Consider the following 55885-nt stretch of genomic DNA (forward strand, 5'->3'; position numbering starts at 1 on the left):
AAATCCGTCTATTTAGCAGGAAGTTTTAAAAATTTAGATCGTATGCATGCAGTGTTTGAAACACTGGTTAGCATGGATATTGAAGTCACTATTTCTGACCCCTTACAAAGTGGCGGCATTGATGGTTGCCTCTGCAGGATTAAAGAAGCAGACGTGACCTATATTCTCAACTTCGATGGTTATGTCGGTAAAAGTGTCGCGTTGGATATTGGTTTTGCGCTAGGTTTAGGTAAACCTGTTTTTGCTCTTGAACCGATCTCGGATCCTGATATTACTCATTTGCTTGCTGGTGTTACTGCACCTGAAGAGATAGCCAAACTCTTACAATAAATTAAAAGTGTTATTGATTGGCAACACTTGGCGCTTTTGAGTTCTAGCATCACCATTAATCCTGTTCAATTTAGTTCTAAGAATCAGTGGTACAGACAATGCAGTTTAAGATTGCCGATAAATTAACTCGTAATAGTTACATGGGCGCTATTTTTATTTTGTTGTTTTGGCCCACTGTGGTGTTTTGTGGCTCTTGGCTAATGTACGGTAAGGTCGGTTGGGAAACGCTAACCTACACTATCGCGGCTTCTACTGTTTTCGCCTTTTTGAATTATCGCGGTCGAAAGGCATTTCTCCACTACGCGAATCACCATTATATCGAAGTGACGGAAAAAGGTTTGATCACTTATGAGCCAGATAGCTACGAAGTATTGAATTGGGCAAATGTAAAATCGATAAAAGTAAAGCGTTCAAAGGGCGCCATTAAATCCATAAAACTCACTGGTACAAATGGTCTTCAGGCGGATCTATCAAGGTACCAAAATTTGGATTCTCTTTACGCTGAGATGCAAAAATTTATCGGAGAGAGACCATCAAATTAGTGTTTTTTTGCTTAAATCGGTTGTTTGTCTAGCAACTGATAAGCTAAAGAGAAAACAGAGAAAGCGAGACGTATTAATGCTAAACCCATCTGAAATTACCGTAGTAGAAGAGATAAAGCGAATCGATAGTTCATGGGAAACTGCACTCAACGAGGGCGACCGAAATGCCGTTGAGCAGTTGCTACACCCTGATTTTGTGTGGGTGCATAACAAGGCGGAAATGATCCAAAATTCCAAAGCCGACTTTTTGGAGTTTTTTAGGGTAGCATTCGAAAAGTCGGCATCTTTGCCCCGTGATATCAGGCGAGGTGTAAGGCGTTCTAGGGATGTGACCGCGCTTATACACGAGTCAACCGCAGTTGTGTTTGGTTATGTTGATGTAAAGAGGCCCGGTGGTGATAAGCAGCAAGCGGATGAGAGACCAGTACTTACATTCCACTTTATGCGTACTTACGTAAAGGGCGGACAGGATTATCAGTTAATTTCGAATCACACCATGTTATTGTCTGAAGAAGTGGAATAAGTGAGCACCATATAGGGTGATTTTGAGTTGCGTGCCCTGTATATCTGAGATTAGTTTGGAGTAAAGCGTTGGAAGTGAGAGAAATCGTTGAGTCTGATTGGCAGTCAATCTTGCGCATTCAGCATGGAAAAATCGATATAGCGGTTTGACATAGAGGCGCATTGTTGGAAAGCTATTTCTACTACCAGTGAAGGCATTCTTTCAGTGAATACTAATTGTATGAGGTTTGTTTGATGGCATATATTGCAAGTTGCTTATGCGGTGCTGTTTCACTAACAATCGAGGGTGAAGTGCGGCATGTGATGCACTGTCATTGCAGTATGTGTCGCAAGGCACACGGGTCAGCGTTTGCATCATATGGTTTGGTCGAAAAGGATAAAGTCAGAGTAGAGGGCGAGGAATACATTCAATCTTTCCAATCGTCAAAAAATACCGTTCGTACATTCTGCCGTCTATGTGGCTCTAATATCGAGTGGAAAGATAAGAGCGAATTTAATGAGAAGTACCGCTCTTTTTCTCTTGGGTTACTCGATAGTGAATTTACCCCTTCAAGCGAAGAGCATATCTTTGAATCTAGTACCCCTAACTGGTGTCCCACGTCTAAGAATAAGTGAGCGGTTCTGGCCTTTTAACATTTTTACTATCTGTCTTTAATGACAGGAGTTGTGTTTTTTTTTGATTGATATAGTCTTATTAATCATATAGATACAAAGCTCTATTGGCGGGTGGTTGGATATTAAGGCACAAGTTTACGATGTTTTTGTTGGAGATAAGGCCAAAGGGAACCCATGTGGTGTGCTCGAGTTAGAAGACTGGCTCAGCGATGCTAACTTGCTTTCGGCTGCCCGCGAACTCAATCAGCCAGTGACTTCTTTTGTTGTTAAGTCAGAGGGTCGCTTCAATATTCGTTGGTTTTCACTCGATGGTGAAATCAATTTATGTGGCCATGGTAGCTTGGGCGCAGGGGCTGCATTGATATCTAAGTATCAACTACCCGCGGTTACGTTATGCAGCGCTTATGGGGAAGTGGTCGTTACAAATACGTTAGCGCGTTTTAGTTTGACGCTCCCATCTTGGAAGGCAATTCCCAGAATATAGCCCCTCAATCACTTGGCGTTACCGAAACTATTGTAGAAACTTTTGTCACACGCGATCTAGTTTTGGTTTTACCTTCTCCATTAGCCGTGGCTCGTTTTGTACCTGATTTCGACAAAATAGAAGCCACCGATGGTTTTCACGCATTGATCGTGACTGCGAAAAGTTCAGAAAACAGTTATGTCCTGCGTTATTTTGCACCCCAAATTGGTATCCCAGAAGATCTTGCAACAGGCTCGGCGCAGTGCTCACTCGCTCCGTATTGGTTTAATCAACTGAATAAGAATCGATTGTCTGCACAGCAAATGTCTGCAACTGGTGGGTATTTTGAAGTGGAAAAAACATCAAGTTCGACGATTACTGTTTCAGCCGCAGTGAAACTTCGACAATCTATGGATATCGGTTAGGTATGGAACGCTTTAATATTGAGAATAACCGCGGATTCAAAAGCGACAGGCGCAAACGCTTGCTGGTACTTTCGTCCGTACTTGTTTTCCCATTCATGGTGCTGGTTTTTCACCTAACTACGTCTGTTTTTGGTCCTACGCGAGGCTATTTGATTGGTTTTGCTGTCTATTGGGCGTACTGCCTATTAGCTGTTCTACTTTTAGCTGATAAAACCGCATTATTGAAACTGTTTCGCTTCGATATCGTTTCCAAAAAATCATGGTTCTATGCTTTGGCTTGTTTTGTCCCGTTGGGCGGGGCGATTTATGTAAACTTTTTGCCCTACATTGATTCCATTAGGCTCATGGTTCTAGTTTTGTCCGCTGCTACCGCTTTATTAAATGGCTTTGTAGAAGAGTTGTATTGGCGTGGTTTGTATCTTTCCGAGTTTAAAAATAACGAAAAAATAGGGTTATGGCTTGCAACTGCTCTGTTTGGGATTTGGCATATCGCTTTGTTCACCATTAGTGATATTGCGTATGGTGGATTCGCCCCGTTGGTGTTTGGATCCGCGTTTATGGGCTTGTTATGGGCCTATTGCAGCAGAAAGTTAAACAGTATTTCTTTCCCAATAGCAGCTCATATCCTTGTAAATTTCTTTGCTTTTACAGGGCTGTATATTGCTAATGGTTTTGTTTCTTGAACTCGATAATTTGCAGTGACTTTATGCTGATTAGTTTAATCGAGTAATGATTGATAATGAGTTCTTCTCAAAGGAGTTTTGTGATGAAGGTGTTCCAAAGGTTGTTTGATAAAAAAATCGACTTCACTCCGCTGTATGGAACTTGGTATGACATGGTTAAGCTATCTTATGGTGGCGAAAGGATGACCCGCTCGGTTTTTCACAAAAATGGCGAAATAGAAGTATTTATTAAGCAGCGATACCCAGACGGAGACGAACATTATTTTGGTCAAGTGGGTACTTGGAGCGTTAAGAATAGTCAACTAATCGTGAATGTTGTTGATCAGAGTGATTCTCAGCACGTTCACGTATATCAAGTGTCTAGCCTTTCGGAAACCACCTGCACTTACACCCTGATAAACGAGGATGTGAAACAGACCAAACAACTGGCCGACAGTACGCTTAATGCAATTTGGAACACGTTTTTGTTAGATAAAACGATGCCTGAAATGCCAAGAGACTATCGCAAAGCTAAAGTCGGCGAAATGACTAGTGCAAACGGATAAAGAGTGTCTCTCTCCTTTGATATTGTCCTAGCGTGGGATAAGCAGTTCATAGGGATGTGCCAAGCGGAAGTGGTTGAAAAAAATCGGTTTTGTAAAAATCGCACAACAAGGGTACGATGATTATTAACAACTAATTATCATTTTGTTGTGGCTTTTAGTCACTAGACGATGGTCGATGTGATAAAGCCAAAGTTCATTAAACTGAGGTGATTGGTAGTGGTTCCTCCTCTACCTGCTCTACACCTTTCTAAGATCTATTTATAAAATCAATAAGTAAAGAATGGAGAGAGCATGTCTCAGCAGCTAAAAACGTCATCATCGAAGGTTCAAGATTTTTTATCTCAACACGGGCATGAGTTTGTTGTTCAGCAAATGCCCGCCTCTACTCGCACTGCTGCAGAAGCGGCTGATGCTATTGGGTGTACCGTCTCTCAAATAGCCAAATCTCTGATTTTCAAACATGGAGAGACCGGTGAGCCAGTATTAGTCGTGGCCTCAGGTACCAACATGGTGTGTACGGACAAAGTTAAACTCGCCACTGGCATTACGCTAGAAAAAGCCAATGCCACTTTTGTTAGAGAGAAGGTGGGTTATGCTATTGGCGGCGTGCCCCCAGTCGCGCACAACGATAAAGTTCATACTCTTCTGGATTCAGATTTGAAACAGTACGCTGAAATCTGGGCCGCTGCGGGTACACCAAATTCAGTATTTGCATTAAATCCTAAAAATCTAGGCGAGTTAACAAGCGGAACGTGGATCGATTTGTCTAAGCAATAGTTAGATTGACTCATTGGTACGTGTAGAGCTTCGCAATAATAAAAGGAGTCATTGGTGAAACTGCAATATCGCACTGCTCATAGAGGGGATTTAACTGCGCTGGTTTCTATGCTGGCCAATGATCCTTTAGGCAAAACCAGAGAGGATAACGCCACGCCAATAAATCCCGCCTATATTGAGGCTTTCAAGGCGATTAACGCTGACCCAAATAATGATCTACTGATTGCAGAGCTAGAAGGGAAAATAGTGGGCATGCTACAGCTAACTTATATCCCTTATCTCACACATATCGGTAGTTGCGTTGCCTAGTGGAAGGGGTAAGAGTTCGCGAGAGTGTTCGCGGGCAAGGTATTGGAGAAAAACTGTTTGAACACGCTATAGCTTGTGCGAAAGCAAAAGGCTGCCACTTGATACAGCTCACTAGCGACAAAGCTCGCCCGGAGGCAATTAGGTTTTATGAAAAGCTCGGCTTTAAAGCGACACATGAAGGGCTTAAACTAGCGTTAAAGTAATTTTTAACAAGAGAATAGAGTGTGGAAATCTTTGCTTTCTCAAATGATGTTTAGTCGATTGAAGCTTTATACCTAAACAAAGCAATTTGACGTTACCCATTGAATACAAGAAATTTGCCCACATATCAATGGGTAAACCTATCTACACCACTAACGCTATTTGTCATTTATAGCGATTCTAAAACAATACTGAATCTATGCTGTTATGGCGCTCACGCCTTTGCTGTGGACTCAACTAAAAATACAAGCGACCTATTTTGGCTTAAGTATCAAATTAGTTTGTCGCAAAACACAACGTTTTATAGGTAAGGATTGAATGCTAGCTACAAAAATTGAAACCGAACGTTTAGTACTCCGCCCGCTAGACAATAACGATGCTCATAACTTGTTTACTATTTTTTCTGATCATACCGTGATGCGCTACTGGAACACCGAGCCTTGGTCTACTTTGCAAGACGCAGAGAGGTTTATTAGCAGCAGCGCTGATTCCATGCAAAAAAATGAAGAACTGACGTTAGGAGTCTTTCTTAAAGAAAGCCAAGGATTACTTGGGAAAATTATGCTCTTTCAATACCACAAAGAGTCTAAAAGAGCAGAAATTGGTTTTGGTATCAGCCTCAGGCATGGGGAAAAGGGATCGTGTTTGAAGCCGCGAGCGCCATTATTGATTATGCCTTCGGAACATTGAACTTACGTAGAATCGAAGCGGAAATAGATTCAGATAATGTTCTTTCTGGAAAGGCATTAGAGAGATTAGGTTTTGTTAAAGAAGGTTTGTTAAGGCAGCGTTGGGAAATTAATGGACACGTTTCAGACTCAGTGCTTTACGGTTTACTTGCCGAAGATTGTGATTACTAATATAAGGTAAAAATGACTTAATCCTGCCGAGTGTTACAAGTCTATCTGAACATTTGCTTCTGTATTACCAGCCTTAAGTCATGGGCTGGTAATGTCAATCATGCTTTAGCCTGTATTTACAGAGTTAGAGCGCCACAAATCCCACCGGCTATTTAAGCTACAATAATAACTCAGCTCTGAAATGTGAAGAGGTTCATGGGTTTAGATAAATTTATTCACTAGAACGATAACCCCCTAACAATCTAAGATTAAGTTGGATTAACATATGAAACTCAATGCTTTATCTTGAGTTTTCCTCATTGGTTTGTCCAAATGTTGTTCTACAAGGTTGGCGAACAAAATAAACGCGAATAGGTAAAACAAGTAAGAGAAATAAACGCTCGTAGTTGTCATTGTTAAGGAATCAGAGTATGAGCAAAGCTTTCAAACTAAAAGCAGCAGATATTAAACCCTTTGTCATTGGGATAGGTGCCTGCTTAGCCACTGATATGATTACCGTAGAAGGTAAACCTGTGCTGTATATGTACCGTGAAACGCCAGAAGACGAAGTAGATAGCGGCTGGCGATTTATGAGCGGCTACGAAACACCAGAATACCTTGATATTCAAGAACACAGCGGTATTTACGATGTTAACACCATAGCCAATTATGATCCTAGCATAATCAGGCATTTAAATGCCGAAATCGGTGCCTCGTTCGAAAGAGAGTCGGACTTAGAACCGTTTGTGAGAGTGGAAGAGTAGGGGCTATGTACCGCCCTAGTTATGCACCATGCTCTACAAGCGACGTCCGGCCAACTTTCCTAGACACGCGCGTTGCTAATTTTTCCTAAGAATACAGTAACGTGACCATATAAAGACTTAACAGATAAACTCACCGACTTTGCTGAAGAGCCTCTGTTCATAGACACCCAATAGAGTGAAAAGGGTGCCTATGAATCAGGTGGTTAGAGAATAATCCTACGGATTTTTCTTCTTTTGGTTTGACTGTTTTTGGCTTGGTTTTAGTCGTTGCTTTTTTCGGTGACGCTGCGTAAGTAGACTTGCGTGCAATACTGTGGTTTTTGATTTCTGACGTATTGCCTTTTACTACGCTTATGTATGCCAACTTGGGCAGTACTTTCGTTACTTTGACTGTCGCTACTTTAATTTCGTCTCGACCTAAGCTCTCTTTCGTTACAGGATCGATGAACTTTTCACCTAGATTGAATACGTCAAAGTACTGGCCTTGCTTGACCGTATTGCCACCTGAATTTAGTACTAAAGAACCGTTATCTCCGACCAACACAACCAAAGGGTAAATGTTGTCTTTGAGTTGGCTGAATACTTTTTTAGAGGCAATATCAATCAGTAGGCTCAAGTTATTGCGGCTGGAGGTGGTAGGAATAGTAGATGACCACTTGACTTGATTATGTACGACGTCAAGAATCTTAAACTCTACTAAAACTTTGGAGTCGTAGTACGTTTTAACGTCTTTAATACTCTCCCCTGTCAATTCGACTTTGCGAGACTTATCAACCACACGTTTTTGCGTATTGGCTTCAATAACTTTTCCGTATACAAAATACTGTAACGACGGATCTTGCTTGTTGTTAAGTACTTTGAATTTCCTATCTTGAACTAAGAGTTCTTCGACTTTCTTACCAATAGTCGTTCCTTTAGGGCCGGAGAAGTCGCCCACCGCTATCGTTCTCCTGTTGGCATTCAGGTCTTTAATCTTGTCTCTAGGATCAACTTTAACTCTGACTTCTAACCGAACTTTACAAGCATCATTTGAACACTTTTCACTTAAAATTCTGTATTTTACGTCACCTCGCGTGTAGGTGGTTGTTCCGTCTGCCATCACGTCAACTAGCTGCTTAGTTTTGCCGTCGCTCGCTGACAACAGTAATGAGGAACGAGAACTTTCAATTGAAACACCAGATACTTGCTCTACTGCTCGTCTTAACCCGACGTCTATCGCTTGGTCTAACGTGTCACCCTGTCCTGTGGTTAGAACCTTTTCATAACTTGCTGCAAATGAGCCAAATGAAAATACGGTCGCAACAAACAATAATATAAAACGCTTACTCATGATTAGAAATCCGCTGCATCAAACATATCTTCTGATTCGGCAGAATTAATGCTATCAGATGGAGATTCAGCATTTAGTGCTTCTTGATCCAACTTTTCAGCACTCATACCACTTGCCATATTTTTCGCACTAACGATCTTTTTGGGATGCCAAACCAGTACCGTTCCGACCATCTCATGCCCAAGCACTGGATGCTTGCGGCGCCATTCAAATTCAGTACTCACACCAGTCATATTTTGAACGTTTGAAGTCATCGACGCACTTTGTTGTACCGATTTTATCAACTCATTAACTAGACCTGACGATTTTTTTCGAACTGCGCCTGCGATCAAGTCAAATTGTTCGGATTTACTGACTCGGTTCTCTTCTGAAGTTGATTCTTGGAAATCGCCGTTTAAGTTGTATGTTTGCGCTAAGCTTGCCCAAGCATTATTGGTAGCAAAGCTTTTCGCCGCTTTGCGTTCTATTTTTCTTTCAGCGGCAGAAGTAGTGTAAGTGACCCCTGCTTGGCCATAAGAAATTAACATTGGGTAACCTTCCGAGTCATAAGAGACTTGAGTGCCCACTTTCAGATATAGACTGTCTTTTTGGTTATAGAACATGTCATAGATAGAGCTCATGTTCGGGTTTGCCTTGTCCTTCTGAGGAGCGATTTGTCCTTCAGAATCGATCATAGCGCGCACTTGATCGCGCTTGTTGGCAGACAGTGCAAGTGCAACCCCGACAGTGCCTTGGCCTGAATCCCTTATTTCTTCGAATGTTTTGATAACCATCATGCCAGCTAAGTCACCATAAGAAGACCTAACTGTTTGTTTAACAACAGATTCCTTGAATAGATCTCGCTTAATCGATGGTGGGGCAGCTTCAAATTCTTTTGGATCTATACCCATCTCTTGGAGCTCTTTGTCGAGTTTTCCTTCAAGCACTGCAACAACTTTGTCCAAGAAGCTAACCATCTTAGAGTCACTTTTGAAGTCTTCTTCTGTCGGTGTTGGTAAACCGCTGTTTTTGGTCATTGAATAAAGCATATTGTTTTCAACACTGGTGTTCAGCGTTTGCAAGTACGCTTTTTGAGCTTCCAATACTGCTTTGTCCAACGCAGCGGCTCGATACTCTGTCCATCTAGGATCGTTGCGTTCCGCCATAATCTCTGCAGAACCCGAATAGACAAAAACACGATGCTGCTTACCTTGGTTATGCAAAGTTCGTTTTACTTTTGCGACATATGCTTCTAATTTTTCATCAATGACGTCAGCAGTATCGACGTCGTTGTTAACTTGAACAACATCTTTATCTGTTTGCTCTCCCGCGACTTCTTCGGTTATTTCAGCGGTCACAGCAGTATTGACTAACTTCTCTTCCTCGGATGCAACCGTCGGCAGTGATATGCCTGCCACCAACAATGCTGCAAGTAACTTGTTCAATTTCATTATTATTTACCCAACTTATTCCCTAAAAAGTAATAGGCAGTAAATACTGCCTATTCTTCATTGTTGATTACCAGCTAACACTTGAACCATCGGCTACTTTGCCGACGACTCTTTCCCCTTCCCAATAAGCAAGACCGTTTTCAATGTTAGTTAACGACATCTGGAAATAGTACTCTATACGGGTGTCGCCATTGTCTAAAGTTGAGTCGCGCTGAAGGATCTTACCCGATAGGCTAAAGTCGGGTGCTAAAACTTGGTTATCACCTTTAACACTTGATTGCTTGACCATTTTTGAATCTTTCAACTCACGCATTTCCTTTGTAGCGTCATCTTCACCAAACGCGGTGGTGACGAGGAATTTTCCGGATTGAAGTAACTTGACTCGTAGCGATTTCGTTAGCTGGTCGGTGTCTAAGCGCTGCATTGTGTCGTTCTCAATATCACTCACATAAACAATATAACGCCCCCCTACATCCGCTTGTGGGTGAGTCATCAACTTACTTGCGATGATTTCATCCGCCATTTCGTTTGCCGCTTTAGAGAAGTCAGCATAAGAAAGTGCCGCAACCACGTTTTTTGTTGTATCTGCAGCATCGATATAAGATGTTGTTGTTTTACAGCCAGCTAAACTCATCGCGGCAATTACAGCTGCAATAGCTAATTTTTTCATTGTGTTTTCCTCAAATATTTACGACTTTTACAGATGGTGGGACTATCGGAGATACGGCTTTTACGTAGATAATATGTTTCTTGGACTCGCTATCGAGCTCAACCGGAATAGTGAAAGAGCCCGCTTTAATTTCTACTTTGTTGTCTTTCGCTTTAACCCGAGTTGCCTGAAACTCGCTTGGCAGCGCAGAGAAAGTTCGAATATCGCACCAGTGGTTGCCATTTGGAAAATTGCAAATACATCGCCAAGTAGAGCGTTTTCATCTTTAACTTGTTTTTGAGCGATTGTCTTCAAAGTAACTCTTGTTACTTCACGCGCTAAGATGTACGGGAAATCCTGATCAAATTCAGCGCTAATGATCTTATCCATGTCTGCAATAGTCTCTGTTTTAGAACCATTAGCAGTGATGTTATCAAAAGCGACGCCGCGTTCTTTTAGTGTCGGTATTGCAATACCTGCATATGTGACATTATTAGAGAGCAAGAAAATTGGTAAATCTAGACGTCGTTCTTCTTTAATTGCTGATTTCCCGTTTTCAAAAATGACCCAAACTTGATCTTCAAGTTTTGATTGGCTTCGACTTTTCGCCATACTCTGAGCCAACTGATAGTCAGCTTTTGCTACTGGAGAACCAGTTAGAGAGTAAACGCGTTTAAACGAGTTGGAGGCTTTTTCAAAGTCTGACTTAGATTTACCTGTAACGAGCAAATTAAGGGCGTAAGAATACGTAGTAAAAGGATTTACATAGCCTTCATAAGGTTTCCATTGACCTTGTTCAATGCCAGCATTTTTGAGTGCCTTTTTGGTGTAACCAGACTCCATGGTTTGTTTAACCAGCATACTCGATTCGCCAGCTTCTTCTTTTATTTCTTCAGTTCGTTCTTTTATGATATCTGCAAAATGTTGGGCAGCTCGACGCTGACGCTCTTCTGCTCTATTAAGTTCGACACGAGCATTTTGAAAATCATGGGTTGCTATAAAGTTCCACGCTTTAATAGTGTTAGTCATGATGCCATCGTAATGCGATTGCTCATAAGCCAACATTGCGTCGTTTCCGATCATGGAACCAACAAACTCAGCTCCTTCTGAAACTGTGCTTTCGGTGTCTTCTTCTTTCATCATTGTCTCGGTTGCATCAAGCAACTTCGTCGACAACTCGTAATCACCGGCGTAGTTTAACGTCGCTCCAGCTTGTAATGTCCAAAGTAGATCATCTGTCTCTCCAGATTCTTCGTCATAACCCGCATGCTCCAAAGCCACCTTGGACGCCCCCGAAAAATCACCAGAATCAAGCTTAGTATTAAAGCTATCGAAGTCATTTTTCTGGATAATACTTGTACAACCTGACAGTATAGCAATACTAATTACACTGCTAATGAATTTAATTTTCATAGACTTATTAACTCATTTATTATTTAACTAACTGAATTTTATATATGAGTCATGTCTTATAGCTACTGAGGCAATAGCAATCAAGTGGGTATTGGTGTGGAAATTAACACTTTTTGTAACACCAGAACTTTATGTGGAATTTACTTGATGTAAATCATTAATCTAATAATTAATTTCCGCACTAAGTTCTTGATAAAGTTATCAAATAAGGCACTTTTAGTGCCTTTGAAATTATTGGCCAATCCTCAATGGTAGCCTGTTTTTTAAGCGTGCATTCATGAGGTGAGTCAAATGCGATTTTCTAGTGAATTGCTCCAAAGGGAAACTATTAACAAGCGTTTTACTGATGAGTGTAATATTAAAATCATTAAACAAGTCTCTTAAATTAGTGTGAATTGTCTTTTTACCAGTACTGCGCATATAAGTACGGAGCTTATTACTAATAAGTTGCTATTGCTCGATTTTTCTTTTTTCTGTCTTTATATTTTGCTTAGGTAAACTTGATATACTAGATGCCAGCAAGTTTCATTGTGCCATTGTTTTTGGACGTCAATTACGGGAGATAACTGGCAAACACGATGACACCAAAGCAAATCAGAATCACCCCTGCGCTTCTTTCAATTATGTGTATCCCTTTCGCGAGGTATGTTTGCACGCGGGGTTGTCCAATCGTGGCTGCAATGAGTAAATTCCAAAGCAAAACAATGAGGAACATCCAGACGCCAGACGTAATTTGCTGAGCAAGCGTGACTTCATTTCCTAGAATGACTGCCATAAGACTCATATAAAACAGAGCATTCTTGGGGTTGAGTATTGCGGAGTTGAGCCCAAGTAGCAGTTGCTTGATCGCAGAGGGGACTTTCTCTTGCTCTGTATCCCAAATGGCGTCACTTTTTTTACTTTGAATAAGTTTGGAACCTATCCAAAGAAGGTAGAGGGCCCCTGATATCTCAACGAAAGAAAAGGCCATTTGATTGTCACGAATACTAGTCCAGCCCAGTATTGTTACTGCAATGTAGATTGCATTTCCAATTGCGATTCCAAGGCATATATACCGACTACCACGCAACCGATGACGAAGTGAATGGGCGACAATTAGAAAAAAATCTTGCCCTGGGCTTAACAATGCAACGAAATGAGCCAAGGCAAGCATTGGGAAAGCGGCGGGAAGAAGTGATGAGAACAACATAAGTCTTTACCTATAATCAAAAATTTTTCGGACTATAGGATTTTTCGCTTACAAATTATTGTCGAAAATTGACGTCATCTGTTGATATTGTCTTGGTGTTGAAGCGGTATAGTTAACAAAAGCTCGGTGGAGCTGGCTCTGATCTGAAAAGCCAACTTCAGTAGCCACATCAACGATGTTCATACCGCTTTTCAAAAGTAACTTCGCTTTTTCTACACGATTATTGTTTAAAAAGGATTTAGGGGTGATACCAAAGTGATTCTTAAAGTTACGAATTAATGATTCTTTAGAGCGTCCGAGCTCTTTTGACATAATGTCTAAAGGAGAGGGCTGAGCGATATCCCTCAATAAGCGGTGTTTCAATTTGCTTGCTAACTCGTCACTATTCTCGGCTTCCCGTTGCGGGGAACAGAAGTTACTCAGCAAGTTAAGCAGATGTGCATCCAGTTCTGAAGCAACGTTTTGAGCTCCTTGGGCACTTAGTGTGCTGACCAAAGCCGAGAGCTGGGTACCAATGTCTTGCTGATCCAGTTTGTATTGATCACAGCGAAATTGAGTGACCTCATACCCATATAGCGCAGAAAGCATTTCGCAGCACCAGTCATTGTCGACATAAAGCATGTGGTAACTGCGGGGGATATCATTAACAGGGTTACACGCGTGAACCATATTAGGCTCAATGATAACAATGTCGCCTTTGTCGAGGATTATTTGCTCTTCTGGCATTGATAGACAGGTCGAGCCCGACTCAATTAGCCCAATTGACAACTCAGAATGGTAGTGAGCTTTATAACTTTGCGTACTGTTATAAGTAGTGCGAATGGTCAAATGTGGAATAGATTTGCTGTTCCAAAAACGCTGATTGATATCACGAACAGTAGCCCTCACTGGATTCCCCTAAAGCTTAAGTTTACGTTATCGTATTCCACGCTAAAGTTTTGCGCAATGGCTGAAGATAAATATGCAAACTTAATAAATACTGAGCTGCGAAGAATAGATAAGGCGAGTTGATAAGCGAATATTGCAGTTCAATACAATTGTTTTTTCTTGCAGGAGATTATTGAGTTTAAGATGCTGATTACTTAAGCAATGACGTTTTAGGTTGATCGCAAAATCAATAAGTTGCTGTAATAGTGGCACGAATAACTTGCTTTAAACACTGCGATTAGACACTGTTGTTTGTCTATTTGGTATCAGCCTCTAACATCTCAGTATTGGTAAGCATCTATGAAAAAATCTATTGTTCCCCAAGAATTTAGACATTACTTTGACGATTGGCACTTTTCGCCAGTTATAGAAGCAGATGGTACTTGCTACCTTTCTGGTGTCACTGCCGCGCGCAAAGATAAACTCATTAGTCTCGACCCAGAAGAGCAGTTTCACGACGCTTTTTACAAGCTTGGTATCTATTTGAAAGCGGCGGGTTTGAGTTATGACGATATCCTAGAAATGACAACGTTTCACATCGAGCTAAAAAAGCACATTGATGTCTTCTCAAGAGTCAAAGACCAATACATCAAAGCGCCTTATCCAGCGTGGTCGGCCATTGGTGTATCGGAGTTTATCCCAGAAAATGCGCTCGTAGAGATGCGCGTTGTAGCTAAGAAATAGCGATAGAAACAGCAAGTTGGCTTTTTTTGTCTAACTTGCTGTTATTTAAAGCTAAATTTTGTCATTGTTTGACTCTCTTCAGATTTTTGATTGTTTAAAGCCGCTAAAGTACAAATGGTTATCAATAGATCTGTTTTGCCCTGTATAAGGGTGCCTGAAGTATAACTCCGCATCTAATCCTTAATACGCACTGGTAAACAGTAAGCATGATTAACCAAAGGTTTGAACCTAGGAAGTACAATGAAATTGTTTACGTTTTTTTTAATCTCCGTTGTTGCGTCTTCGTGCAGCTTTGTTATTCATGTCGCCACGGTTGAATGGCTTCCGTCTTGGGTGGCTACTCAAATGGAAGGGCTGACTGTACAGCCGTCTTGGAACGTGAGATTTGTCGCTTTGCTAACGGCAGTAGAATACGGCATAGCCGCGAGTTTACTCTATGTATTAGCGAGAGAAAGACTTATAACTTTTGGCAGGTTTAACGCTTCTTTAATACTGGGAGTGTTGTTAGCGGCGCTCCATGGCGCGTTTATAAGGCAACCACTTATGGATTGGGTTGTGGGAAATCCAATTCATGTAGTGATAGTTCAAAATGCATTTCAATGGTTAGTGTGGCTCTTAATGGCGGTAGTTGTGGTGTTTGGTTTAGAAAGATCACTCTACGAGAACAAACTGTCTTACTGAGCGTCTCGAAAACAGGTATTTTGATGCGCTTGGTTTGCTTCGTTGGACTAAATGATTGGTTTGTCAATGGTCAGTGGTTAACTCGTTTAAGCTTGATCTAATGTCTGCAATAGTGATGAACAGTTTGTTTTCAGCGTCTTGAAATTCGCGAAAACCATAACGTTCATAGAAATGTTTCGCACCGTCTTTGGAATCCACGATAACAACTGGAAATGCAACGCTATCACTAGCAGTTAATAGCTTTCGCAGAGCATCGATAAGCAGCCACTCGCCAAACCCTTTCCCTTTGTATCGATCATCCACAGCGAGACGAGCAATGAGACCACCAGAGGTAGATGATTGATGCTTCTTTTGTAACTTATCGGGCAATGTCTTTAGGTCAATTGGTGTCATTGTTAGTGTGTAGAAGCCGATGATATGTGATTTTTCATTATCATCTTCTAAAACAAACGTTCTGGTGTTGTCTTTCTTGGCTTGCTGACTCGCCATTACTTTTAAGTAATTATTGAGAGCTTCGATGCCACAGTTGAATCGGTTTCTATCGTGCTTAGCTTTATCTAGCAGTATTGTATTCATGATTGAGTTTTGCTCTCGTAGCGACGAGCAGCAGATATTAGTTTTGAGTTCTTTGTTGCGGGGCGGTCTAATGCATCCATGAGCAACATAGCATCAGCTTGGCTCAGCTTTAAAGCTTGTTCACGTTCGATGACTTGTTTTGCTTTTTCGATTGCAGCGCTTAGAACAAATGAGTTGATACTAGACATGCCAGCTATTGCGGCAGCCTTAGTAAGTAAGTCTTGTGTATCGGCATCAACTCTAGCAGTGATACGAGGCAAAGTAGTAGCCATGTGTTATCTCCAATTGTGGGAAAATGTCACATGGTCATTATGATCTTAAAATGTGCAATAAGCAATCTATGTGTCACTTTGGCACGTAAATTAACAGCGTTCAAGGTTTCAAGGCATTGTTATGTACAGAACTGCTATTTCTAAGAAAGGAGTGAGAAATTAAGAAAATCTCACTCCTTCAGTTGCTTAAGTTTCTAAGCAGTTACTTCCTCATGTTCTTCTACTTGATTTAGGCTGTTACGAGTAGTGCCTATTAAGGCAAACTGGATCATATCTTGTATCTGGAGTTCTAGCTTGTACGGTGTATTGAACAAGGAGTGACTGTAATACCAGTTTTTCATTGGACCGATGTTAAATAAGCCTCGATCTTCCTTGTTGCTTTTGGACGTTACACTGAAATTGCGTGTTGCCCAGATTTGTCGCAACTGGCCATAGGTCAATGACCAATGTTCGGGAGTTCCTTTGTAGAAAAAAACAGAAGTGTCATCCTGTGCGGAAGGGTCATAAATAGCTTCTAAATCTGCGACACCTTGTAAAACTTGACATTTTATCTCTTTCATAACATATCCTTTGGTTTAATTTAGCCAACTGTTTGTACTAAGTACTCGGTACATGGTTAAGAGTAGACGCAAACATTAAATGTGCGGCCAGTTGCTCATGGTGGGTTTTGAAGAGAATTTGGCGTGCGCGGTATTTTCATTCGCGACGATCCAGCGGGTATGTAAGATCGAGTAAGATTTACCGCAGCTTGGGGTTTGGAAAATGCGGCCAGCTCAGCCTCAACCGAAGATACTTTCGGCGATCTTTTCTTTTTCTTTTGCAGTTCTTTCTAAATGAAGTTCGAGAAAATCAGCAGCTTCAGCTAACTTTGCTTCTTCGATCAACGTGAGAAGTTGTATATGCTCTTCACACTCTTTTTTAGGAATAGGGCGTTTTCCATTCACGTTGAATTCTATTAGTCGGCGTAGGCGGTTGACCCGTTTTAATGCATCCAACAAAAAAAGGTTGCCAGACATAGCGACAATGGATTCATGAAACAACACGCCAGCGTTAAACATCTCTGCAGCGGAGACCAGTTTTTGCTTGTTGTTTAAGATTTCGATTTGCGCGAGTTTCAACATCTGTATTTGAGCGGTATCGATATGAAAACTCGGTTCTCTCAATGCTTCGGGTTCGATGAGCTTTCTAAATCGGTAACTTTGCATATAAGCAGAGGGGGATGAAATAAACTCGTTAAACTCCCAGCCATAACCTAAACTTCGCGTTAGCCAACTTTCCTTTTCCATGGTGATTAACGCTTCTTGAACGCTTTTACGCCCAAGCGAGTATCGTTTGATTAAATCGTTTTCGGTAAAGTTTTTGTCTAACTTTCCTGAAAGGTAGTCTTGGCCAATTTGATAACAGATTGGGTCTAAATCGTGATATTGATTACTTTCATGAGAGGGGGATTGTGTGTGATTCGCTTTTGGTACTCTTTCTAGAAAAAATCCTTGGTTGGGTTTTTTAACCAAATATCCAGACTCTTGCAGAGCGAGAAACGCATTTCTAATTGGGGTTCTCGATACTTTAAGTTCCTTTGAAAACTCAACTTCTTTAATGTGCGCCCCTTGGCTAAGGCCTTGCTTAATCACAAGTTCGATCACTCGACTCGCAAGTATTTCCGCAGACGTTGGTTTACTTTGGCTCATATTCCACTCGTTAGGTTTTTGCCCACACAAGGACATTCTTTTTATCTATTGCCGCTTATCGCCAGACACCATTTGGCCGGTTCAACAGTATTACTGATAAATTGTATTTTGTGAATACTTTGTATTATTCGTGTGTTTTTGCTTAAGAGTTGTGTTGTATTTCACATATTCAAAATACAATCAATGTTTGTTTTAGAATGAAAATTTCGACTCAAGAAAGATCTTTTTATACATATAGTATTGAAATTTATAGATATTAGTATCTTAGTTCCATCGATTTTTCGTCAATCTACCCCCTCTTTCCATTGTTGACAAAATGTTATCGCTAGGTAATAAAATGTATTTTGGAATCACAAAGAACAATTTATTATGACCAGAATAGCTTTAATACATGCAGTAGACATTGCGATTGAGCCTATCACCAAGGCGTTTAATGAACTATGGCCTGAAACTGACATCATCCATCTGTGGGATGAGACATTAAGTATTGAACGAGCTAAGTGCGCCGAGCTGACTCCATTTTTGTACAAGCGCATAGCGCTTTTGTATGACCTCGCGGTGTCGTCTCAAGTGGATGCGATCATGTTTACCTGCTCAGCCTTCGGAAGTGCGATAGAGGAGGTTGCCAAAAACGCAGATATTCCGGTGATAACGCCTAATCAAGCGATGTTTGAACAGGCTATCAGCTCCGCTAGTCAAGTCGGTTTACTAGGAACGTTTTCACCTGCCATGAAAGGAATGGAAAAAGAGTTCTTAGCTGCGAGTAATCATTCGGCGACCAAATTGAGTGTGTTGTGTGTCAGCGAAGCCAGAGATGCGCTTCTGGCCGGAGAAACAGATAAACACAATCAAAAGCTGTTGGAAGGAGCAAAGCGCCTTTCAGATTCAGAGGTCATTATGATCGCTCATTTCTCTTCCTCTATTGCTAAATCGTTGATTGAGAAAAAGTGTCAAAAAACAGTTTTGTCGAGCCCAGAATGCGCGGTTCGTTACCTAAAGAAAGCACTGTCGAGTTAACCCTAAAACGTGAGAGATACCAATGAAACTATTAGTTCTACCAGGGGATGGAATTGGCCCCGAAATTACACAAGCTGCCATTACCGTTTTGAATGCAGCAAATGATAAATACAAGCTTGGGCTGCACTTCGATTATGACGACGTTGGTTTTGATAGTTTAAAAAAGTATGGAACAACGTTAAGACAAGAGACGTTGGAAGTGGCAAAAACTTATGACGGCATCATATTAGGCACGCAGTCTCACGCCGATTACCCCAAACCAGAACAAGGGGGGCGTAACGTGTCGGCCGGATTCAGAATAGGTTTAGATCTTTATGCCAACGTTCGTCCGGCGCGCTCTCGCGAATTTCTTCCCACCAATATGAGCGAAGGCAAAAGTATAGATCTCGTCATTATGCGTGAAGCGACGGAAGGGTTTTATCCTGATCGAAACATGACAGAAGGTTGGGGGGAAGTAAAACCTTCACCGGATATGGCGTTATCGATAAGAAAGATTACCCGTCATTGTTCAGAGCGGATCGCGAGAAAAGCATTTGAATTGGCGATGTCACGCAATAAAAGAGTGACCGCCATACACAAAGCGAACAGTTTTCATATGACAGATGGCCTCTTTTTAGAAGCGGTAAATGAGATAGCAAAAGAGTTCCCAGAAGTTGAAGTCGATGACTTGTTGGTCGATGCATCTACCGCGCATCTTGTCCGCACCCCAGAACGATTCGACGTCTTGGTCGCAACCAACTTTTACGGCGACATTATTAGTGACTTAGCCAGTGAGCTATCAGGCAGTTTAGGTCTTGCAGGTTCTATGATGGCTAGTGATGAGCACTGTTGCGCTCAGGCTCAACACGGCAGCGCTCCAGATATAGCGGGGCAGGATATCGCGAATCCAACTTCCATGATTTTGTCCGTCGCTATGCTCGTCGAGTGGATGGGCGACAAACATCAAAGACCGGACTTGATAGCCGCATCGAAATCGATAACCGCCTCAGTAGACGCGACACTTGAAAATCCCAACTATCGAACCCCTGATTTAGGCGGGAAATTGGGTTGCAAGGCGTTCAGTCAAGCGGTGGCAAAAAACCTGTCTAATAGCCCTTTTTAACGTAAATCCAAGTTGTATCAATAATCAAAACTATAAGTGAAACAGTAAAGTACCTAAATGAACAGAGAGGAAATACTCATGTCCCTATTGAAAAAATTTGTTGCGCTATTGACGTGTGCAACATTGGTAGTATCACCTACAATTTTGGCAGACGAGACGGATTATCCAAGTGAAAGATTGAACTACACCATTGCCTTTGGGCCTGGTGGAGGGAACGATCTTATGTCTCGCACCGTTGTGGAAATTCTAAAAAAGTACAAGTTTTACGACCAAACAATCCGCGTAGACAATCTTGCTGGCGGTAGTGGTGCTGTCGGTTTTAATTATGTTGCGCAGCAAAGTGGAAATCCCTATTACCTCACTTCGACCAGCGGTAATTTCCTCGGTACTCCTTTAGTGTCGAACACCGGTTGGACATATGAAGACTTCACCCCAATTGGCCTTTTAGCACAGGATGCTATGTTTATTGTGGTTCGTGCGGATTCACCCTTTAAGACGGCAAAAGACTTTGTCGACTATGCCAAGGAGAATCGAGTGACTATCGGTGGAACAGGTGCTGCTGGGCCAGAACGCGTGGTCGCTAGCCTCTTTGCTGAAAGCGCAGGCTTTGATTACGACTATGTTCCGTCACAGGATGGCGGCGGCATGGTGACCTCTCTTACTTCACAAAGCGTTGATGCCATTGTCGCTAACCCTTCCGAAGTTTCGGGTCAAATCAAAGCGGGTAACTTTCGACCTTTGGCATATTCAGAGGCTCAGCGCAGTACCGTCTACAAAGATGTACCTACTTTTAAAGAACAAGGCTATGACTTTGCGTTTTCATTACCTAGAGGGGTAGTGATGCCTAAAGGTGTTGATAAAGACATTCAGCAATGGTGGGTGCAGACTTTACAAAAAGTAGTAGAAACGCCGGAATGGCGTGATTACTTAACGACAAATAGCTTGTCTGGAAACACGGTTTGGGGGGATGACTTTGCAACCAATCTCTCCTCGACAAATGCTGACTTTAAGCGAGTGCTAACTCAGATTGGTGCAATCAAGTAACTGGATCAGAAGGTGCAGTTGCTAGCTGCACCTTCGAGGAGTTGTTATGCGTTTTTGGTTTTCATTGAGCACCTTTGTATTTGCAGTAGGTTTTACGCTTATGGGTATCAGTACTCTCGACTTGTTTGATTTTAACGGTCGACCGGGGCCGGGATACTTTCCTTTAATCATTGGCATGGGTTTGGTGATTTGCACCAGCATAAATGTGTTCAAAGATGGGAAAAATAGGCATCGAATATCCTCTTCTGATGGGGATGAAAAATCACTTTATATCAGCGATACAGTGGTCATGGTTGCTTGTATTTCACTATTGGTATTCACACTAAATTTCCTTGGTGCAGTTTTGTCTATGGTGGCGTTTTGCATGTCATTTCTAGCTTATTTTAATCGAGGAAAACACTGGCAAAACGGGTTGTATTCACTGGCATTTCCTCTGTGTGTTTATTTGCTATTTGACGTGTGGTTACAGGCTGGATTGCCTGACGGACTGCTGCGTTCTTTCTTTTGATCACAAGGGATAAACTTATGTTCTTTGCTGAAATCTTTGACAATCTTACTTTTGGTTTGTCGGTTGCTTTTACGCCCACAAACGTTCTGTTTTTACTTGTTGGTGCTCTGGTGGGAATGGTCGTAGGACTGTTTCCCGGCTTTGGGCCCGCAGCGGGTATTGCGATTTTGATACCCATGACATTTGGACTAAATCCAACTACAGCGATCATTATGCTGTCTGGGATTTATTACGGTTCTATGTATGGTGGAACCATAACCTCCATTCTTATTAATACCCCCGGAGAGTCGGCTACCGTGGCTTCGACACTGGACGGCTATCCCATGGCACAAAATGGACGAGCGGGTCCGGCTTTGGTCATGCAGGCAATCGCTTCCTTTTTTGGCGGCACGTTAGGCGTTGTACTTATCTGTGGCTTTGCGCCAATACTGGCCAATTTTGCATCGTCTTTTGGCCCTTCCGAGTACTTTCTTATCATTATGTTGGGGTTGCTATTACTGACCACAATGATGGGTGATAACCGACTCAACGGTGTGATATCTGCACTGTTTGGATTCGCCATCGCCATGGTTGGCGTTGATTCTGTTAGTGGCGCTCAACGTTATACATTTGGTTCACCAGAGTTGATTGGCGGTATCTATTTCGTACCAGTCGCTATCGGTCTATTTGGTATAGGAGAGCTACTCTATTGCATCTACACGGGGCAACATAAAAAGATTAATGACCGCCTTCAGTTCAGTTTTCGCTCCAAGGATTTTTGGCCGACAAAACGCGACTATATCAGCTCGAAATTTACTTTTGTAAGAGGGTCAGTTATTGGGTTTATTGCAGGTGTATTGCCCGGTTCGGGGGCAACGATAGGCTCCATCTTGGCCTATTCGGTTGAGAAAAAAGTGGCCAAAGATCCTGAAGCTTTTGGCAAAGGTGAAATACGAGGTTTGGTCGCACCAGAAACGGCGAACAATGCGGCGTCTGCTGGTGCAATGGTGCCACTTATTTCACTGGGCATACCCGGTTCAGGTGCAACCGCTGTTTTACTAGGCGCATTGATGATGTGGGGGCTACAGCCTGGCCCAATGTTGATAGATTCAAACCCAGATTTAGTTTGGGGACTAGTTGCCAGTATGTATATGGGCAACATGATATTGGTGGCGCTTAGCATTGTTGCTATACCACTATTTGTTAAGTTCTTGGACATCCCTTATCGGCTGGTTGTTCCTGTCATTGTGATCTTATGTGTGATTGGTGCCTATGCGCTTAATAACAGCATTATTGAAACTTCTATGTTGCTAATCATGGGGTTAGTTGGGTTCGGGATGAAGCTTTATGGGTACTCTCCTGCCGCAACAGTGTTGGCATTAGTACTAGGTGGAATGGCAGAAAGCACCTTTTTGCAATCTTTAATTATTAGCCAAGGAAGTCTCGCTATCTTCGTTCAGCGTCCTATCTCTCTAGTGCTGACATTAATTATGTTTTCAACCATCGGCTTTTCACTACTGGTTCGTTACATCAAAAAGAAACACGACGAGAAAGCAACGCAAAGTGACCCTAGCGAAGTGGGCTAACTTTTCAAGCAAATTCAAAGGAGCAAACTATGAAGATAGGAGTGATTGCCGATGACTTCACTGGGGCAACAGACGCCGCGAGTTTTATTGTTAGGGGTGGGTTGAGTGCCATTCAGTTATCAGGTGTTCCCACCGCGGCTTTTGAACATGAGGCCGATGCGCTTGTGGTGAGCTTAAAAAGTCGCTCATGCCCCGTAGAGGAAGCCGTCAGGGAATCGGTAAATGCATGTCACTGGTTACTAGCACAGGGGTGCGAGCTGATTTATTTCAAATATTGCTCGACTTTTGATAGCACTTCGAAAGGCAATATTGGGCCTGTAACAAAAGCGTTAATGGATGTGTTGTGTGTAGATAGGGTGCTCTATTGTCCCTCTTTACCCGTTAACGGTCGAACGGTCTACCAAGGACACTTGTTTGTTTTTGAACAGTTGCTTTCTGAGTCTGGAATGAAAAACCATCCTATAACTCCAATGACAGATTCAAACCTTGTTAGGTTGGTCGAACAGCAAACGAAGGGAAAAGCTGGGTTGATTGATTTGCACGTAGTGTCCAATGGTCAGCTCTTTGTAGAAACTCATATTCAAAACCTGTCAGACAATGGAACGCAGCACATAGTATGTGATGCGATTAGCGATAGGGATTTAGAGGTGATTGCAAGGGTTGGTCGATCCCATCGTTTAGTGACTGGTGGTTCAGGCTTAGTAGGGGCGATCGCACATATTTGTGCACAAGAAGCCAACTCTACTATGACCAATGGCGGATCTAATAGTTTGGCAAATACATATAACAAGGGGATTGTGCTCTCCGGTTCTTGCTCGGAAATGACCAACAAACAAGTAACCGACTATGTCGATAAAACCGAAAGTCTCAAGTTAGACATTGATCGTACTGTAAGCGACGAGAGTTACATAGATAACGTTTTAACTTGGGTTCTTAACCATAGTGATAAACGTTATTTCCCTATGGTCTATGCAACGGTCGAGCCGAGAGAGTTGGCCCAAATACAATCGACCTATGGCGAACAAGCTTCTGTCATGGTGGAAGCTTTGTTTGAAAAGTTGGTGAAAAATCTGAAAGTAAAAGGATACAACACCTTTATCAGTGCCGGAGGAGAGACCTCTGGAACGGTGACACAAGCGCTAAAGGTTAACGCTTTTCACGTCGGACAAGAAATTGCACCGGGCGTGCCATGGATGCAGAGTTTAGATGGCGATCTAAAGCTTGCGCTGAAATCTGGAAACTTTGGTGACAAAGGGTTCTTTAGCAAAGCACAGGAGCTTTTAAATGAATGAGCAAAAACAGCGTGAACAACTTGTGAGCCTCGCAAAATCCATGTTTGACCGAGGCTACGCGACTGGCGGTGCGGGTAACATTTCGGTGAAAGTTGATGATGAACTTTTACTAACGACGCCGACCGGTTCTTCATTAGGTCGGCTAGCGGCGGAGAACTTGTCCTTAGTGAACATGGATGGCGAACATTTGAGCGGTGAGAAACCGTCGAAAGAAGTGACGTTCCACATTGAGATATACAGACATAGGCCGCAAGCGAAGGCTATTGTTCACCTGCACTCCACCTATCTAACCGCGCTGTCCTGTCTAGACAACTTAGACCGCAGAAACGTAATTAAACCCTTCACTCCCTATTACGTGATGAGAATAGGCAAGCTACCGCTGGTCGACTATCTCAATCCCGGCGATAAAAGAATAGGCGCTGAGCTAGCAAAACTCGCCCCCGATTATCGGGCTTATCTGCTTGCTAACCATGGGCCTGTAGTGACAGGGAAAGACTTATTAGATGCGGTAGATAATGCGGAAGAGTTAGAAGAAACCGCCAAACTGTACTTTTTACTTCGGGGTGGGGGCGTATCGTATTTGACAGAAGAGAACATAGAAATTCTGACAAAAAAAAGCGTCTAGTAGACTAAAAGCAGCAACGTCGACTTGTCTGCTTAAAAACTTGGGTGAGAGTCGTCTCACCCAACTAACCTTTTTCTCTTTGGTATCATAGAAAATGAACCTGTCGGAATACAATCGACCTTAAGCTGTCTTTGGCAAGTAGACCGCAACTTGGTATCTTAGGTGGTCCCACTTTGAAAAAGCAGATTTATGAGTGATATGAATTGCCACTTTGAACCTTTTCAGCCTTTGCTAACCCATGATGTTTTGGCACAAAAAGGCATTGCGTTGGAAGTGCGCCAACCTAGCGATGCACTGAAAGGTATCGTTCATTCTTATCTGCAAATAACGACCACAAAACCAACCCAATACATCATCATGCCCGATGGTATGGAAGCGTTTTATATTTCGCCGCAGGGCGTTAAAGTCAGCCGCGTACTTGATAGGGCGGTTGAACTTGATATTAAAGTGCCCGATCAATATTTTGGTATTCGCTTTTACGCTGGTGGGCTGAATCGTTTTTTTAAGACTAAGGCAGATTGCTTTTCTTCAGAGGTTTATGATGCATCTGAAGTGTTTAAAGAGGCGTTAAACCTGCATGCTCCTTTGTATCAATGCTCAGATTTTTCATTGCGAGCAGACTTTTGTGATAACTGGCTAATCAATAAGCTCACAGTTGAAAAGGGAGGTAATTTTAGATTGCTCTCGCCAATATTTATGGCCAAAGTGGTGTACCCAAGGTTAGCCATCTATCGGGGGCTCTTGGTATTAGTAGCCGACAGTTGAGCCGAATTTTCCACGACAATACTGGATTGACCACAAAGTCGTTTCTTCAAGCGATGCGTATACAATTGGTTTGTGAAAAGTTGTGGCGTTCCGATATGGCGGTGTCTGACCTTGCATTTGAACTCGGCTATTTTGATCAGGCTCATTTGCTCAATGACTTTAAAGACAGACTTAAAGTAAGCCCCAAAGAACTGGTTTCTTACTTTATGTCCGATTTTTCCAATAAATCATCCCATCGGTAAGGAAAACTGTCTCTTCAAATGACGAGGAGTGAACATGCAGTTTTCAAAACAACAAATTCTAGAAATGTCGGAAGGCGGTTTCTTTGGAAATGGTAATGCCCAATTACCAAGCGCGAATATGCTGATGATAGACAAGATCAACCACATCTCTAAAAGCGGGGGAAAGTTTGATAGAGGAACCCTTAGCGCAGAACTAAGTATTAAACCCAATCACTGGTTTTTCGATTGCCACTTCAAAGGCGATCCCGTTATGCCGGGGTGCTTGGGAATAGACGCCCTTTGGCAGTTACTCGGTGTGTTCCTTGGGTGGTCAGGGCTTTCTGGCAAAGGGCGAGCGATTGGTGTCGGGAAAGTAAAGTTCTCTGGTCAGATATATCCTGATGCGGGAAAAATTCACTATCAGTTAAACATAAAACGCGTGATTGCAAAGCCAATGCCTCTGGGAATTGCCGACGGGTTGGTGCTGCTTGATGGTGAAATCATCTACGAAGCGAGCGACTTGAAAGTGGCACTAATTCGCTGATAAGCCGTACACGATAATCGATTGTGTAAATCCATCCCTTTTGTAGGAGATACTTGTATCTGATTGGCGTCCCAGTAAACTGATGATGCGGTTTATTATGAGTGCGAATAAATGTGTATTAGGTCGATCTCTATTTTACTAATGGCGATAACGTTAGCAGCCTGTACCACTGGTAAGCTGTATTACACAACCGAAGCTGGAGATCGAAAGATTGGCTGTAAAACAGAGTTTGTTGGGCTACCAAAAGTGGACAAGTATGCCGTGGAGTATGTGCTGTCTTTATGCGCGCATAAAGCGACGAAAAACGGCCATTATCTCGATGTTAAACAAGAGTATTTACTAGACATCGATACGTCGATACCTACGCCTGCCTGCAACACCACTTGGGATCATAAATCAGCAGAGAAGGCATACCAAGACGGCAAACTTTCCGACAAAGAGTATGGGTATATAGTGGCACATATCGATTTAGGCTTAGCCAAATTAGCCGACTGTAGTAACAACAGATAATCGCAAGGCGCTGAGCCTAACAGCCACCCTTAGTTTTCCATTTGATATCACAGGTAGAGTATGAAACACGTTATGTTAGATATTGATGGCACTTTGATTCAATCGCAGGCGTTTGATGAAAAGTGTTTAGTAGATGCCATCTATTCGGTGACAGATTTGCAAATTGATAGCAACTGGGGGGCGTATCCTTATGTTACTGACAGGGGAATTTTGAAAACTTTCATCAATGAACGCGGTTTACCATATACCTTGCAAGAGTTAGAACAAGCCGTTAAACCGGTGTTTGTTAGTAATATTAAAGAAGCGATAGAAAACAATCCCGTTAAGGAAATTGAAGGGGCCGCCGCTTTTGTTAACCACTTACTTGATAGCCCAGAATACATAGTGTCGGTTGCGACTGGTGGCTGGGGTGAATCTGCACTTTTAAAGTTGCAATCAGCAGGTTTTGATACGGAAAGACTGGTATTGGCATCGTCCAACGACCACTACTCGCGAACGGAAATAATGTCTGTTGCACAATCAAAAGCAGACGCTTCATTGCGTTTACCCATCACTTACTTTGGTGATGCTGCTTGGGATGTAAAAGCGTGTGACGAGTTGAATGTTAACTTAGTTATTGTCGGGAGTAAGGTTTCTCACCATCAGCAAATATCTAGCTTTAGCCCCTTGCAAAGAGCTTTGAGTTTTATTAAATAAATCAGATGCTTGATGTGATTTTCTCTTTTGCCTCTCTGGTCAAAGTATTTTTCCTTAACTGCTCATATTATTAGTTTTTATTAACTAAAATAATAACTTGGCGTTAGTTTTCCGCGTGCTATCTGCGGATTAAACGAGAATCGCATTAGACGAGTCAGATGGAAGATAATTCAAGTTCTCCACTAATACTATTGGGCAAGGTTCTGCTCTATGCCTTGGTATCATTTTTAGCGATGCTGGCATTGGTTTACTTTTACAGTGAAGGTAGCGAACTTGCTCGTGAACTGGGTCGTCGCCAACGCGGTGGAGTAGGGTGGGGCATTACGGTCTTTTATACTTCATTCTGCATGTTACCGGCGTCATTTGTGACTCAATGGTTATACGCCAAGTATCCTAGTCGCTTATTGCGCTCGACGGCCATTGGGGTAGGGCTGTTCTTTGTTTTGAGTACCGCACTGATGGGAAATCAGTTTTCTGGTGGTGGTTGGTCGTATCCCTATCGATATCTCTACTTTGAGTTTTGTGGCGTGGTGGTTCTAACGCTGTTGATGTTTGCTCATCTGCTTTGCAGAAGAGTTAAAAGCAAATAGTCGGCAAGATTAAGTTAGTTCTATAGACGTGTTACCCGCGGCATTATTTTGCGTTGCTTTTTAATCTACGTCATGCCCTTTTCTATCTAACTGTCTAATGTTTCAATTATCGAGTGCCTTTGTGCAATAAGGAGTGAATGATGAATATTCAACCGGCAAAAAAGCGTAAAGGGGTTTACAAGTTTGTTACTCACCAAGATCTGACCTATGAAACGCAATTACTGAACTACGAGTTTGAAAATGACTGGCTTAAAATTTCGGGCGATGGGGTCATTGTTGTTAAAGGTTCATATAGCCATGGCTATGCTTGGGATGGTTGCAGCCCTAAATGGAACTTCTTTGATCTTTGGTTACTCGGAACGCCCGATGGTCGCAATCTTGTAAACACTCAAAAACCGATAACTTACTATGCCTCTCTTATTCATGACATTCTGCTTCAATATCAATCAGACATAGGTATTACACGAAAAGAGGCAGATCGAATTTTTCTCCATTTTTTGGGCGATTTTTCATCTAGGTATTTGTACTATTTCGCCGTGAGAGCTTTTGGTATTGCCAAAGAACTCACTGCTAAGTGGCTAGGGAAAACCGATAAAACATGAACAAAGCTTAACTTTACTCCAATAAACTTTCGCTATAGCTTTTAATCAATTAAATCAAAGCCTATCAGGCCTAAAATACAGCATGCTTTTAGTGAAAAACTGTTAAGGCTTAGTGCTTAGAAATTTATTTTTTAGCCCGATTTATATAAGAGGTTAATTCATATCTAATTGATTTTAAACAGTAAATGTTGTTTGATTGCCTGTATTATTAAACTGGGTTAAACGTGGTTAATACGCGGCTAAGCAGCGGGTATATAGCGATAACAAAAGAGGTTTACTGTGATTTTAGCAATTGATGTCGACTATCGTGAGGACAGCGCGTTAGCCGCAGGCGTCCTTTTCCGAAATTGGACAGATGAAAAGCCTGAGAGTGTTGTTTATTCGACGATCAACAAGGTAGCGGACTATCAACCCGGTCAGTTTTATAAACGCGAAATGCCCTGCATTTTGCAATTGATCAATGACCACAACTTAAGCCCAACGGTTATTGTCATTGATGGATTTGTCTCCTTGGGCCACGACGCTAAGCCCGGCCTAGGTATGCATCTTTATCAAGCGTTAGATAAGAAAATCCCTATTGTTGGCGTGGCAAAAAAAGCGTTTAAAGACTCGAAAGCAGAATCCGAAGTGTACAGAGGAAAGAGCGAAAAGCCCTTGTATGTAACTGCTATTGGGATCGAAGAGTCTCAAGCAATCGAGTTAGTGGCCTCAATGCATGGCAAGCATCGCTTCCCTACACTATTAAAGCAAGTCGATAGAGAATGTAGGCAAGGTCCAAAAAAATCGTGAACTAAATAGAGTTGTTTGGTTAGTAACTGGGTTAGATAGGGTCAGATGTAAGTGCCGCAGCACCATAAAGCGAAGCGAGTATAGGAAGCGTCAGTCAACTGGGAACCGATGAATGCATCGCCCCAGAATGAGTAACGTTAAGCCGTAGTGCAACTTAGCGTGACATTATAAATTTAGTTTAGGAGCTGTGATTGTGTTGTTAACTCGTCGAAGTGTGTTAAAGCTAGGGGCGGCAGCAAGCTGTGTTGGTTTAGGTGTGAACTATGGCTACAACTCGCTAAAAGCCCCTTTAGTGGCACTCGATGAGGCGCTAAACAGTGCCATAACCGATCTTCCTGCTGCGAGTATTAGCGCTGCGATATTTAAGAACAGGCAGGTATTGTGGAGTAAAGATTACGGCTTCCAAGATATTGCGAGCCGGACCCCAATGACTAGCCAAAGCGCGTGGCAATCTATCGGCTCAATCTCAAAATTGGTTGTTTGGACTGCGATAATGCAGTTGGTGGAGCAAGGTAAGGTAGAGCTGGATGAAGATATCAGCCGTTACCTTGGATTTGGCATGCGCTCACCTTATTTCCCTGACAGTAAAATAACGACTCGACATTTGATCACCCATACTTCGTCGCTTTCTTCGCGAAAACTGATGTCAGCACCTTATCCGATGGCAGACTCCTTCTGTTTAGATACTGGCCAGTCATTGGAAGCTTGGGTACAGCAACACCTTTCTCCAAAAAGTGAAAACTACCAGCCCCAAAAAGCCTTTAACGACTATCAAGCGGGAGACGCTGAAAACGTTAGTCCTGATCCTCTTGGCGTTATCTCTGGTTATTCCAATCTCAATGCAGTTGTTGCTGCTTATATAGTGGAAAGGATGACAGGTAAAAGCTTCGAGGAGTATTGTCACGACGCCATTTTCGAACCATGTGGAATGAATCAAACGTCGTGGAGTAAAGAGAAACCATTAAACTGGATGACTCACTACGAGCCGGAGTACAGCCCAAGAGCGCCAATCATGCAGGTCTATACAAAGGCAATGCTTGACCAAGGTTATGCTTCTAAACAGACGGTATCTGCGCCGAGTGGACGAGCGTTTATCGACTTTTTTCGCTGTGACTACTATTCGCCAGTTTATCCGATGGGACTTCTAGGAACATCACTCACATCGATTCTGCCCTTCTTCCTTGCCCATCTGGACGGTGGAAAAGTAAACGGCTATCAACTCCTTCAACCTCAAACCGTGCGCTCGATATTTACCCAGAGTAGAAAAGACAGTCACACTGGAAATGAACTAGGACTCGGTTGGTTTAAAAACTACGATGCCAAAGGCAATACCATCTGGGGGCACGATGGCGGTGGACCCGGCATCGTTTCTACGGCTTATATTTCCCCCGTACACGGATGTGGCATCGTCTTATTTATCAACAATTTTCACCTAGACTACCGATTGCGCTCAAAGCTGATTGAAAGAATGTATGAGATAGCTTTTTCTGGAGATTGAGCGCATTAAGGGTATGTTTTTAAGAAACAAATACCCAGAAACCGATGCTTGATATGCGATAGATTTGATTGGTATTCTACTTGGTGCAGTGCAAGTTATGACTTTCAAAGATATTGAAAGCGTTTAAGTAGGGAAATATGAAAGAGTTTAAGTTAACAACACCAAATGCCATCGTTAGATATCATGACTTACCCGGTGAGGAAGTCCCCATCATATTTGTTCATGGATTGGGTTGTGCCTCTTCTTTTGACTACCCTCAAGTCGCCGCCATGCCAGAACTGATTTGTCACCGACGAATCATTGTCGATTTGTTAGGCTCAGGTTTTAGTGACAAACCAAAGCAGTTTAGTTACCAGTTAAGCGCTCATGCGGAATACCTTGCGGCCCTAATAGACCATCTTGGTTTATCTCAAGTCGTTGTTTTTGGGCATAGTATGGGAGGCGCAGTCGCTATAGAGCTGGCTTCTCGACTCGGCGATAAATTGCATTCCATCATTCTTACAGAAGCTAATTTAGATTCAGGCGGTGGCTTTTTTAGCAAACAGATTGTCAGCTTTAGCGAGCAAGAGTTTGTCGAGTCGGGCTATGACAAAGTGATAGAAGAGAGCAAAGCGAGTGGAAACACTGAATGGGCTGCAGGCTAGAGAGCAGCTCACCACAAGGCATCTATCGAAACGCGAAATCATTAATCGAGGGCCGAACGCCGAGCTGGCGAGAGGTCTATTACGGATTCACCGCGCCGAAAACGTATGTTTTTGGGGAGTTCACCCTGCCAGACCCTGATTATGACGAGCTTGCTAAGCACGGAGTTAAGGTTGAAACGATTTCGAATGCTGGACACTCCATGGCTTGGGAAAACCCGCAACAACTCGCGTCAGTGATTAAGCGCTCTATAGAGAGTTAATGGCTGGGAAGTACATCGGTATTGTTTGTCTTTAAGGTGAAATGTCGAACTATGATGTTGAAATACGTGTTTGCCTCATTACTCACATTGACCTTGTGTGGTTGCTTTTCGTTTGGGATCGATACTTCAGATTTGGCTGCAGTGAACGAACAGTACGCCAAAAAACAATCGCCATTGAGATTAGTCATAGACGACAAAAATACCGACAACGCCAGTATACGCATTGTTGAAAGCTGGGCGGGCACGCCCAGTAAAACGGCAATGGATAGGCTACATCAATCATTGATATTTAAAAAAATCTACGACAAGTGCGGTTACGATGAGAGTGCTTGGCTAGAAACGAGAGTGATACAACACGACGAGTTTCATTGGGAAGAGGTGTGGGTTTTTAAAGACCAGGCTTCCTTCAGAGATGATAAACGATCGGGTTTTGTTGTCGTCGCCAGTTTCAACGAATACACAAACCATATGCAAAGCATGATCAATGGCGATTGCCATACAGCCAAAGGTCCGGTTTATGTCTTTGATACTTAGAGAGTACAAACACCGTTATTGGGGTACCTAATGCTAGAACTGCAAACATTTTTATCGGTCAAAGAAAGAGATGTGGACTTACTGCTTCTAGAAGAGGCCCATGTTTCCCCGAACTTTACCAACTGGTTAGTCACTAGAATAACGGGCCTACCTTCAAAAGTTAGCCTTGTTGGTGCTTGGCACTCAGTGACAGACAGTCATCTGGGGGAGTCTGATTTGGTCATTGTTTACACAGCAGAAGATGAGTCGCATCAAGCTATCTTGCTCGAAAATAAAATTGATGCCCAGCCTCAGTTTGAGCAAAGCTTACGCTATCAACAGCGGGGGCAAAAGGGCATTGAAAACGGAAGCTGGGTCGATTTCAAGTCTTGTTTAGTCGCACCGAAAAAATACCTCGATAGTGACAGCGAAGTATACGATGCAAAGATTTCCTATGAAGAGTTGATGGCTTTTTTTGTTGCCGCGGATGACGCGAGAAGCCGCTACAAAGCTCAGTTTATTAAGGGTGCAATAGACAAACAAAAAAGAGGTTATCAATCGACTATTAGCGACGAAATGACATCGTTTGCACAAGCATATCTCAGTTACGTTTCGCTTAACTACCCCGAGTTAAACCCCGAAGCCTCCAAACCGAGAGCAGCTGGAAACAGTTGGATTCGTTTTTACCCAAATAAGACCGACAAACAGACTCAAATCATCCATCAAATCTTCGGAAATGTCGTCAAAGTGATGATGCTAGGACAAGCGGATCGCTATGACGAAGTTTGCGACAAGCTTTCTTCTCTAGACATTCCTGATTTAACAGTGCAAGTGTCTGGGAAGTCCCTCACTATTGAGAAATCTGTACCTGAAATCGACCCTTTAACTCAAATGTTTGACGAGGTTGTGGAGCAAATCAACCAATCGATTAATGTTGCCTGCTATCTTAAAGAAAAACTGGAAGCTGTGAGTCTTTAGAAGTCGCCTGATGAGTTGTAGCGCGGTGGCTAAAACTATATTCCATCAGAAATGAAGGTGAAAAATGGATTTTCAGCAATATAACAAGACGCATCGCTCAGGGTGTATCGCTGCATTTGATAGCAACCTTGGCAAATATTTTGACCAAAGCGAACGGCAAGAATTTATCGACTTTTTGGATAGCCTAAAAGACGCGAATGAATATTATGTGTGCACCAATGGGGGTACCGTTATTGCGTGTGGTGGCATCGAAGTCAACGCCCACGTTGGTTCATTGGCTTGGGGAATGGTACACCGAGATTTTCACGGGCAAGGATATGGAAAACGGCTGGCTGAACTTAGGCTGTCTTACTTAAAGTACAACGATGCGGTCAATATTATCAAAATCCAAACCTCGCAGCATGCAGAAGGCTTTTACAAGAAGCGCGGGTTTATGACCAGCAGAGTCGTGTTTAATGGCCTTGGGGAAGGTATAGATTGCGTCGATATGCAGTTGAGTTTTAATACAGAATCACAACAGGTGTTTCTATCCCTAGTCGAGGCGTAGGGTTAGCGATTAACTGGCTAAAAACTAAGTGAATGAGTCCGAACACAATCTGTCAGATTCTAAACCTTAAAGTGCCAAATGCAGGCAGATTGATTAAATTGGTGCTGCTCTAAAGACTGTTAGCACTGTTTTTATTCAATTAAGTGTGATTCGCAACGCTTGGCATTATTGGCTTGAATTCGCTCTAGTGATTACGGCGCAATAGCTTAGATCCGGTGGTAGCGTTGCTCACCCCTCAACAGGGTATTATACCTCAGTCAGTCAGTCAGTCATCTAACCTTTTTATAGCTTTAAGGTATACATCGTTACGTTCGCGTTTTCCAACAGCTAAGACGGTGACAATGATGACATCGTCTTCAACTTTGTAGACGAGACGGTAGCCAAATTGGCGGAGTTTAATTTTACACATGTTGTCAGCTCCCGAAAGTTTTGAAGCCGGAACATGTGGGTTTTGTAAGCGCTCGATGAGCTTTTTCTTGAATTGTTGTTGTAGAGTAGAGCCAAGTTTTTTCCACTCTTTGAGTGCGCTCTTTTTGAAGTCGAGTCTGTCCATCATCATTTCGTACGCCTCGGCAGGTACGCAATAAAATGCTGGCTCGTTTCGGTTTAGTACAGCAACAGGTTCGCCGTGAGCACTAGTTGCCACTTTCATAGGGTTCGCTTTCAACTCAGTAATGCTTGCAGCGACATCGGCTAAAATTCTAGTAGTCATACATTCGGTCTCTAAAGTGGTCTTTATTTTGGTCATTTTATCTTCAACCACGTGGTACAACAAGTTGCTCAAGAGTGATTCGTAACGCGTGGCATTTTTAATATGCGTTGAGAAGACAAAGATTAGACGACTGCGAACCGAGCATGGGTTACTACAAATTAGTTGTATTGGGCAACTCTTCACTCTTATTAATTTTTTCTAACAAGAAGTCGATCAATACCCTCACGCGCTTTGCTTTCTGGCTGTTCTGAGAAAAGTAAATGTAAAGACCCGATATTTCGTTCCAGTAGGGACGGAGTATCGGCATTAAGCTTCCACTTTCTAAGTGGTCGTTAACTAGATTAGAAATAATTCGTCCTATACCTAATCCCGCTAGCGCGGCATCGACGCAGAGGTCAGTGTCGTTGACAATTACGGCCGATCGCATTTCTACTCTGATTGAGTTTCCATCTTTGTTCAATATCAGCGGGGCGAGCTGATTAGAGGCTCCGAAACGGTACTGAATCAGTTTGTGGTTCTCTAATTGCTCGGGCGTTTTTGGTTCTCCAAACTCTTTTATGTATTCAGGGGACGCGAACAATGCGTCAGGCGCTGGCGGGGTTAAGGGTTTTGCCACCATACCTTCTTCAATTAGATCGCCAAAACGTATACCAATATCGATACCTTCTTTTATAAGGTCGATGGTTGAATCTGATACAGAGATTTCTAGCTCAATGTCAGGGTAACGCAAGCAAAACTCTGGGAAGATGGGTTTTATCAATGTCTGGTAAACGAACCTTGGCACCGTGATACTTACCCTACCGATGGGGCGCGAGAAAGCGTCTGCACTCCTTCAAGCGCTTGGTCTAGGGTGGATATGGCATCGGCTGTATTTTCAAGTAAATACTGACCCGCTTCGGTCAGTTTCATTTGCCGTGTTGAGCGGCGGAAAAGGGGGATGCCAAGTTTAGACTCCAACAATTTTAAAGACTGGCTCACCGAGGGAGGCGCGATTTCCAGTTTTCTAGCAGCGCCCCTAATGGACCCTTCTTGAGCGATGGTGTGAAAGATGACAATTTGATTGTAGCTAGCGCTTTTCATTTCATACGCCCTCCATTGTTAGGTTAATGCTAACAATCAAATAGCCTTTGTTCATCTATTTTTTGTAAAGTAGAAGAGTAAACTCATTCCATATCCAGTTACTAGAGTTTTTATCGGAGTTGTTATGAGTAAAGTCGTTGTTATTTCAGGCCATCCAAATTTGTCTGAATCATGGACCAATAAAGTTATCCTAAATACCTTGGAAGAACAGATAAAGAGTATAGATATCCGACGTTTGGATACTCTATATCCAAATTATCAGATCGATATTGAAGCAGAGCAAAAGGCGCTACTTGAGGCTGATATCGTGGTTCTTCAATTCCCATTTTACTGGTATTCCGTTCCGGCAATTATGAAAAAGTGGTTGGATGATGTGTTTGGATTTAACTTTGCATACGGACCAGAGGGAGACAAGCTAAAAGATAAGCACCTTATTCTCTCTCTGACCATAGGTGGGCCCGAGGAATCTTATGACCCGCTGGGTTATAACCACTTCGCTGTTGAGCAACTCTTGCATCCACTACAGCAAACGGGTTACCTCGCTGGTATGATTTACCAGTCGCCTGTTTACTCCTATCGCATGATTTACATCCCGAATGTATACAACACGCAACAAGCGGTTGAGAAGCGAGCTTTAGAGCATGCAGAAGAGTTAATCGCCAAAATAGACAGACTGGCTTACTCCACTGAAGCCCAATTTGAGTTGTTTGCAAAGCAGTGGTTTGATCGATTCGATCGTCTGCCAGAAGAGAGTAGCGAGTTCCTTCCATACATCTCAGAAGAGCTAGAGCTGTTGGACGCTGAAAACAGTTATCGTGGTAAGGCAGGTTTTACCGATTGGTATCAGTCAGTTCTAGCTGCATTTAAACCAGAAGTGACTCATCGTATTGAGCAGGTCGAAATAGAATCAGGATCTGATGATACGTATCTGGCGACGATACGCGTGAGAGTTCAAGGTGAACTGCAAAATGGAAATAACATCAATCAGCTGTTTAACCAAAACTGGACGGTTACTTTGAATGATGAGGGTGAGTTTCAGATTCATCGTTATTACGTAACGCCAGTCTAAAGGGCGCTGCTTGATGTCGCTAAATGGATATCACTGACAGTGATATCCAACCGATAAATGGGGAAGTGTTATGCTCTTGAACTCAAGAGTACACTTCCGCCCATAGTAATAAACAATCCACCAGTTAGCTTGGCTAAGCGTTGTTCGAAGTTATTTTCTATCAGCTTATTTCCGACCAAGGCGATCGTTTTTGCGTAACAGAGGTGTACAACGGCAACTATCACGCTGATAGAAGCGAACATAATGGCAAACTGTAAGTTGTAAGCTTTTTCGGTGTCCAGAAACTGGGGCAAGAAAGCGGAAAGAAATATTACGGTTTTGGGATTGCTGGCGGAAACGAAAAACGCCTCCCAAAACATTTGGCTACGTGTTTTGGTACTGCGCTCTTCACTTGATGTCGGGAGATGAGTTGGAGTTGAATGACGCAGAGCAAGTAGGTTTTTAATACCCAAATAAATCAGATACAAGCCTCCTAACACTTTTAGCACCACAAACCAGAAAGGAAGTTGTTGAAGTAGCTCTCCGACGCCAACCGCCACCAAAACAACGATTATCATCTGACACATTAAGTTACCGAGTATTGCGATGGTGGCGGAAGTCCAACCATATTGGACGCTATTTTTTAGCACCAGTAGTACGTTTGGCCCCGGAGATAAAGTCGTGACTAAGTAGGCCAAGCAAAACAACATCCATGTATCTATGCTCATTAACGATTCCTGTTTCCATATGAACTAATCCCACACTCTATCTCAATCAAGAGTTGGGAAGAAGGTTAAAGGGGGGAGTTCTTGGAATATAAAGATTTTTACAACGGCGCTCAATCTGTTGTAACGTTGACTATGTAAGCAGTCAGATACATATTGGTTGTCGCTCTTTTATTGCTTCTGTGCATCGCAAGGGTAAAGTTCACTCATCGATGCGGATGATCGGCAGAAGCTATACTTCGTAATAATAAAGATTGGCCTTAAAGTTGCTGTCCTAGTTTTTCAGCGGCAAATCAACGTCGAGGTGGGGATGAAAAAATGGATTTTGGTACTGTTGACGAGTTTGTTGGCAGCGGGTTGTACAGGTAAGTTTGTATACGACAATCTAGATTGGTTGGTGATTGACTACCTAGAAGATTTTGTCGAGTTGAACGACGAGCAAGAATTAGCTCTAAGCGATAAAATTGCGACATTAAGTTCTTGGCATCGAGAGCAAGAAGTTCCCAAATACGTTCAGCATATTGATCAGTTACTCAGAGTGGAACCCGCAAGTTTCTCATTGCAAGATTTAAAGTCTCAACAGACTCTGTTCCAGCAGCATGGACAACGCCTGCTTAACCAAATCGAGCCCAATATCTTTGATCTGGCTACCCTGCTGTCAGATGAGCAAACTGAAGAGCTGATGAATAGCATTCGCGTCCGTCATACTAAGTATAAAAAGAAGTATCAAAAGCTGGATGATGAGGAAATCCGTGAAAATTACGCCGAAAGAATTGAAGAGAGTTTTGAAAACTGGCTAGGTTCTCTAGAGAGAAGCCAAAAGCAGTTGGTGAGTGAGTGGACTAAGGAGCTATATATCACTTCGTATGATTGGATTGAACACCAAACCAAAATGCGTATAGAACTCAAAACGTTATTGGCGAAGCGCGCGAGTGCCTCGGTCTTTAACAAAAGCCTGCAACCACTGCTGTTTAACCCTACCAGTTTTTACAGCGATGAACTGAATCGCAAAGTTGAGCACAATAAAGCGGTTGGCGACCGCTATACTGTAGCGATTATTAATAGTATGACCGAAAAGCAAACGCGTCACTTTAGAGAAGAGTTACAAGATTGGCGTGACATCGCCGACGACCTTTTGTAATTACTCTTTGATGGGTATCTGAAACGAGAAGACGGCACCGCCAGTTAGGGTTAACTCGACATCTCTAATCAACTCGATTAAGTAGCCATCTTCGATTTCTAACCCCATCTCGGCACTTTTGGCAAATAAGCCTTCGATAGCGGCGGCATAAGCCGCATCGGAGACTAGATAGACCTCGCAACACAAGTAATGCCCTTCTGGTATGGCCTGATTGCCATGTTTTGCGTTTTCACAATTTTCGCCGACAAAGTAACGGATATCTTTCCACGCTTTCTCTAGATCACTAATTTTTGTCATGCTAACGACTTTCGTGACTTTTTTTCCGTATTTGATGCACAAGTCGTCCCAGCCAAGATCTGGTACTTTGTCGGTGTTAATCCAACGCTCCGGATACCAAATCACTTCGCAAGGCAGATCTTTAGCAAGCTTTCTTTCAACGGACATTCCTTGGCTAGGGTGTTCTAGCATCTCAAAAATTCGCGCCGTCTCCTCCGGTGTGCCTTCGGTATAAGTTTTGCGGATCTCTTTTGCCGTGACTCCAAGTTCTCGTTTTAGAGCTTTCGCCAAGGTTGAGACGAAGAAAAACCAGCTTCGTGAGCGATTTGCGTAACGGATTTACTGGAATCTACCAGACCGTCGACGGCGATTTGCAGACGCAGACGACTCAAATATCTTCCCGGTGTTTCGTGAAAAATCTCCGTGAATTGCCGATGGAAGTGAAAAGGCGAGATGGCCGCTTTTTCTGCTATTTGCTCCCAAGTAAGGCTGTCATACAACTGGTAGTGCATGATATCGATCGCTTTTGCGAAGCGCTGTTGCTGGTGTTTGGGTAGTGATTCTAACAATGCGTATTCAGGAACTAATACATAGGGTGAGGCAGGGGAGTGGCTCATCGCTATTATCCTTAAACTGGCGACACGGAAATTGTCTACCAGTTTAAAGAAAAATGAAAATTCTATCCAGTGCTTACGGCTTTGGTGTACGTTGTGCCCTCGGTTTTTTGCTGTTCCTTACTGGTTAGGTGTAAAAGAAGCGGAATCAATATCAAAGTGATCGAGGTTGCAAATAGTTCACCAAATACCAAAGAAACGGCGGCAGGTTTTAAGTATTGTGCCTGCTCTGAGGTTTCCAACAACAAGGGTAGTAGTCCACAAACTGTGGTAATGGTGGTTAGGAATATAGCTCTTAATCGGCTGGTCGCAGCTTTAATGACCGCTTTCTTTCGCTCCATTCCACTTCGGTAGTACTCATTAAAGCGAGTAATTAATACCAGAGAATCATTGACCACGATTCCAGCCATGGCCATCATGCCAAATAGAGAAAGTATGCTGATAGGCAGATCCATAAAGCCATGACCAAATATTGCTCCCGCGAAGCCGAAAGGAATAACGGCCATGATGATCAGGGGCTGCCAATAAGATTTAAGTGGAATAGCGAGTAAAATGTAAATCAGTAAAACGGTGAGGATCAGAGCTGATTTGAATCCACTTTGAACTTCCAACAACTCTTCATACTCTCCACCCGCTTGAGTTTTTACGCCCACATAGATGCTTTCCGCCTTCTCAATTGTCGGCAGCAGTTGGGTCAGTGTTTGCTCTGGACCTTGTATATCGCGATTCTGGCGCCAATAAATATTGACGACTTGCTCGCGGTTTCTGCGATATAGCACTTCTGGCTGTTGCTCCATGGTCAGGTAAGCAACGTCTTCCAACGGAACGGTCTTTCCACTTTTGAGCAATATGGGCGTTTGTTTTAACTGATCTAACGTTTGCCTGTCTGAATCTGCATAGCGCAGAACAATTTTGGTTTCCTGACCATTTTGCAACAGGCGATGCACTTCTCTTTGACCAAAGGCCTGTCCGGCTATCATAGCCACTTGATATTGGGTGAGCCCTAACTGTCGTCCATGCTCGTTTAATGTTAGGCGGATCTGGGGCTGTCCACCTTTTCCATCGTGATACACATCCGATACTCCCGGTAAACTGGTTAGATGATCGCCGATGTAGTCGGCAGCTAACACGGCGAGTTCACGGTCAGCGCCGGATACTGAAATCAAGGTTCCTCCTGCTGGCTCTTCAGAAGCGGTAAACTGAACAGAATATTGGCCCTCAATAAGACCGGTGTGTTCTCTCCATTCACTTAACAAAAGGTTGGCGGGAAGTTGATTAAGCGCTTCATTGCTGATTTCGGCGGTTACTTCAATACTGCCATATCCATCAGACCAGCCTAATAAGTTAGTCAGTAGCGGATCATCTAATTGATAGTCTTGGGACAGTTTTTCAGAAAGAGAAACTGCATTGGCTTCGATTTGTGCTAATGCCTTTGCCTGTAAAGGTATAGGAGCACCATCTTCTAACGCTACCCTTGCGGTAATGTAGCGCCCAGGTACTTCGGGAAAGATCGAACTCCTCACCGCACTGGTTGACCATAGTCCATAACCAAGCACAACAAAGGCCGCGAAGGTGATAAAACTGGCGCTGCGATACTTAATTGCCTTTTCTAATAGAGGGCCATAGAACTGATAAGTAAATCGCTGCAAGCTGTTTTGAGCTTTGCCTTGCACTCTTGAGATAAAGCCTTCTTTTTTGGCTTTGGGTTTAATGGCTGCTAGGTGTGCCGGCAAAATGAATTTACTTTCGATAAGAGAGAATACTAGTGCAAATATAACGACTGCCGAAAAACCAGCCAGAAGCTTAGCGAAATCGTTATTAATCCATAACATTGGCGAAAAAGCGGCTATGGTCGTAAACACACCAAATATGGTGGCGACCGAAACCCGATGCACGCCTTTCCACGCGGCTTCTTGGGGGGGGCTTATCTTCTGTTTTTGATCATAGATGCTTTCACCGACCACCACGGCATCATCGACCAATATCCCCAGTACTAAGATAAACCCAAACAGAGTGATATCGTTAATACTGTAGTTAAACAAATACATGGATACTAAACTGCCACAAAGAGAAACGGGTATTCCCACCGCCACCCAAAAAGCGAGCCTAAGTTCGAGAAATAGACCTAATAGAACAATGACTATCAGTAATCCTTGCCACGCGTTTTCTCCTAAACGGCCTAGTTGCTCTTTAATGTAAGGTGCCATATCAGCGATAGTGTCGAGTGCAATATCGTCGGGTAACAGGCGTCTCTGCTCTTGCAACACTTCTTCAATGGCTTCGCTAACTCTCAACAAGTTGTCTTTTTGGCTGGTGGATACCATAAGGGCAATCGCGGTTTTACCGTTGTTGCGAACGATGGCGCCCGAGGCTTCGTAGCTTCGAGTAATTTTAGCTAAGTCACTTACAGTGATTTTACCTTTTGGCCCGGCCACAACCTCTAGGTTGGATAGCTTAGTGAGATCATCGGCGTAACCGTCCCCCCTTAATGTGATACGACCATTTTGGTTTTTTAACTCGCCAGTTCTCGCCTCAAGTGACATCTGCTCTATTTTTTGGGCTAGGGTTTCTAAATCCATACCCAAGGAACGCAACTGCTCGATATCTGGAGTGACGGTGATGATTGGAGCTCTACTTCCCCAGTTTGAAACTTTAGATATCAACGGATGCCGCTTTAATGCGAGTTCAACCTGACGGGCGACGGGTTGTAACTCATTGTCATTTCTATCTCCTGATATGACTACAAACGAAGCCAAATTGGTGAAGGACTCTCTCGCAACTATGGGTTTTTCTGCCCTCGCGGGAAATCCCACTATGCCATTTACGCGATTGCGAACATCTTCAATCAACCGATCTAAATCTGCAGAAGTTGTTTTTCTTACCGTAACTATGGACATGGAATCGGAAGATGTACTTGTCACGCGTTTGATGCCTGACAAACCGCTAATGGCCTCTTCAATCCTTTGTGTGATGCTGCTATCAATCTGATTTGCAGTACCACCGGGGTAGCTTACGGTAATGGTTAGGCTTGATGGGGCAATTTGGGGGAATGACTCAACTCTGAGCTGCCCTAATTTTAGGAAACCAGCCACGAGAATCGCTGCCATCAGAAGGTTGGCGGCGACGGGGTTATCGATAAACCAACGGGATAACCAGCTCATTACCAAATCTCCTTATCGATAGGTTGTGGGTCTACCGACTGGCCAGCCAACATGGAAAGTAGCGGGTAAACAACGATTTTTCGTTCCTGCCAAGGGGCTTCGTTGAAAGAAACCCAGCTGTGTTTGACATCTTGCTCTAACAGCTTGATCGACTCGCGATAAATTTTGTTGTCCTCCTTTACAACCCATATTTGGCCGTCCCTTGTAATGGCGCTGTTGGGCACTTTTAGCGCGTGAGGAAGTTCGTTGAGTTTTACCACCACGGAAACCTGTTGATGGGGTAGTAGGCGGGGCTGCGATTCATAGGGCTTTTCGACAAACAAAACGATTTGCCTTTGTCTGGTATCTGAATCAGCTTGAGGTTGCACATATCTTAACTTGGCTGGCCAAGTTTGGTTGTGACTGTCCTTAACGGTAATCTCCGGTGAAGGTAGGCCTGCGATAACTTGCTGCCATTTAGATTCAGATATAGGGACTTGGATGTCGATACTATCGCTGGCGGCAACTTCAAATAGCGGCTGACTCTCTTCGACTTCTTGCCCCGGGCTTACAAAGCGTTCGAGTACGATAGCGTCAAATGGCGCTTCAACCTTTGCATCCGTTAAGCGCTTTTTTGCGCTGGTGAGAGCCTTTTGGTTTTGCATGACCTGCGCTTTGGAGGCAGCGATCTGTGGCTCTTTGCGAGCATATGCAGAGCTGTTTTTTCCTTTGAGCATCTTTAGCGCAACGGTTTGCTCATGTTGCTGTTTTTTTAAGTCTAACTGTGCCGATTGCAGCTCACTTTGCGCTTGTGCGTATCGATACTCTAGATGCGTTGTGTCTAGTTCCAACATGGTTTGATTTTTATCGACATAGGAACCTGGCTCAAGGCTGGTGTCCAAAGACTCAACTTTGGCGTTAGTTGGGGATTGTATTCGAGTTTTCCACCTCGGCTTTGTGGTTCCCGAAAAAGTGAGAACTGGTGCAAACGACGTAGGAATACCGCTTATGATACTTACTGGCATTAGGGCTTTTGGCCGCTTGGTTATCCTTGGTTCTATTGGCGAAAAGTAAAAAATTAGCGCGACCGCACCGCCAAATATTGAAATGGCAAACGCCAAAGAGAGTAAGCGTTTTTTGTTAACCATGGGATACCTCACCGTGTGTTAAATTGGTGGCGTTAGCGCCGTTTAATCTGTGTGTAATCTCTGTTAGACGAGAGAAGCTTTGCAATGTGATAGGCAATAGAATTGCGGCTTCTAAAAACTCTAAAGAGTAAGTGACGGAAGAGAAGATTTGACCGCTAGTAGGCGCGTCAAAATGGGTAACCAACCACAGGTTGACGATGACAAATGCAAAAAGCAGGGCGAAAATCAAACCGTAAACGATGGCCTCGGTGTCCGAAAGAAGAATCTCTCGTCGCTTAATTTTTTCTAAATGCTTCTTCACGCCCAGTAAACGGCCAAAGGCAAGGATGTTTACCTGTCGTTCCATTTGGTTGTTTAACGCGGTATTAAGGCGGACAAAATGCTGGTGGAATAGCCCGTAAATCATCAGCATTAGTACTCCAGCCGCTATGGCTGAAAGGGCCATCCAAAAGTGGAAGGTAGACAAAATGATGACAGACGCGATTAGCTGAATACTCGCCGTCATCATAGGTGGTAATTCGTGTTCTAAAAAATCGACGAGTTCACGCGACATAGAAAGTCGCGCGTTTAAGGATGAAACGGGCAAATGTGACAAGTTCTTATGGACTTGGGTGCCAACCTGAACCCGTATTGCGCCATAAGCTCGGGTATCGTACAGATGGCGTATTACTGAAAGTAGAACTAAGCAGCCAGCTAAAATGGTTAACTGATATAAGCTTGAGGCTTCACCCTCTAACAGCCCATCTATGGTCATGCCGAGCACAAGGGGAAGCATGACCATCATGGCGTTTTCTATGGCAACAAGCAGCCATGTGCACGCCACTTTTGCTTTGTGGCGCTTGAGTATTTCTTTAAGGCAAATTCGCTGGGAAAACTGACCCATAACAACTCCAAATTATTGCTTTCGGAATTATTATGAGTTTGGTGAATGCTAAAAAAGTGTCTAAGATTGCTGAGTGAAATAAACCACTAAGGTTTCACACTGAGCATTTCACTATATCCACCCGCATTGTGAATGTTATCGTATCCCGCATTTCTCAATATTTCATAAGCAACACCGGAGCGTCTGCCACTTCGACAATACAAAACCGTTTGTTTCGATTTATCTACTGTATTTAATCGCTGTTCTAACTCGGATAAAGGGATGTTTACAGCGCCTTCAAGGTGACCTGAGGCAAATTCTTCTGGTGTGCGAACATCAATCAGTAATGCGCCATCTTCTATCTGCACCCACCCAAGTTTTGCTCTGTCGCTCGCATGTGTTGAACCGATAGCTCCGATAAACAAAGCTGATATTAGGGCTGGTTTAATCCATTGTCTAAACATGAATGATTCCTTTGTTTGCATTCGGGGACCAACAAAAATTCAGTGTAAATCCGTTTTGCTGATTTTCCTATGGGGCGGTTAGCAAATATTCAATCGAACCAGTTTTTGTTTTTACTAGAGGGGAATTGTTAAATGAAAAAGGTTATCATCTGATAACTTTTTGTTTATTAAGCGTATGTATCATCGCGCTATGTAAGACAAACGACGATCTCGTACCAAGGAATAGAACATGCCAGAGCTAAAAACCGTAGGGCTATTTATTATTACTGCTATTGCGGAGATAGTAGGGTGCTACTTGCCCTATTTGTGGCTAAGAGAAGGTAAATCTATTTGGCTGTTGATCCCAGCGGCGATTAGTTTGGCGCTGTTTGCATGGCTGCTTACCCTACATCCCACCGCGGCAGGGCGTGTTTATGCCGCTTATGGTGGAGTCTATATTTTTGTCGCAATTCTGTGGTTGTGGTTGGTGGATGGACTCAAGCCTACTACGTGGGATTTAGTGGGCACATCCGTTGCACTTCTGGGTATGGCGATTATCATGTTCGCACCAAGAGGCGTGTAATTCGACCGCATTCCTCTATTAGCCTAAATACAAGTTGCTGCACTTTTTCACGATTTTGATGATGTTTTTCATCGTAGAGTCTGTCTCGTAACTAAAGTTGTAAAACAAGCTTACTCCGTTGTGGTAGCTTTTGGCTTTTTCTTCTAGGTTCAAGCGTTTAACCATTCCAAGCTTTTCATAGTGATTGCCGTCGAGAAGGTTTAAGACTGTCCAGCCTCGATGACCAAGCAGACGTACTGCGAGGTCGTTGTTACTGACCATTTGCAGCATTGGAGAAACTTTAACAACTTGCTTGTCCGTTAAAATCACATCTTCATTAACCCACTGCGGGTATCGAGCGAGGTCTCTGATGGTTACTGTTTCTAACTTTGCTAACTGGGAATCTGGGTGGGCATAGGCGGCCAATTGGCATGCGCCGATATTGATAATGCCTACCCGTTGATCGGGTAACAATCCAGAGAGTATAGGCAGTAAAGCCAAATGAGCTTCGTCATTTTCTAAAAGTTGTAGAGCATCGTTGCGATTTCGGTGTAACCAGTGCACAAGTAATGAAGGGTACTCCTTGGCAATTTCCGCATCCAGTAATGCTAGGAATTCGCTGGGGATCTGCACATCGTAGCAAATCTTAACTTCCATCAGGCTCATTCTGTATGCCGTAGAAGCGATATGCTGAAAGTCATCAGCTTGCTTAACCAAATGATTTGCTCGGGGAAACAGATATTCAGCAACCTGAGTCGGTACCGCCTTTTTACCCTGAATTTCGAACAGGGGTTTTCCCACTTCATCTTCTAGCGCGAGAACGAGTTCGCGCACTGTTGTCCGATCTTTACCAATAGAGCGACCAGCAGCACTATAGCTGCCTTTGTCAAAAACGGCTCGAAAAGCGTTGATCTGATCTAATGTAATCATTCTTTATCCAAATAATGAACGTGATTACCGTTCATTATGAATGTGATATGCAGTGATTTGAAGTCTATATTTGTGACCGAATCGAAATGTTTTGGAGATACAAAAATGAAAAAACTGGCTCTATCAACTCTAGGATTGATTTCGGGATTAGCCTACGGTGGCGCTATGGAAGCAATCCCAGCTACGAGTGAAGGTCAAGTGACTTTGATGAACTGGACTGAGCAGCCTTATAACCACTGGGCATTTCGCAATGCCGGAGTTCACCCTAGCTTGATGGTGCCAAGAGGCGGTGAAATCAGCCCGATTCCCTATGCATTAGATGAGAATTTGCCGACGCTGAGTTTCAAATACCAAGGTGAGGCCTACACGGTTAGAGATGCAATGACGGCAGATTCAACAGACGGTTACATCGTGATAAAAAATGGAAAGATCATAGCAGAAGAGTACTTCAACGGTATGACTGAGCGAGATCATCACTTATGGGCATCAAGTACAAAATCTGTAGTCGGTCAGGCGATGGGGCTGTTGGTCGAACAGGGTAAAGTGTCCGTTGATGATATGGTTCAAACCTATATTCCAGAACTCAAAAATACCCACTTTGGTAAGAGAACCGTGCGCGATGTACTGAATATGGTGTCGGCATTAGATTACTCAGAAGACTATGTAAACTTTACGCCGGGAGAAGTGAGCACTGAATACTTCCGCCGACTAGGTTTTGTGCCTGCTTTTGACATTATGGCTTCAGACCCCAAGAAAAGTGATATCCCAAGAAGCATTTTGGAGTTTTTACCAGAATTTGAAAAAAATCCTGACTTAGAGCCGAGGGATCGATTTGAGTATCACTCGCCAAACGTCGATATCGCGGGATGGATTATTTCACGAGTGTCGGGTCAGCCGCTGCAAACATTTGTTTCCGAAAACTTTTGGAGCAAGTTAGGCGCAGAGCACGATGCTTTTTTCATGGCCGATGTGGGGTACATGCCTATCGCTACTGGCGGGTTTAATACAACGCTTCGCGACTTTGCACGCGTTGGTTTGGCAATGGTTAACAATGGTCAGTACAACGGTGAGCAAATATTTCCAAAAAATTGGGTAAAAGACACCTTTAAGCTTACCGACAAAGAGCGGGAGCAAATGAGCAATAGCATTTACAAAGATCCACAATCCTCGGTATACGACGAGTGGCTGGAGGGCTACAAAAATTACTTGTGGGTGCATGACAGCAAAAAAGGGATAGCGACTTTCAGAGGCGTGTTCGGGCAGCACCTCTACATCAATCAGGAAAAGAATATTGTTATTGCCACTTTCTCTTCCGCCGAAAGTGCATCAAATGCAGCTAGAGAAACCAACAAGCCTCGTTTAGCAGCGTTCGAAGCCATAGCTAACCATTATTAAATCACTCCAATAGTAGCAGGCAGTCAAAAATGAAAAGAGGCTAAGGCCTCTTTTCACCGTTCAACATAGGATGCTTGATCTTGTTGTGGTCGAAAGTCGTATTAAATGGTGAACGCCAGAATTGGTATCAGCCTTAAGAGGAGACTCCCTATCGAGCCCAAACTGTAGGGACTCTTAAGATCACCCGTCGTGATTTAGCTAGATGTCTAGCAGGGTGTGGAGACACCACACCTTTTTTTTTTCACTTACTTTCAACTTCTCCTTAATTGAAAAAATAAATTGAGGCAGAGCAATCGTGGACACGTTTAATCCCATAGGGATACATATTCTTTAAACGACGAAGTGTCGTTTATGGAGAAAAATGTGATTAAAAATTCGTGGTTGATAATCAGTTCATTGCTACTCATTGGTGTCTTGGCTTCGAAGTCATCGGTGGCTAAAGAGATACAGTTTCTTCACAACGACCAGCTTGTCAGCGGTGAATTGCATCTACCTGAGAGAGAGTGGAAAGTTCGAGGTCTTGTCGTATTTGTGCACGGTGATGGTGAGATGACATCAAACGCTCATGACTACTATCCGTTAATTTGGGATCAGTTATTGAGGAATGGTTACGCAGTGATTAGCTGGGACAAGCCGGGAGTAGGTGGCTCTCAGGGGGACTGGTTAGAACAAACAATGACGGATCGCGCCTTAGAAGTTAAAGCGGCGATTAGTTTTGCAAAAAAACAACCTGCTCTAACTGATGCAAAAGTCATAGGTTTGGGCTTTAGCCAAGCTGGCTGGGTACTTCCTCAGTTGGCGGCAAACAAAGAGACATTGGATTTTTTAATCGGAGTGGGATTTGCGACCAATTGGGTCTCTCAAGGCGAGTACTACACGCGTCGCTATCAACAGATGCAAGGTGCTGACCAAGAAAGCATTTCTAACAGTCTTGCCGCTTATCACCAAGAAATCGACTTTTTAAGCTCAGAACCGAGTTTTGTCGAGTATCAAGGTGCCTATCCAGACGGGAATATGGACGCTAAGCGCTATAAGTTTGTTGTTAGCAACTTTCGTTCGGATGCGTCGAAGGACCATGAAAAGATTGCTGTTCCTACCCTGCTATTATGGGGGCAACAAGACAACAATGTCGATGCACTTAGTGAATTCGCGTATTGGAAACGGGCAAAGCCCCCCTTTGTTGACGTACACCTGTTGGAAAACGCTTCTCACGGGTTATTAAAAGCCGACCAATTTGGCGGTCAAAATCTGGGGGTTACGGACTGGTTTAAAATGATTTGGATGGGTGAAAGTGCTTTAACTCCAGAGTTTGTCCCGACATTACTTAAATGGTTGGACGATCAAAAACTCTAAAGCCAAGCCTTTAGCTAGCTTGGCTTTAGAGGATGTTAATCAATAAAGGTAAACGGCCCCGGAAAAAGATATCTGCTGTTTCACCGCAGGGTCGTAAGGCTTAGTGAAGTCATAGTAAAGCTCACTTGAATCTGTTGTTACTCCCGTCAGCGGACTTGATTCTGCGGAAGAACCTACAGCAATAGTGTTGCCCTCAGAACTCAAGCTAATGAAATCATTACTAAACCCATTTCCGTTTGATGGGAAAAGCAATGCGTGCTCTGATATTTGGTTAGCATTAAAATTGTATAGGTGTAATGAACCAGACTTGTTAGAGGTACTCTCGTTGAATTTGAGAACCTTAGTGTCTGAAGTTGAAGGAACATTACTACCCACGGCAAGCATATTATCGTTAATGGCTAAACTGATACCGAACCAGTCCGTTTGGCTTGAAGTTGGCGCTTTAATATAGGCCCATTGTGCCCAAGAATTACCTTGATTTTTAAATAGGTATACTGCACCTGAATCGCTTGTAATACTCGTTTCATTGATTTCACTTCTATCAGTGATAACACCTGACCTTGAGTTGTCTTCGTAAGGACTGCTAATGGCGAGAATGTTGCCGTTAGTGCTGAACGCGATAGAAGAACCAAAAGCATCTCCATCGCCGGGGTTTGAAGCCTTAACATAGGCCTGTTGTTGCCAACTTCCATTTTGGTTTTTAAATAAGTAAACCGCACCAGAAGAAAGTAACGTGCCTGCATCTACAGCTTCACTGCCATCGGTCAAGATCCCTTTTGCCGAATTGTCTTCACCTCTTGCAGCGACAGCAATGGTAGAAGCATCTGAACTTAACTCAACAACGCCTCCAAAACGGTCATTGGCATCTGTGTTTGAAGCCTTAATGTAAGCGGTCTGAGACCATTGACCTGATGGTTTACTAAAAACGTAAATGGCGCCTGAAGATGTAGATGTACCAGCGTCTGTAATCTCACTGCCGTCGGTAATTATACCTTTATACGCATTGTCTTCTTCTGGTGAACCTACAACCAAGGTTTGTCCATCAGCACTTAGGGATAGACTATTTGCACTACCAAATCCATCTGATGCATCAGTGTTTGATGGTTTAATATATGCGGTTTGATTCCATTTTCCATTGACTAAATCGAAAATATAAACGGCCCCTGAGTCTTGTGCATTTCCTGAGTCAGTTGTTTCACTACCATTGGTAATAATACCACGAGCAGCGTTATCGTCTCCTGGAGCACCAATAGCGAGAGTTTGACCGTTTGCGCTAATATCAATGCTAGAGCCAAACCAATCTTGTGCGTCAATAACCGAAGGTTTTATGTATGCAGTCTTTGACCATGTTCCTGCGGTATTCTTGAAAACATAAACTGCTCCAGCGGAAGCTAGGTCTCCTGAGTTATTTACTTCACTGCCGTTGGAGATTATTCCAGTAGCTGCGTTGTTCTCCCCAATTGCAGATACTGCCAATGTATTACCATCGGCGCTAAGCACACCATACTGGCCAAATCTATCTGAAGCACTAGGGTTTGAAGCTTTTACAAAACCTATCATTGCCGTAATTGCTTCTTTATTAGGAGTAAGTACATTCGAAGACACCACTTGACTGCCACGACGTGCTTGAACGAAGAACTCCGCGTCGGTCGCATTTAACAAACTTTCAAACTGCACTTTAGTCGTAAGCGTATCTGTTAATGTGTTTAGTGCTTTACAGTTATTTGGCTGAGACGTATCTTTTTGGCAAATGGTGTAACTAACGTTGGCTAGGTTGGCGGCAGAAGTCCAAGTAAACTCCATTTCCTTGATCTTTGTCTTACTTGCTTTTAGTTCAACTAGATTAAATGCTGTTAGATTCTTGTTTTGCGCACCATCATCTGAGCTACCATTACAACCTGATAGCAAAAACGAAGCTATAATACCTGCGCTTAGTGTGGTCAAATAAAACTTATTCATTTCTCTTCCTTTAATGAGAACACTTATAATTTCTAATTAGAAATAATTAGTTGAGTATAAGCATATTAATAACCAACTTTAAGTGGATTGTTTTGTATTTCATCACATATTAAACAGAACGATATCTTTATGATTTATTTACATTAAATATATTTAATGTATTGTTTTTTGGTTTGTTTTCTCACTTGTTTTTTGATAGGGACTTTTAAAGTCCCTATGTGTTAATAATGACTTGTATTTTACTTTTGGTTTTATCGTTGAAAAGTTTGCTTCTAATTTCTATTTAACCCTAAATTACGATATCGATATGAGTGTTTAAAATAGGACACAGGGAAAAATGTCGATGCACTTAGTGAATTCGCGTATTGGAAACGGACAAAGCCCCCCTTTGTTGACGTACACCTGTTGGAAAACGCTTCTCACGGGTTATTAAAAGCCGACCAATTTGGCGGTCAAAATCTGGGGGTTACGGACTGGTTTAAAATGATTTGGATGGGTGAAAGTGCTTTAACTCCAGAGTTTGTCCCGACATTACTTAAATGGTTGGACGATCAAAAACTCTAAAGCCAAGCCTTTAGCTAGCTTGGCTTCTAGAAAGGGCATTAGGCGGTCTTCAATTTGTTTAAAGCGCGTTTTACCGACATTTTTACAACGATCCGATGAAAAGGAATGATAAAACCAACATAAGCCCTAGCTAATCTTGTCTTCATATTCACAACACAAGCCATGGTATATCTTTTAGGGCCTGATTTGGTTAAAGAAATCCAAATACTCATATTGTGTTCGCTGGCGTGAGCAATGACCTCGTGATCGTTACACACTTCAATCGTGTGGAGTCCAAATTTTTCCCCTACCGCCAGCGAAAAATCTTGGGGTAGTTCGATGGGGTAAGTAGTAAAACCAAATGGTTTAACCATGTGGTTTCTGATAGTCATGGCACGTTTGACCAAAGGTGGTAGGTCGCAAAATATGTGTTGGTAAAGTGCTTGAGCTGTCATATCAGCAACTTCAAATTCGTATGCGTCACAAAAGTGGTCACCGTTGCGATTAAATGCAATGCTGCACTCTTCTGGAAATGGGATTTCTTCTACCATAAGGCCTCCTTCGCGGCTTTGAACATATCTGCTCTCACTTCACGTCCGCCAATTATGGCGAGTACGCCAATACCACCGGGAAACAATACCAGCGCGATCAAAGTAAGCATACATGCTGAAAATGCAAATATGATCGGATAGTAAAACAGCTTTTGAATAAACCTTAGCAGGGGGTTTTGACTGACTAACGGTAATTGCATAATGTCTCTCTGTACATTTAAATTGAGCGTGCTCATTTTTATAATTGAGCGCGCTCAATTTGTCAATGCTTGAGTGTTAAGATGGCTAAATGTATGATGACTCGCATCAATATGGGACGGTGAAAAATGAACAAGCGTCAGCTTACCAGACAAAAAATTCTCGATACTGCGTGGCAGCTGTTTGCTGAGCAGGGGTACGAAGTGACGACGACAAGACAAATCGCAAGAGCTGCGCGAGTTGCTGACGGAACCGTGTTTAGTCATTTTCCTTCTAAGTTGGACATGCTTCGCGAAGGGGTAAGTCACCAAGTTAATGATCTCGCAAAAAAAATAGATGTTTCAGAACAAGGTGGCTTGCTGGATATCGGTATGGCTTTTGCTGATGTTTACTACAGATATTATTTTGATAACGTGGATCTATCGCGCGCGTTATTGAAAGAAGTGTTGTGGGATATGGACTATTACCAGAAGTTTAATCACGCGCTCTTTTCAAATCTGCGCGATTCGGAGCAGATTAAAGAGATTGTTCCTCTCATCCTAGACGCATATTTTATGACTCTGGTATTTCACTTAAGCAAACCTCAGCCCAGTGCCGAAGAAGCGTTAAAGGCATTGGAAAGTAAATACCGCGTATTGCTACAGGGCTAAATTTCCAATGCCAAGTTGCGTCTTATAGCTTGGCGATTAGCTCTGCTCGTGCCTTTTCACGGCTAGCTTGGGCAACTTCTTCGCCCATGGCTAGCGATTCAGAATAAACAAATTCCACGTCTGTTAGACCAAAGAACCATAGCACGGTTTTAAGGTAACCAGTCACGTGTTCTTTGTCTGTACCTTGGTAGCTTCCGCCGCGCGTTGTTACAACAACCACTTTTTTGTTTTCTATTAAACCTTTTGGTCCCTGTTCAGTATAGGAAAATGTAACACCGGCACGAGCCATAATATCGAACCAGTTTTTCAACTGAGTAGGAACCATGAAGTTGTACATGGGGGCACCAATCAGCACGGTATCGGCTTGTTTCAGTTCTTCCACCAAATTATTTGATAGATCGAGAATATCTTGTAGTTCATCAGATAGATCTTCACCACCACCAATTGCCGTTAGTGCTTTTGCGTTTAATACTGGGATAGGGTCAGTTGCTAAATCACGAACAGTAACGTCATTTCTTCCTTCAATAGCATGGTTTATCAGTTGGTTAGACTGTGAGTGCTCGCCGAGAATACTAGATTTGATAACGAGTAGTTTTGACATAATGAATTTCCTTAATTCTACTTTAAGCCATGTTACTGGCTGGCTTTGATTGTTTGAAAGCCAGTTTAGGGGCAAACATTCATCTGGATAATAGGAGAACTCTGTCTGTCTCGTTCAAAAATTTCGAATAAGTGGTTATTGCGAAAAATGTTTCGTTGTAGGTTTTATTCTTAGACTGAAAGGTGCTCGGCTTGTAAACAAAGCAAATAAAGAGCAAGCTATTTTAACTATCTACCGATTTGATCCGCGTTTAGTATTTTTATAGGGAAAACAATTAATGAGTGAGCTTTTTGTTGCTGAAGATGGTCGTCCACGTTGTCGTTGGTGTGGCGGCGCGCCAGAATTTGTCGGCTACCACGATAATGAGTGGGGGTTCCCTGTCGACAATGATCAACGACTGTTTGAGAAGATATGTCTAGAGAGTTTTCAGTCAGGTTTAAGTTGGCGAACGATATTGGCCAAGCGGGAGAACTTGAGGGCAGCATTTTGTGGTTTTGATTTTTTCCAACTGGTGAACTTCGATGAATCTGATGTTGAAAGACTGCTACTGGACAAAGGTATCATCCGCCACCGAGGCAAAATAGAAGCAGTACTCAACAACGCTAAACGAGCAGTAGAAATGGTTGAGGAGTGCGGCTCACTCGCGGGATTCTTTTGGAGCTTTGAGCCGAAAACGGATTACCCCGATCCACAAACCAGAACAACGTCTGAAGAAGCAAAGGCACTTGCCAAAGTCCTTAAGAAAAGAGGTTGGAAGTTTGTTGGTCCAACAACTGCATTTGCGTTTATGCAAGCTATGGGGTTGATTAACGACCACAGTTTGCAATGCGTCACCAGAGAGAAAGCGGCGTTGGCCCGTCGTCAATTTGCCAAGCCCGAGCTTAGATAACTACTTTACTTGTGAGATACGCGGTTTTAACTCGGATTTTAAGTTGTTGGCATAAGTTGTTTTGCTATACTGGCGGTGGCTCGACTCTGAGCCACCGGCTCGCGGAAAGCACAAAGTGCAAGAGTGGTTTTCCTGCCTTCATTTGATGAGGGATTAAACGCTATTTACCTTTTTCTGAAAGCGAGCGCAGAGACAATAAAAAGGTGAATATATGACTCAACGAAATGCATTTTCGCTCAATCTCAATTTTCTTAAGTCGCAAGCTAAGCGCAGATTGATATTACTGAAAAACAATGATGCCATTCAGTGGCAAAAGCTCCGCCACTTTTACCCCAACCATTCGTTAGATGTGTGTTCCGTTAAACTTGCCGACGTGCAGCTTATGATTGCAAGGGAGCATGGACTGAGTTCTTGGGCCAAACTCAAGCAACATATAGAAACCCAAGAAAAAGAAAAGCAGGCGATTGTCAACGCGACCTATGCCCCCGACGAGCAGTTGAGTTGCTTACACGTTCGGTGTGGCCATGATATTGAGTCGACGCTCTCAGATGCTGGCTTTGTCGGTGACTTTTTACCTTGGATAGACCCGTTTTGCGTTGGTCCGTTATTTTTAGATGCGGCTAAGCAAAGTCAGCTTAGGGCCAAGTTCGTCTATGATCACTATCTCAATGAGATTGAGGGGAATACAACGACGCCCGCTGAAATTCTTGAGCAGGAGAGAGACAACTGGGCTCAGTTAACTTCCGACCAATATAAACAGATCGTCTTTTGGGTTGAGCATGACAACTACGATCAGCTAATGATGATTTATCTGCTGGCCCATTTGAAGGATTCAGAACTGGGCAAGGTAGAGATTATCGAGGTGAATAGTTTTCCAGGAAGTGAGCGTTACATTGGGTTA

66 protein-coding genes and 3 pseudogenes (1 of these 69 cut by a window edge) are annotated in these 55885 nt (G+C 43.0%); 44 read left to right on the top strand and 25 right to left on the bottom strand.

What is annotated here, in order from left to right; genetic code table 11:
* From BLO31_RS10180 to BLO31_RS10225, 12 genes and pseudogenes are all read left to right on the top strand, one after another.
* The coding region (locus tag BLO31_RS10180) for a nucleoside 2-deoxyribosyltransferase (RefSeq protein ID WP_245688461.1) at window positions 1–330 on the top strand (330 nt) is incomplete at its 5' end.
* Window positions 331–428: 98 nt separating this feature from the next.
* Entirely contained in the window at window positions 429–872 is a 444-nt protein-coding gene (locus BLO31_RS23505; RefSeq protein WP_070965555.1) for a hypothetical protein, read from the top strand.
* A gap of 76 nt (window positions 873–948) precedes the next feature.
* The gene (locus tag BLO31_RS10190; protein ID WP_070965559.1) at window positions 949–1395 is read left to right on the top strand and encodes a nuclear transport factor 2 family protein; all 447 of its coding nucleotides are present in this window, start codon (window positions 949–951) and stop codon (window positions 1393–1395) included.
* A 233-nt stretch (window positions 1396–1628) separates the two neighbouring features.
* Complete coding sequence (locus BLO31_RS23120; RefSeq protein ID WP_084659754.1) at window positions 1629–2009, top strand: GFA family protein; 381 nt, start codon at window positions 1629–1631, stop codon at window positions 2007–2009.
* Window positions 2010–2130: 121 nt separating this feature from the next.
* Window positions 2131–2897 (top strand): annotated as a pseudogene (locus tag BLO31_RS25040) (PhzF family phenazine biosynthesis protein).
* A 149-nt stretch (window positions 2898–3046) separates the two neighbouring features.
* On the top strand, window positions 3047–3580 hold the full coding sequence (locus BLO31_RS10200; RefSeq protein ID WP_217495118.1) for a CPBP family intramembrane glutamic endopeptidase: 534 nt from the start codon (window positions 3047–3049) through the stop codon (window positions 3578–3580).
* Window positions 3581–3663: 83 nt separating this feature from the next.
* Window positions 3664–4125 (top strand): hypothetical protein, encoded by a 462-nt coding sequence (locus tag BLO31_RS10205; RefSeq protein WP_070965566.1) that lies wholly within the window; start codon window positions 3664–3666, stop codon window positions 4123–4125.
* Between the two features lie 291 nt (window positions 4126–4416).
* Window positions 4417–4902: a YbaK/EbsC family protein gene (locus tag BLO31_RS10210; RefSeq protein ID WP_070965569.1), complete on the top strand. Its 486-nt coding sequence runs from the start codon at window positions 4417–4419 to the stop codon at window positions 4900–4902.
* A gap of 54 nt (window positions 4903–4956) precedes the next feature.
* A pseudogene (locus BLO31_RS10215) lies at window positions 4957–5414 on the top strand (N-acetyltransferase family protein).
* 316 nt (window positions 5415–5730) lie between these two features.
* Window positions 5731–6119, top strand: a pseudogene (locus BLO31_RS10220) (GNAT family N-acetyltransferase); the annotation flags it as partial.
* The gene (locus BLO31_RS24440; protein ID WP_245688487.1) at window positions 6099–6272 is read left to right on the top strand and encodes a GNAT family N-acetyltransferase; all 174 of its coding nucleotides are present in this window, start codon (window positions 6099–6101) and stop codon (window positions 6270–6272) included. The pseudogene BLO31_RS10220 and the gene BLO31_RS24440, both read left to right, overlap by 21 nt.
* A 410-nt stretch (window positions 6273–6682) precedes the next feature.
* Window positions 6683–7015, top strand: coding sequence for a DUF2185 domain-containing protein (locus BLO31_RS10225; protein WP_070965572.1), 333 nt, complete (start codon window positions 6683–6685; stop codon window positions 7013–7015).
* A 157-nt stretch (window positions 7016–7172) separates the two neighbouring features.
* On the opposite strand, the gene BLO31_RS10230 is transcribed toward BLO31_RS10225, so the two are convergent.
* The 6 genes from BLO31_RS10230 to BLO31_RS10255 form a co-directional block, all read right to left on the bottom strand.
* Window positions 7173–8345, bottom strand: coding sequence for a hypothetical protein (locus tag BLO31_RS10230; protein WP_070965577.1), 1173 nt, complete (start codon window positions 8343–8345; stop codon window positions 7173–7175).
* A gap of 2 nt (window positions 8346–8347) precedes the next feature.
* Window positions 8348–9775, bottom strand: a complete 1428-nt coding sequence (locus BLO31_RS10235) for a DUF6844 domain-containing protein (protein WP_070965580.1) — start codon at window positions 9773–9775, stop codon at window positions 8348–8350.
* A 67-nt stretch (window positions 9776–9842) separates the two neighbouring features.
* Complete coding sequence (gene lpoB / locus BLO31_RS10240; RefSeq protein WP_070965584.1) at window positions 9843–10445, bottom strand: penicillin-binding protein activator LpoB; 603 nt, start codon at window positions 10443–10445, stop codon at window positions 9843–9845.
* A 132-nt stretch (window positions 10446–10577) separates the two neighbouring features.
* On the bottom strand, window positions 10578–11837 hold the full coding sequence (locus tag BLO31_RS10245; RefSeq protein ID WP_245688462.1) for a COG3014 family protein: 1260 nt from the start codon (window positions 11835–11837) through the stop codon (window positions 10578–10580).
* 553 nt (window positions 11838–12390) lie between these two features.
* Complete coding sequence (locus BLO31_RS10250; protein WP_070965588.1) at window positions 12391–13026, bottom strand: LysE family translocator; 636 nt, start codon at window positions 13024–13026, stop codon at window positions 12391–12393.
* A gap of 48 nt (window positions 13027–13074) precedes the next feature.
* Window positions 13075–13914: an AraC family transcriptional regulator gene (locus tag BLO31_RS10255; RefSeq protein WP_070965590.1), complete on the bottom strand. Its 840-nt coding sequence runs from the start codon at window positions 13912–13914 to the stop codon at window positions 13075–13077.
* Window positions 13915–14253: 339 nt separating this feature from the next.
* On the opposite strand from BLO31_RS10255, the gene BLO31_RS10260 reads away from it, so the two are divergent.
* Together BLO31_RS10260 and BLO31_RS10265 are read left to right on the top strand one after the other, a co-directional pair.
* Window positions 14254–14637, top strand: a complete 384-nt coding sequence (locus BLO31_RS10260; protein WP_070965593.1) for a RidA family protein — start codon at window positions 14254–14256, stop codon at window positions 14635–14637.
* Between the two features lie 240 nt (window positions 14638–14877).
* Window positions 14878–15318 carry a hypothetical protein gene (locus tag BLO31_RS10265; protein ID WP_070965597.1) on the top strand — a complete coding sequence of 147 codons (441 nt, stop codon included), beginning with the start codon at window positions 14878–14880 and terminating at the stop codon, window positions 15316–15318.
* A gap of 63 nt (window positions 15319–15381) precedes the next feature.
* Here the strand turns inward: BLO31_RS10265 and BLO31_RS10270 are convergent, their stop codons facing one another.
* From BLO31_RS10270 to BLO31_RS10285, 4 genes are all read right to left on the bottom strand, one after another.
* Complete coding sequence (locus tag BLO31_RS10270) at window positions 15382–15897, bottom strand: GNAT family N-acetyltransferase (RefSeq protein WP_070965600.1); 516 nt, start codon at window positions 15895–15897, stop codon at window positions 15382–15384.
* On the bottom strand, window positions 15891–16166 hold the full coding sequence (locus BLO31_RS10275; RefSeq protein WP_070965603.1) for a type II toxin-antitoxin system TacA family antitoxin: 276 nt from the start codon (window positions 16164–16166) through the stop codon (window positions 15891–15893). The genes BLO31_RS10270 and BLO31_RS10275 overlap by 7 nt, the downstream gene beginning before the upstream one ends.
* Window positions 16167–16360: 194 nt before the next feature.
* Complete coding sequence (locus BLO31_RS10280) at window positions 16361–16726, bottom strand: hypothetical protein (RefSeq protein WP_070965607.1); 366 nt, start codon at window positions 16724–16726, stop codon at window positions 16361–16363.
* A gap of 219 nt (window positions 16727–16945) precedes the next feature.
* Complete coding sequence (locus BLO31_RS10285) at window positions 16946–17854, bottom strand: GntR family transcriptional regulator (protein ID WP_070965610.1); 909 nt, start codon at window positions 17852–17854, stop codon at window positions 16946–16948.
* Between the two features lie 369 nt (window positions 17855–18223).
* Between BLO31_RS10285 and BLO31_RS10290 the strand changes: the two genes are divergently transcribed.
* From BLO31_RS10290 to BLO31_RS10385, 21 genes are all read left to right on the top strand, one after another.
* Window positions 18224–18871, top strand: coding sequence for an aspartate/glutamate racemase family protein (locus BLO31_RS10290; RefSeq protein WP_070965613.1), 648 nt, complete (start codon window positions 18224–18226; stop codon window positions 18869–18871).
* Between the two features lie 22 nt (window positions 18872–18893).
* On the top strand, window positions 18894–19973 hold the full coding sequence (locus BLO31_RS10295; protein WP_070965616.1) for an isocitrate/isopropylmalate dehydrogenase family protein: 1080 nt from the start codon (window positions 18894–18896) through the stop codon (window positions 19971–19973).
* 78 nt (window positions 19974–20051) lie between these two features.
* The gene (locus BLO31_RS10300; protein WP_175443205.1) at window positions 20052–21017 is read left to right on the top strand and encodes a Bug family tripartite tricarboxylate transporter substrate binding protein; all 966 of its coding nucleotides are present in this window, start codon (window positions 20052–20054) and stop codon (window positions 21015–21017) included.
* A 46-nt stretch (window positions 21018–21063) separates the two neighbouring features.
* The gene (locus tag BLO31_RS10305; protein ID WP_070965619.1) at window positions 21064–21525 is read left to right on the top strand and encodes a tripartite tricarboxylate transporter TctB family protein; all 462 of its coding nucleotides are present in this window, start codon (window positions 21064–21066) and stop codon (window positions 21523–21525) included.
* A gap of 17 nt (window positions 21526–21542) precedes the next feature.
* A complete protein-coding gene (locus tag BLO31_RS10310) occupies window positions 21543–23090 on the top strand; it encodes a tripartite tricarboxylate transporter permease (protein WP_070965622.1) in 1548 nt (515 codons plus the stop codon).
* A gap of 29 nt (window positions 23091–23119) precedes the next feature.
* Window positions 23120–24382 carry a 3-oxo-tetronate kinase gene (gene otnK, locus BLO31_RS10315; protein WP_070965625.1) on the top strand — a complete coding sequence of 421 codons (1263 nt, stop codon included), beginning with the start codon at window positions 23120–23122 and terminating at the stop codon, window positions 24380–24382.
* Window positions 24375–25007 (top strand): 3-oxo-tetronate 4-phosphate decarboxylase, encoded by a 633-nt coding sequence (gene otnC, locus BLO31_RS10320; RefSeq protein WP_070965628.1) that lies wholly within the window; start codon window positions 24375–24377, stop codon window positions 25005–25007. The genes otnK and otnC overlap by 8 nt, the downstream gene beginning before the upstream one ends.
* Window positions 25008–25196: 189 nt before the next feature.
* The gene (locus tag BLO31_RS10325; protein ID WP_070965632.1) at window positions 25197–25772 is read left to right on the top strand and encodes a DUF6597 domain-containing transcriptional factor; all 576 of its coding nucleotides are present in this window, start codon (window positions 25197–25199) and stop codon (window positions 25770–25772) included.
* Window positions 25769–26014: a helix-turn-helix domain-containing protein gene (locus BLO31_RS10330; protein WP_070965636.1), complete on the top strand. Its 246-nt coding sequence runs from the start codon at window positions 25769–25771 to the stop codon at window positions 26012–26014. The genes BLO31_RS10325 and BLO31_RS10330 overlap by 4 nt, the downstream gene beginning before the upstream one ends.
* Before the next feature lie 34 nt (window positions 26015–26048).
* Window positions 26049–26537, top strand: a complete 489-nt coding sequence (gene fabA / locus BLO31_RS10335) for a bifunctional 3-hydroxydecanoyl-ACP dehydratase/trans-2-decenoyl-ACP isomerase (RefSeq protein WP_070965641.1) — start codon at window positions 26049–26051, stop codon at window positions 26535–26537.
* A gap of 111 nt (window positions 26538–26648) precedes the next feature.
* Window positions 26649–27047: a hypothetical protein gene (locus BLO31_RS10340; protein WP_070965644.1), complete on the top strand. Its 399-nt coding sequence runs from the start codon at window positions 26649–26651 to the stop codon at window positions 27045–27047.
* 60 nt (window positions 27048–27107) lie between these two features.
* Complete coding sequence (locus tag BLO31_RS10345; RefSeq protein ID WP_070965647.1) at window positions 27108–27743, top strand: HAD family hydrolase; 636 nt, start codon at window positions 27108–27110, stop codon at window positions 27741–27743.
* Between the two features lie 158 nt (window positions 27744–27901).
* Complete coding sequence (locus BLO31_RS10350) at window positions 27902–28333, top strand: hypothetical protein (protein WP_070965650.1); 432 nt, start codon at window positions 27902–27904, stop codon at window positions 28331–28333.
* 137 nt (window positions 28334–28470) lie between these two features.
* Entirely contained in the window at window positions 28471–28935 is a 465-nt protein-coding gene (locus BLO31_RS10355) for a hypothetical protein (RefSeq protein ID WP_175443206.1), read from the top strand.
* Window positions 28936–29214: 279 nt separating this feature from the next.
* Entirely contained in the window at window positions 29215–29724 is a 510-nt protein-coding gene (locus tag BLO31_RS10360) for an endonuclease V (protein WP_070965654.1), read from the top strand.
* A gap of 193 nt (window positions 29725–29917) precedes the next feature.
* Window positions 29918–31222, top strand: a complete 1305-nt coding sequence (locus tag BLO31_RS10365; RefSeq protein ID WP_070965658.1) for a serine hydrolase domain-containing protein — start codon at window positions 29918–29920, stop codon at window positions 31220–31222.
* 137 nt (window positions 31223–31359) lie between these two features.
* The gene (locus tag BLO31_RS10370; protein ID WP_245688463.1) at window positions 31360–31866 is read left to right on the top strand and encodes an alpha/beta fold hydrolase; all 507 of its coding nucleotides are present in this window, start codon (window positions 31360–31362) and stop codon (window positions 31864–31866) included.
* On the top strand, window positions 31851–32126 hold the full coding sequence (locus BLO31_RS24445) for an alpha/beta fold hydrolase (protein WP_245688464.1): 276 nt from the start codon (window positions 31851–31853) through the stop codon (window positions 32124–32126). Before BLO31_RS10370 ends, BLO31_RS24445 begins: the two co-directional genes overlap by 16 nt.
* Window positions 32127–32177: 51 nt before the next feature.
* Complete coding sequence (locus tag BLO31_RS10375) at window positions 32178–32660, top strand: hypothetical protein (protein WP_070965661.1); 483 nt, start codon at window positions 32178–32180, stop codon at window positions 32658–32660.
* 30 nt (window positions 32661–32690) lie between these two features.
* On the top strand, window positions 32691–33617 hold the full coding sequence (locus BLO31_RS10380) for a PD-(D/E)XK nuclease superfamily protein (protein WP_070965664.1): 927 nt from the start codon (window positions 32691–32693) through the stop codon (window positions 33615–33617).
* Between the two features lie 64 nt (window positions 33618–33681).
* The gene (locus tag BLO31_RS10385; protein WP_070965667.1) at window positions 33682–34164 is read left to right on the top strand and encodes a GNAT family N-acetyltransferase; all 483 of its coding nucleotides are present in this window, start codon (window positions 33682–33684) and stop codon (window positions 34162–34164) included.
* Between the two features lie 265 nt (window positions 34165–34429).
* Here the strand turns inward: BLO31_RS10385 and BLO31_RS10390 are convergent, their stop codons facing one another.
* The 3 genes from BLO31_RS10390 to BLO31_RS24455 all read right to left on the bottom strand — a co-directional run bounded on the left by BLO31_RS10390 (window position 34430) and on the right by BLO31_RS24455 (window position 35956).
* A complete protein-coding gene (locus BLO31_RS10390; protein ID WP_084659793.1) occupies window positions 34430–34876 on the bottom strand; it encodes a type II toxin-antitoxin system mRNA interferase toxin, RelE/StbE family in 447 nt (148 codons plus the stop codon).
* A 151-nt stretch (window positions 34877–35027) separates the two neighbouring features.
* The gene (locus tag BLO31_RS10395; RefSeq protein WP_245688465.1) at window positions 35028–35660 is read right to left on the bottom strand and encodes a LysR substrate-binding domain-containing protein; all 633 of its coding nucleotides are present in this window, start codon (window positions 35658–35660) and stop codon (window positions 35028–35030) included.
* Window positions 35661–35668: 8 nt separating this feature from the next.
* Window positions 35669–35956 carry a LysR family transcriptional regulator gene (locus tag BLO31_RS24455; RefSeq protein WP_245688466.1) on the bottom strand — a complete coding sequence of 96 codons (288 nt, stop codon included), beginning with the start codon at window positions 35954–35956 and terminating at the stop codon, window positions 35669–35671.
* A gap of 124 nt (window positions 35957–36080) precedes the next feature.
* Here BLO31_RS24455 and BLO31_RS10400 point away from each other — a divergent pair, with 124 nt between their 5' ends.
* Complete coding sequence (locus BLO31_RS10400; protein ID WP_070965670.1) at window positions 36081–37025, top strand: NAD(P)H-dependent oxidoreductase; 945 nt, start codon at window positions 36081–36083, stop codon at window positions 37023–37025.
* Window positions 37026–37093: 68 nt separating this feature from the next.
* Here BLO31_RS10400 and BLO31_RS10405 read toward each other — a convergent pair whose 3' ends face one another.
* Window positions 37094–37732 carry a LysE family translocator gene (locus BLO31_RS10405; RefSeq protein ID WP_070965673.1) on the bottom strand — a complete coding sequence of 213 codons (639 nt, stop codon included), beginning with the start codon at window positions 37730–37732 and terminating at the stop codon, window positions 37094–37096.
* A gap of 307 nt (window positions 37733–38039) precedes the next feature.
* Between BLO31_RS10405 and BLO31_RS10410 the strand changes: the two genes are divergently transcribed.
* The gene (locus BLO31_RS10410) at window positions 38040–38870 is read left to right on the top strand and encodes a DUF6279 family lipoprotein (RefSeq protein WP_070965676.1); all 831 of its coding nucleotides are present in this window, start codon (window positions 38040–38042) and stop codon (window positions 38868–38870) included.
* Here the strand turns inward: BLO31_RS10410 and BLO31_RS24460 are convergent, their stop codons facing one another.
* From BLO31_RS24460 to BLO31_RS10435, 6 genes are all read right to left on the bottom strand, one after another.
* Window positions 38871–39437, bottom strand: a complete 567-nt coding sequence (locus tag BLO31_RS24460; protein ID WP_245688467.1) for a hypothetical protein — start codon at window positions 39435–39437, stop codon at window positions 38871–38873.
* Window positions 39422–39763 (bottom strand): helix-turn-helix domain-containing protein, encoded by a 342-nt coding sequence (locus BLO31_RS24465; RefSeq protein WP_245688468.1) that lies wholly within the window; start codon window positions 39761–39763, stop codon window positions 39422–39424. The genes BLO31_RS24460 and BLO31_RS24465 overlap by 16 nt, the downstream gene beginning before the upstream one ends.
* A 62-nt stretch (window positions 39764–39825) precedes the next feature.
* On the bottom strand, window positions 39826–42921 hold the full coding sequence (locus BLO31_RS10420) for an efflux RND transporter permease subunit (RefSeq protein WP_070965681.1): 3096 nt from the start codon (window positions 42919–42921) through the stop codon (window positions 39826–39828).
* On the bottom strand, window positions 42921–44048 hold the full coding sequence (locus BLO31_RS10425) for an efflux RND transporter periplasmic adaptor subunit (RefSeq protein ID WP_070965686.1): 1128 nt from the start codon (window positions 44046–44048) through the stop codon (window positions 42921–42923). The genes BLO31_RS10420 and BLO31_RS10425 overlap by 1 nt, the downstream gene beginning before the upstream one ends.
* Window positions 44041–44931 carry an ABC transporter six-transmembrane domain-containing protein gene (locus BLO31_RS10430; protein WP_070965691.1) on the bottom strand — a complete coding sequence of 297 codons (891 nt, stop codon included), beginning with the start codon at window positions 44929–44931 and terminating at the stop codon, window positions 44041–44043. The genes BLO31_RS10425 and BLO31_RS10430 overlap by 8 nt, the downstream gene beginning before the upstream one ends.
* An 86-nt stretch (window positions 44932–45017) precedes the next feature.
* Complete coding sequence (locus BLO31_RS10435; RefSeq protein WP_070965694.1) at window positions 45018–45374, bottom strand: rhodanese-like domain-containing protein; 357 nt, start codon at window positions 45372–45374, stop codon at window positions 45018–45020.
* Window positions 45375–45603: 229 nt separating this feature from the next.
* On the opposite strand from BLO31_RS10435, the gene BLO31_RS10440 reads away from it, so the two are divergent.
* Window positions 45604–45936, top strand: coding sequence for a YnfA family protein (locus tag BLO31_RS10440; RefSeq protein ID WP_070965697.1), 333 nt, complete (start codon window positions 45604–45606; stop codon window positions 45934–45936).
* Window positions 45937–45954: 18 nt separating this feature from the next.
* On the opposite strand, the gene BLO31_RS10445 is transcribed toward BLO31_RS10440, so the two are convergent.
* Window positions 45955–46845 (bottom strand): LysR family transcriptional regulator, encoded by an 891-nt coding sequence (locus tag BLO31_RS10445; RefSeq protein ID WP_070965700.1) that lies wholly within the window; start codon window positions 46843–46845, stop codon window positions 45955–45957.
* A gap of 105 nt (window positions 46846–46950) precedes the next feature.
* On the opposite strand from BLO31_RS10445, the gene BLO31_RS10450 reads away from it, so the two are divergent.
* Window positions 46951–48240, top strand: coding sequence for a serine hydrolase domain-containing protein (locus tag BLO31_RS10450; RefSeq protein ID WP_070965703.1), 1290 nt, complete (start codon window positions 46951–46953; stop codon window positions 48238–48240).
* A 363-nt stretch (window positions 48241–48603) separates the two neighbouring features.
* Window positions 48604–49593, top strand: coding sequence for an alpha/beta hydrolase family protein (locus BLO31_RS10455; protein WP_070965706.1), 990 nt, complete (start codon window positions 48604–48606; stop codon window positions 49591–49593).
* A 39-nt stretch (window positions 49594–49632) separates the two neighbouring features.
* Here BLO31_RS10455 and BLO31_RS10460 read toward each other — a convergent pair whose 3' ends face one another.
* Window positions 49633–51552, bottom strand: a complete 1920-nt coding sequence (locus BLO31_RS10460; RefSeq protein WP_084659765.1) for an FG-GAP repeat protein — start codon at window positions 51550–51552, stop codon at window positions 49633–49635.
* A 405-nt stretch (window positions 51553–51957) separates the two neighbouring features.
* Between BLO31_RS10460 and BLO31_RS23825 the strand changes: the two genes are divergently transcribed.
* Window positions 51958–52116: a hypothetical protein gene (locus BLO31_RS23825; RefSeq protein ID WP_175443207.1), complete on the top strand. Its 159-nt coding sequence runs from the start codon at window positions 51958–51960 to the stop codon at window positions 52114–52116.
* A 38-nt stretch (window positions 52117–52154) separates the two neighbouring features.
* On the opposite strand, the gene BLO31_RS10465 is transcribed toward BLO31_RS23825, so the two are convergent.
* Complete coding sequence (locus BLO31_RS10465) at window positions 52155–52646, bottom strand: DUF2867 domain-containing protein (RefSeq protein ID WP_070965710.1); 492 nt, start codon at window positions 52644–52646, stop codon at window positions 52155–52157.
* Entirely contained in the window at window positions 52640–52846 is a 207-nt protein-coding gene (locus BLO31_RS10470; RefSeq protein WP_070965714.1) for a hypothetical protein, read from the bottom strand. Before BLO31_RS10470 ends, BLO31_RS10465 begins: the two co-directional genes overlap by 7 nt.
* Before the next feature lie 126 nt (window positions 52847–52972).
* Between BLO31_RS10470 and BLO31_RS10475 the strand changes: the two genes are divergently transcribed.
* A complete protein-coding gene (locus BLO31_RS10475) occupies window positions 52973–53494 on the top strand; it encodes a TetR/AcrR family transcriptional regulator (protein ID WP_070965718.1) in 522 nt (173 codons plus the stop codon).
* Window positions 53495–53516: 22 nt separating this feature from the next.
* Here BLO31_RS10475 and BLO31_RS10480 read toward each other — a convergent pair whose 3' ends face one another.
* Window positions 53517–54095, bottom strand: a complete 579-nt coding sequence (locus tag BLO31_RS10480) for an FMN-dependent NADH-azoreductase (protein ID WP_070965721.1) — start codon at window positions 54093–54095, stop codon at window positions 53517–53519.
* A 277-nt stretch (window positions 54096–54372) separates the two neighbouring features.
* Here BLO31_RS10480 and BLO31_RS10485 point away from each other — a divergent pair, with 277 nt between their 5' ends.
* On the top strand, window positions 54373–54984 hold the full coding sequence (locus BLO31_RS10485; RefSeq protein WP_070965725.1) for a DNA-3-methyladenine glycosylase I: 612 nt from the start codon (window positions 54373–54375) through the stop codon (window positions 54982–54984).
* A gap of 211 nt (window positions 54985–55195) precedes the next feature.
* On the top strand, window positions 55196–55885 hold the 5' portion of the coding sequence (locus tag BLO31_RS10490; RefSeq protein WP_070965728.1) for a DUF1835 domain-containing protein. Its footprint extends 585 nt past the window's final position; 690 of the gene's 1275 nt are visible here — the first part of the coding sequence; the start codon lies at window positions 55196–55198; its stop codon lies beyond the right edge, outside the window.

The sequence above is a fragment of the Vibrio sonorensis genome (assembly GCF_001854765.1).
Taxonomy (GTDB): Bacteria; Pseudomonadota; Gammaproteobacteria; order Enterobacterales; family Vibrionaceae; genus Vibrio; species Vibrio sonorensis.

What these genes read in the sequence shown, in the direction of transcription:
- BLO31_RS23505 (WP_070965555.1), top strand. Translation starts at nt 429, where the DNA reads ATGCAGTTTAAGATTGCCGATAAATTAACTCGTAATAGTTACATGGGC.
- BLO31_RS10190 (WP_070965559.1), top strand. Translation starts at nt 949, where the DNA reads ATGCTAAACCCATCTGAAATTACCGTAGTAGAAGAGATAAAGCGAATC.
- BLO31_RS23120 (WP_084659754.1), top strand. Translation starts at nt 1,629, where the DNA reads ATGGCATATATTGCAAGTTGCTTATGCGGTGCTGTTTCACTAACAATC.
- BLO31_RS10205 (WP_070965566.1), top strand. Translation starts at nt 3,664, where the DNA reads ATGAAGGTGTTCCAAAGGTTGTTTGATAAAAAAATCGACTTCACTCCG.
- BLO31_RS10210 (WP_070965569.1), top strand. Translation starts at nt 4,417, where the DNA reads ATGTCTCAGCAGCTAAAAACGTCATCATCGAAGGTTCAAGATTTTTTA.
- BLO31_RS10225 (WP_070965572.1), top strand. Translation starts at nt 6,683, where the DNA reads ATGAGCAAAGCTTTCAAACTAAAAGCAGCAGATATTAAACCCTTTGTC.
- BLO31_RS10230 (WP_070965577.1), bottom strand. Translation starts at nt 8,345, where the DNA reads ATGAGTAAGCGTTTTATATTATTGTTTGTTGCGACCGTATTTTCATTT.
- BLO31_RS10235 (WP_070965580.1), bottom strand. Translation starts at nt 9,775, where the DNA reads ATGAAATTGAACAAGTTACTTGCAGCATTGTTGGTGGCAGGCATATCA.
- lpoB (WP_070965584.1), bottom strand. Translation starts at nt 10,445, where the DNA reads ATGAAAAAATTAGCTATTGCAGCTGTAATTGCCGCGATGAGTTTAGCT.
- BLO31_RS10245 (WP_245688462.1), bottom strand. Translation starts at nt 11,837, where the DNA reads ATGAAAATTAAATTCATTAGCAGTGTAATTAGTATTGCTATACTGTCA.
- BLO31_RS10250 (WP_070965588.1), bottom strand. Translation starts at nt 13,026, where the DNA reads ATGTTGTTCTCATCACTTCTTCCCGCCGCTTTCCCAATGCTTGCCTTG.
- BLO31_RS10260 (WP_070965593.1), top strand. Translation starts at nt 14,254, where the DNA reads ATGAAAAAATCTATTGTTCCCCAAGAATTTAGACATTACTTTGACGAT.
- BLO31_RS10265 (WP_070965597.1), top strand. Translation starts at nt 14,878, where the DNA reads ATGAAATTGTTTACGTTTTTTTTAATCTCCGTTGTTGCGTCTTCGTGC.
- BLO31_RS10275 (WP_070965603.1), bottom strand. Translation starts at nt 16,166, where the DNA reads ATGGCTACTACTTTGCCTCGTATCACTGCTAGAGTTGATGCCGATACA.
- BLO31_RS10280 (WP_070965607.1), bottom strand. Translation starts at nt 16,726, where the DNA reads ATGAAAGAGATAAAATGTCAAGTTTTACAAGGTGTCGCAGATTTAGAA.
- BLO31_RS10285 (WP_070965610.1), bottom strand. Translation starts at nt 17,854, where the DNA reads ATGAGCCAAAGTAAACCAACGTCTGCGGAAATACTTGCGAGTCGAGTG.
- BLO31_RS10290 (WP_070965613.1), top strand. Translation starts at nt 18,224, where the DNA reads ATGACCAGAATAGCTTTAATACATGCAGTAGACATTGCGATTGAGCCT.
- BLO31_RS10295 (WP_070965616.1), top strand. Translation starts at nt 18,894, where the DNA reads ATGAAACTATTAGTTCTACCAGGGGATGGAATTGGCCCCGAAATTACA.
- BLO31_RS10300 (WP_175443205.1), top strand. Translation starts at nt 20,052, where the DNA reads ATGTCCCTATTGAAAAAATTTGTTGCGCTATTGACGTGTGCAACATTG.
- BLO31_RS10305 (WP_070965619.1), top strand. Translation starts at nt 21,064, where the DNA reads ATGCGTTTTTGGTTTTCATTGAGCACCTTTGTATTTGCAGTAGGTTTT.
- BLO31_RS10310 (WP_070965622.1), top strand. Translation starts at nt 21,543, where the DNA reads ATGTTCTTTGCTGAAATCTTTGACAATCTTACTTTTGGTTTGTCGGTT.
- otnK (WP_070965625.1), top strand. Translation starts at nt 23,120, where the DNA reads ATGAAGATAGGAGTGATTGCCGATGACTTCACTGGGGCAACAGACGCC.
- otnC (WP_070965628.1), top strand. Translation starts at nt 24,375, where the DNA reads ATGAATGAGCAAAAACAGCGTGAACAACTTGTGAGCCTCGCAAAATCC.
- BLO31_RS10325 (WP_070965632.1), top strand. Translation starts at nt 25,197, where the DNA reads ATGAGTGATATGAATTGCCACTTTGAACCTTTTCAGCCTTTGCTAACC.
- fabA (WP_070965641.1), top strand. Translation starts at nt 26,049, where the DNA reads ATGCAGTTTTCAAAACAACAAATTCTAGAAATGTCGGAAGGCGGTTTC.
- BLO31_RS10340 (WP_070965644.1), top strand. Translation starts at nt 26,649, where the DNA reads ATGTGTATTAGGTCGATCTCTATTTTACTAATGGCGATAACGTTAGCA.
- BLO31_RS10345 (WP_070965647.1), top strand. Translation starts at nt 27,108, where the DNA reads ATGAAACACGTTATGTTAGATATTGATGGCACTTTGATTCAATCGCAG.
- BLO31_RS10350 (WP_070965650.1), top strand. Translation starts at nt 27,902, where the DNA reads ATGGAAGATAATTCAAGTTCTCCACTAATACTATTGGGCAAGGTTCTG.
- BLO31_RS10355 (WP_175443206.1), top strand. Translation starts at nt 28,471, where the DNA reads ATGATGAATATTCAACCGGCAAAAAAGCGTAAAGGGGTTTACAAGTTT.
- BLO31_RS10370 (WP_245688463.1), top strand. Translation starts at nt 31,360, where the DNA reads ATGAAAGAGTTTAAGTTAACAACACCAAATGCCATCGTTAGATATCAT.
- BLO31_RS24445 (WP_245688464.1), top strand. Translation starts at nt 31,851, where the DNA reads ATGGGCTGCAGGCTAGAGAGCAGCTCACCACAAGGCATCTATCGAAAC.
- BLO31_RS10375 (WP_070965661.1), top strand. Translation starts at nt 32,178, where the DNA reads ATGATGTTGAAATACGTGTTTGCCTCATTACTCACATTGACCTTGTGT.
- BLO31_RS10380 (WP_070965664.1), top strand. Translation starts at nt 32,691, where the DNA reads ATGCTAGAACTGCAAACATTTTTATCGGTCAAAGAAAGAGATGTGGAC.
- BLO31_RS10385 (WP_070965667.1), top strand. Translation starts at nt 33,682, where the DNA reads ATGGATTTTCAGCAATATAACAAGACGCATCGCTCAGGGTGTATCGCT.
- BLO31_RS10390 (WP_084659793.1), bottom strand. Translation starts at nt 34,876, where the DNA reads ATGACTACTAGAATTTTAGCCGATGTCGCTGCAAGCATTACTGAGTTG.
- BLO31_RS24455 (WP_245688466.1), bottom strand. Translation starts at nt 35,956, where the DNA reads ATGAAAAGCGCTAGCTACAATCAAATTGTCATCTTTCACACCATCGCT.
- BLO31_RS10400 (WP_070965670.1), top strand. Translation starts at nt 36,081, where the DNA reads ATGAGTAAAGTCGTTGTTATTTCAGGCCATCCAAATTTGTCTGAATCA.
- BLO31_RS10405 (WP_070965673.1), bottom strand. Translation starts at nt 37,732, where the DNA reads ATGAGCATAGATACATGGATGTTGTTTTGCTTGGCCTACTTAGTCACG.
- BLO31_RS10410 (WP_070965676.1), top strand. Translation starts at nt 38,040, where the DNA reads ATGAAAAAATGGATTTTGGTACTGTTGACGAGTTTGTTGGCAGCGGGT.
- BLO31_RS24465 (WP_245688468.1), bottom strand. Translation starts at nt 39,763, where the DNA reads ATGAGCCACTCCCCTGCCTCACCCTATGTATTAGTTCCTGAATACGCA.
- BLO31_RS10420 (WP_070965681.1), bottom strand. Translation starts at nt 42,921, where the DNA reads ATGAGCTGGTTATCCCGTTGGTTTATCGATAACCCCGTCGCCGCCAAC.
- BLO31_RS10425 (WP_070965686.1), bottom strand. Translation starts at nt 44,048, where the DNA reads ATGGTTAACAAAAAACGCTTACTCTCTTTGGCGTTTGCCATTTCAATA.
- BLO31_RS10430 (WP_070965691.1), bottom strand. Translation starts at nt 44,931, where the DNA reads ATGGGTCAGTTTTCCCAGCGAATTTGCCTTAAAGAAATACTCAAGCGC.
- BLO31_RS10435 (WP_070965694.1), bottom strand. Translation starts at nt 45,374, where the DNA reads ATGTTTAGACAATGGATTAAACCAGCCCTAATATCAGCTTTGTTTATC.
- BLO31_RS10440 (WP_070965697.1), top strand. Translation starts at nt 45,604, where the DNA reads ATGCCAGAGCTAAAAACCGTAGGGCTATTTATTATTACTGCTATTGCG.
- BLO31_RS10445 (WP_070965700.1), bottom strand. Translation starts at nt 46,845, where the DNA reads ATGATTACATTAGATCAGATCAACGCTTTTCGAGCCGTTTTTGACAAA.
- BLO31_RS10450 (WP_070965703.1), top strand. Translation starts at nt 46,951, where the DNA reads ATGAAAAAACTGGCTCTATCAACTCTAGGATTGATTTCGGGATTAGCC.
- BLO31_RS10460 (WP_084659765.1), bottom strand. Translation starts at nt 51,552, where the DNA reads ATGAATAAGTTTTATTTGACCACACTAAGCGCAGGTATTATAGCTTCG.
- BLO31_RS10465 (WP_070965710.1), bottom strand. Translation starts at nt 52,646, where the DNA reads ATGGTAGAAGAAATCCCATTTCCAGAAGAGTGCAGCATTGCATTTAAT.
- BLO31_RS10470 (WP_070965714.1), bottom strand. Translation starts at nt 52,846, where the DNA reads ATGCAATTACCGTTAGTCAGTCAAAACCCCCTGCTAAGGTTTATTCAA.
- BLO31_RS10475 (WP_070965718.1), top strand. Translation starts at nt 52,973, where the DNA reads ATGAACAAGCGTCAGCTTACCAGACAAAAAATTCTCGATACTGCGTGG.
- BLO31_RS10480 (WP_070965721.1), bottom strand. Translation starts at nt 54,095, where the DNA reads ATGTCAAAACTACTCGTTATCAAATCTAGTATTCTCGGCGAGCACTCA.
- BLO31_RS10485 (WP_070965725.1), top strand. Translation starts at nt 54,373, where the DNA reads ATGAGTGAGCTTTTTGTTGCTGAAGATGGTCGTCCACGTTGTCGTTGG.